The 57,671-nt window shown below is 42.9% G+C and carries 51 protein-coding genes (2 of these 51 running past the window's edge); 25 read left to right on the top strand and 26 right to left on the bottom strand.

The features are described from left to right. From L870_RS0109165 to L870_RS0109135, 7 genes are all read right to left on the bottom strand, one after another. Positions 1-466 carry the 5' portion of a carbohydrate ABC transporter permease gene (locus L870_RS0109165; protein ID WP_051411482.1) on the bottom strand. 410 nt of this gene lie to the left of the window's left edge, so the window shows 466 of its 876 coding nt (coding positions 1-466); it begins with the start codon at positions 464-466; its stop codon lies beyond the left edge, outside the window. 14 nt (positions 467-480) lie between these two features. Continuing rightward, entirely contained in the window at positions 481-1,368 is an 888-nt protein-coding gene (locus tag L870_RS0109160) for a carbohydrate ABC transporter permease (RefSeq protein WP_028517901.1), read from the bottom strand. A 99-nt stretch (positions 1,369-1,467) separates the two neighbouring features. Further along, complete coding sequence (locus L870_RS0109155) at positions 1,468-2,784, bottom strand: ABC transporter substrate-binding protein (protein ID WP_028517900.1); 1,317 nt, start codon at positions 2,782-2,784, stop codon at positions 1,468-1,470. A gap of 313 nt (positions 2,785-3,097) precedes the next feature. Further along, positions 3,098-4,498, bottom strand: coding sequence for a family 43 glycosylhydrolase (locus tag L870_RS0109150; protein WP_028517899.1), 1,401 nt, complete (start codon positions 4,496-4,498; stop codon positions 3,098-3,100). A gap of 12 nt (positions 4,499-4,510) precedes the next feature. Beyond that, positions 4,511-6,019 (bottom strand): carboxylesterase/lipase family protein, encoded by a 1,509-nt coding sequence (locus tag L870_RS0109145; protein ID WP_028517898.1) that lies wholly within the window; start codon positions 6,017-6,019, stop codon positions 4,511-4,513. 202 nt (positions 6,020-6,221) lie between these two features. Next, positions 6,222-7,175: a histidine kinase gene (locus L870_RS0109140; protein WP_155250175.1), complete on the bottom strand. Its 954-nt coding sequence runs from the start codon at positions 7,173-7,175 to the stop codon at positions 6,222-6,224. A gap of 107 nt (positions 7,176-7,282) precedes the next feature. After that, on the bottom strand, positions 7,283-7,948 hold the full coding sequence (locus tag L870_RS0109135; protein WP_037271688.1) for a response regulator transcription factor: 666 nt from the start codon (positions 7,946-7,948) through the stop codon (positions 7,283-7,285). 500 nt (positions 7,949-8,448) lie between these two features. Here L870_RS0109135 and L870_RS20055 point away from each other — a divergent pair, with 500 nt between their 5' ends. From L870_RS20055 to L870_RS0109085, 9 genes are all read left to right on the top strand, one after another. After that, on the top strand, positions 8,449-8,571 hold the full coding sequence (locus L870_RS20055) for a putative RiPP precursor (protein ID WP_155250174.1): 123 nt from the start codon (positions 8,449-8,451) through the stop codon (positions 8,569-8,571). A gap of 319 nt (positions 8,572-8,890) precedes the next feature. Continuing rightward, positions 8,891-9,019: a putative RiPP precursor gene (locus tag L870_RS20050; protein WP_155250173.1), complete on the top strand. Its 129-nt coding sequence runs from the start codon at positions 8,891-8,893 to the stop codon at positions 9,017-9,019. Between the two features lie 97 nt (positions 9,020-9,116). Continuing rightward, positions 9,117-9,245 (top strand): putative RiPP precursor, encoded by a 129-nt coding sequence (locus tag L870_RS20045; RefSeq protein WP_155250172.1) that lies wholly within the window; start codon positions 9,117-9,119, stop codon positions 9,243-9,245. A 232-nt stretch (positions 9,246-9,477) separates the two neighbouring features. Continuing rightward, entirely contained in the window at positions 9,478-9,606 is a 129-nt protein-coding gene (locus L870_RS20040; RefSeq protein WP_155250171.1) for a putative RiPP precursor, read from the top strand. Between the two features lie 96 nt (positions 9,607-9,702). After that, positions 9,703-9,825 carry a putative RiPP precursor gene (locus L870_RS20035; RefSeq protein WP_155250170.1) on the top strand — a complete coding sequence of 41 codons (123 nt, stop codon included), beginning with the start codon at positions 9,703-9,705 and terminating at the stop codon, positions 9,823-9,825. Positions 9,826-9,950: 125 nt separating this feature from the next. Then, the gene (locus tag L870_RS20030) at positions 9,951-10,076 is read left to right on the top strand and encodes a putative RiPP precursor (RefSeq protein WP_155250169.1); all 126 of its coding nucleotides are present in this window, start codon (positions 9,951-9,953) and stop codon (positions 10,074-10,076) included. Between the two features lie 119 nt (positions 10,077-10,195). Then, positions 10,196-11,941 carry an asparagine synthase-related protein gene (locus tag L870_RS0109095; RefSeq protein WP_028517895.1) on the top strand — a complete coding sequence of 582 codons (1,746 nt, stop codon included), beginning with the start codon at positions 10,196-10,198 and terminating at the stop codon, positions 11,939-11,941. A 2-nt stretch (positions 11,942-11,943) separates the two neighbouring features. After that, entirely contained in the window at positions 11,944-12,198 is a 255-nt protein-coding gene (locus L870_RS0109090; protein ID WP_028517894.1) for a PqqD family protein, read from the top strand. Further along, complete coding sequence (locus tag L870_RS0109085; protein WP_028517893.1) at positions 12,198-14,438, top strand: lasso peptide biosynthesis B2 protein; 2,241 nt, start codon at positions 12,198-12,200, stop codon at positions 14,436-14,438. The genes L870_RS0109090 and L870_RS0109085 overlap by 1 nt, the downstream gene beginning before the upstream one ends. A 52-nt stretch (positions 14,439-14,490) precedes the next feature. Here the strand turns inward: L870_RS0109085 and L870_RS0109080 are convergent, their stop codons facing one another. Together L870_RS0109080 and L870_RS0109075 are read right to left on the bottom strand one after the other, a co-directional pair. Continuing rightward, on the bottom strand, positions 14,491-14,886 hold the full coding sequence (locus tag L870_RS0109080; protein ID WP_155250168.1) for a hypothetical protein: 396 nt from the start codon (positions 14,884-14,886) through the stop codon (positions 14,491-14,493). Positions 14,887-15,106: 220 nt separating this feature from the next. Then, positions 15,107-15,553 carry a LytTR family DNA-binding domain-containing protein gene (locus tag L870_RS0109075; protein ID WP_028517891.1) on the bottom strand — a complete coding sequence of 149 codons (447 nt, stop codon included), beginning with the start codon at positions 15,551-15,553 and terminating at the stop codon, positions 15,107-15,109. Between the two features lie 176 nt (positions 15,554-15,729). Here L870_RS0109075 and L870_RS0109070 point away from each other — a divergent pair, with 176 nt between their 5' ends. Genes L870_RS0109070 through L870_RS0109060 form a run of 3 tightly spaced genes read left to right on the top strand, consistent with a single transcriptional unit; the run spans position 15,730 to position 17,948 of the window. Further along, positions 15,730-16,443 (top strand): ABC transporter ATP-binding protein, encoded by a 714-nt coding sequence (locus L870_RS0109070; protein WP_028517890.1) that lies wholly within the window; start codon positions 15,730-15,732, stop codon positions 16,441-16,443. Then, positions 16,443-17,231 carry a hypothetical protein gene (locus L870_RS0109065; RefSeq protein ID WP_028517889.1) on the top strand — a complete coding sequence of 263 codons (789 nt, stop codon included), beginning with the start codon at positions 16,443-16,445 and terminating at the stop codon, positions 17,229-17,231. Before L870_RS0109070 ends, L870_RS0109065 begins: the two co-directional genes overlap by 1 nt. Further along, the gene (locus tag L870_RS0109060) at positions 17,232-17,948 is read left to right on the top strand and encodes an ABC transporter permease (protein WP_028517888.1); all 717 of its coding nucleotides are present in this window, start codon (positions 17,232-17,234) and stop codon (positions 17,946-17,948) included. 50 nt (positions 17,949-17,998) lie between these two features. On the opposite strand, the gene L870_RS0109055 is transcribed toward L870_RS0109060, so the two are convergent. From L870_RS0109055 to L870_RS0109045, 3 genes are all read right to left on the bottom strand, one after another. Continuing rightward, positions 17,999-19,378: a leucine-rich repeat protein gene (locus L870_RS0109055; protein ID WP_028517887.1), complete on the bottom strand. Its 1,380-nt coding sequence runs from the start codon at positions 19,376-19,378 to the stop codon at positions 17,999-18,001. A 210-nt stretch (positions 19,379-19,588) separates the two neighbouring features. After that, positions 19,589-19,861 carry a hypothetical protein gene (locus tag L870_RS0109050; protein WP_028517886.1) on the bottom strand — a complete coding sequence of 91 codons (273 nt, stop codon included), beginning with the start codon at positions 19,859-19,861 and terminating at the stop codon, positions 19,589-19,591. Positions 19,862-19,883: 22 nt separating this feature from the next. Then, entirely contained in the window at positions 19,884-22,157 is a 2,274-nt protein-coding gene (locus L870_RS0109045) for a dockerin type I repeat-containing protein (RefSeq protein WP_155250167.1), read from the bottom strand. Positions 22,158-22,431: 274 nt separating this feature from the next. Here L870_RS0109045 and L870_RS0109040 point away from each other — a divergent pair, with 274 nt between their 5' ends. From L870_RS0109040 to L870_RS0109000, 9 genes are all read left to right on the top strand, one after another. Next, a complete protein-coding gene (locus L870_RS0109040; RefSeq protein ID WP_028517884.1) occupies positions 22,432-24,801 on the top strand; it encodes an ABC transporter permease in 2,370 nt (789 codons plus the stop codon). A gap of 16 nt (positions 24,802-24,817) precedes the next feature. Next, the gene (locus L870_RS0109035; RefSeq protein ID WP_028517883.1) at positions 24,818-25,579 is read left to right on the top strand and encodes an ABC transporter ATP-binding protein; all 762 of its coding nucleotides are present in this window, start codon (positions 24,818-24,820) and stop codon (positions 25,577-25,579) included. Between the two features lies 1 nt (position 25,580). Next, complete coding sequence (locus tag L870_RS0109030) at positions 25,581-26,246, top strand: response regulator transcription factor (protein ID WP_028517882.1); 666 nt, start codon at positions 25,581-25,583, stop codon at positions 26,244-26,246. A 1-nt stretch (position 26,247) separates the two neighbouring features. Continuing rightward, on the top strand, positions 26,248-27,477 hold the full coding sequence (locus L870_RS0109025; RefSeq protein ID WP_028517881.1) for a sensor histidine kinase: 1,230 nt from the start codon (positions 26,248-26,250) through the stop codon (positions 27,475-27,477). 321 nt (positions 27,478-27,798) lie between these two features. After that, positions 27,799-28,173 (top strand): GntR family transcriptional regulator, encoded by a 375-nt coding sequence (locus tag L870_RS0109020; RefSeq protein WP_028517880.1) that lies wholly within the window; start codon positions 27,799-27,801, stop codon positions 28,171-28,173. Between the two features lies 1 nt (position 28,174). Continuing rightward, the gene (locus L870_RS0109015) at positions 28,175-29,053 is read left to right on the top strand and encodes an ABC transporter ATP-binding protein (RefSeq protein WP_028517879.1); all 879 of its coding nucleotides are present in this window, start codon (positions 28,175-28,177) and stop codon (positions 29,051-29,053) included. Next, the gene (locus L870_RS0109010) at positions 29,053-29,778 is read left to right on the top strand and encodes an ABC-2 transporter permease (RefSeq protein WP_028517878.1); all 726 of its coding nucleotides are present in this window, start codon (positions 29,053-29,055) and stop codon (positions 29,776-29,778) included. The genes L870_RS0109015 and L870_RS0109010 overlap by 1 nt, the downstream gene beginning before the upstream one ends. After that, the gene (locus L870_RS0109005) at positions 29,778-30,491 is read left to right on the top strand and encodes an ABC-2 transporter permease (RefSeq protein WP_028517877.1); all 714 of its coding nucleotides are present in this window, start codon (positions 29,778-29,780) and stop codon (positions 30,489-30,491) included. Before L870_RS0109010 ends, L870_RS0109005 begins: the two co-directional genes overlap by 1 nt. Beyond that, positions 30,481-31,332: a CPBP family intramembrane glutamic endopeptidase gene (locus L870_RS0109000; RefSeq protein ID WP_028517876.1), complete on the top strand. Its 852-nt coding sequence runs from the start codon at positions 30,481-30,483 to the stop codon at positions 31,330-31,332. Before L870_RS0109005 ends, L870_RS0109000 begins: the two co-directional genes overlap by 11 nt. Positions 31,333-31,638: 306 nt before the next feature. Here the strand turns inward: L870_RS0109000 and L870_RS0108995 are convergent, their stop codons facing one another. The 7 genes from L870_RS0108995 to L870_RS0108965 all read right to left on the bottom strand — a co-directional run bounded on the left by L870_RS0108995 (position 31,639) and on the right by L870_RS0108965 (position 40,521). Further along, positions 31,639-33,129 carry a hypothetical protein gene (locus L870_RS0108995; RefSeq protein ID WP_028517875.1) on the bottom strand — a complete coding sequence of 497 codons (1,491 nt, stop codon included), beginning with the start codon at positions 33,127-33,129 and terminating at the stop codon, positions 31,639-31,641. Positions 33,130-33,142: 13 nt separating this feature from the next. Beyond that, positions 33,143-33,709 carry an RNA polymerase sigma factor gene (locus L870_RS0108990; protein WP_028517874.1) on the bottom strand — a complete coding sequence of 189 codons (567 nt, stop codon included), beginning with the start codon at positions 33,707-33,709 and terminating at the stop codon, positions 33,143-33,145. A gap of 213 nt (positions 33,710-33,922) precedes the next feature. Next, on the bottom strand, positions 33,923-35,056 hold the full coding sequence (locus L870_RS18540; protein ID WP_051411481.1) for a CAP domain-containing protein: 1,134 nt from the start codon (positions 35,054-35,056) through the stop codon (positions 33,923-33,925). A 214-nt stretch (positions 35,057-35,270) separates the two neighbouring features. Beyond that, the gene (locus tag L870_RS0108980) at positions 35,271-35,720 is read right to left on the bottom strand and encodes a hypothetical protein (RefSeq protein WP_028517873.1); all 450 of its coding nucleotides are present in this window, start codon (positions 35,718-35,720) and stop codon (positions 35,271-35,273) included. Positions 35,721-36,034: 314 nt separating this feature from the next. Next, entirely contained in the window at positions 36,035-36,766 is a 732-nt protein-coding gene (locus tag L870_RS0108975) for a hypothetical protein (protein ID WP_155250166.1), read from the bottom strand. A gap of 135 nt (positions 36,767-36,901) precedes the next feature. Next, a complete protein-coding gene (locus L870_RS0108970; protein WP_423752172.1) occupies positions 36,902-38,785 on the bottom strand; it encodes an ABC transporter ATP-binding protein in 1,884 nt (627 codons plus the stop codon). 8 nt (positions 38,786-38,793) lie between these two features. After that, positions 38,794-40,521, bottom strand: coding sequence for an ABC transporter ATP-binding protein (locus L870_RS0108965; protein ID WP_028517870.1), 1,728 nt, complete (start codon positions 40,519-40,521; stop codon positions 38,794-38,796). 129 nt (positions 40,522-40,650) lie between these two features. Here L870_RS0108965 and L870_RS0108960 point away from each other — a divergent pair, with 129 nt between their 5' ends. After that, complete coding sequence (locus tag L870_RS0108960) at positions 40,651-41,643, top strand: CPBP family intramembrane glutamic endopeptidase (protein WP_028517869.1); 993 nt, start codon at positions 40,651-40,653, stop codon at positions 41,641-41,643. 31 nt (positions 41,644-41,674) lie between these two features. Here the strand turns inward: L870_RS0108960 and L870_RS17170 are convergent, their stop codons facing one another. Together L870_RS17170 and yicI are read right to left on the bottom strand one after the other, a co-directional pair. Then, on the bottom strand, positions 41,675-42,859 hold the full coding sequence (locus L870_RS17170; protein ID WP_037271685.1) for a CPBP family intramembrane glutamic endopeptidase: 1,185 nt from the start codon (positions 42,857-42,859) through the stop codon (positions 41,675-41,677). A gap of 70 nt (positions 42,860-42,929) precedes the next feature. Next, positions 42,930-45,233, bottom strand: a complete 2,304-nt coding sequence (yicI, locus tag L870_RS0108950) for an alpha-xylosidase (protein ID WP_028517868.1) — start codon at positions 45,231-45,233, stop codon at positions 42,930-42,932. A gap of 599 nt (positions 45,234-45,832) precedes the next feature. Between yicI and L870_RS0108945 the strand changes: the two genes are divergently transcribed. Beyond that, positions 45,833-49,747 (top strand): endo-1,4-beta-xylanase, encoded by a 3,915-nt coding sequence (locus L870_RS0108945; RefSeq protein WP_028517867.1) that lies wholly within the window; start codon positions 45,833-45,835, stop codon positions 49,745-49,747. 317 nt (positions 49,748-50,064) lie between these two features. Next, positions 50,065-50,829: an alpha/beta fold hydrolase gene (locus L870_RS0108940; protein ID WP_028517866.1), complete on the top strand. Its 765-nt coding sequence runs from the start codon at positions 50,065-50,067 to the stop codon at positions 50,827-50,829. Between the two features lie 143 nt (positions 50,830-50,972). On the opposite strand, the gene spoIVA is transcribed toward L870_RS0108940, so the two are convergent. Next, the gene (gene spoIVA / locus L870_RS0108935; RefSeq protein ID WP_028517865.1) at positions 50,973-52,448 is read right to left on the bottom strand and encodes a stage IV sporulation protein A; all 1,476 of its coding nucleotides are present in this window, start codon (positions 52,446-52,448) and stop codon (positions 50,973-50,975) included. A 101-nt stretch (positions 52,449-52,549) separates the two neighbouring features. Continuing rightward, on the bottom strand, positions 52,550-54,091 hold the full coding sequence (locus L870_RS0108930; RefSeq protein ID WP_028517864.1) for a DUF3794 and LysM peptidoglycan-binding domain-containing protein: 1,542 nt from the start codon (positions 54,089-54,091) through the stop codon (positions 52,550-52,552). A 271-nt stretch (positions 54,092-54,362) separates the two neighbouring features. On the opposite strand from L870_RS0108930, the gene L870_RS0108925 reads away from it, so the two are divergent. Further along, a complete protein-coding gene (locus L870_RS0108925; RefSeq protein WP_028517863.1) occupies positions 54,363-54,776 on the top strand; it encodes a bis(5'-nucleosyl)-tetraphosphatase in 414 nt (137 codons plus the stop codon). 823 nt (positions 54,777-55,599) lie between these two features. On the opposite strand, the gene L870_RS0108915 is transcribed toward L870_RS0108925, so the two are convergent. From L870_RS0108915 to L870_RS0108905, 3 genes are all read right to left on the bottom strand, one after another. Continuing rightward, on the bottom strand, positions 55,600-56,727 hold the full coding sequence (locus L870_RS0108915; protein ID WP_028517862.1) for a DUF4317 domain-containing protein: 1,128 nt from the start codon (positions 56,725-56,727) through the stop codon (positions 55,600-55,602). Positions 56,728-56,790: 63 nt separating this feature from the next. Further along, entirely contained in the window at positions 56,791-57,498 is a 708-nt protein-coding gene (locus L870_RS0108910; protein WP_028517861.1) for a cohesin domain-containing protein, read from the bottom strand. Next, positions 57,488-57,671: the end of an ATP-dependent Clp protease ATP-binding subunit gene (locus L870_RS0108905; protein ID WP_207637717.1), read on the bottom strand. Its footprint extends 2,177 nt past the window's final position; 184 of the gene's 2,361 nt are visible here — the last part of the coding sequence; its start codon lies beyond the right edge, outside the window; the stop codon is at positions 57,488-57,490. The genes L870_RS0108910 and L870_RS0108905 overlap by 11 nt, the downstream gene beginning before the upstream one ends.

The raw sequence follows: 57,671 nt of genomic DNA, 5'->3' as shown, positions 1-57,671 counted from the left end.
TTCCCGTAAGTGTGTTTGAAAGATTCAGATTTGCAAATCTTGTGAAAAGAGGGATAAGCACACAGTGTACGGGTATCATCATACCTGTAAGGAAATATGTCATGGCAAGCTTTGCACCCTTCCAGCGCATACGTGCAATTCCGAATGCTGCCATAGAACCAATGATCATACTTAATACCAGAGCAGCAACACAAACGATGAACGAGTTAAGTGTTGCTACGCCAAGACGTCCTGCTGTCCACGCAAAGGAATAGTTATCAAATGTTACGTCCTTTGGAAGAGCAAAAGGAGCGGTAAATATCTCCTTATTGGTTTTGAAGGATACATTGAACACCCAGAGTAGGGGGAAGATGTATGTTATAGATATAAGAATAAGAAAGACATATATCAATACCTGTATAGGCGTGATCTTTTTCTTATTCTTAGATGCAGGAGTCAGTTCGGCTACTAAAGATTTTGTACTCATTTGACCCGACCTCCTTACATCTCGTACTGCTCGGTCTTTACGACCTTATTGATAAACAGTGTTACTATCAGACAGAGTACAAGCAGTACTACGCCTATTGCACTTGCATAGCCGTATTTGAAATACTTGAAGCCCTGCTCATAGAGGTGAGTTGCAAGAACCTCTGTACTGTGGTTCGGTCCGCCCTTTGTCATATTATAGATAAGGTCGAAGAACTTCAGTGAGCCTATGGCATTGAGTGACATAGCTGTAGCTATCATCGGCTTTATCAGCGGAAGTGTTATGTATCTGAATGTCTTTGCTTTTGTACAGCCGTCGATATAGCTTGCCTCCATAAGTGACTTGCTTATACCTGATATCTGAGCCATATAAAGCATCATCGACTGACCTACATACTGCCAGAGAGCAACAAAAGCGATTATCCACATAGGAAGGATAATATGTCCCTTTGTATCCATAAGCCAGAGAGGCGGTTCCTCAACGCCCCATTTTTCAAGAAGCTGGTTGATACCGAGCTTAGGGCTGAATATGAACATCCACATAAGACCGAGGGCAGCAGATGAAAGTACGCATGGGAGATATATTATGTTCTTGAATGCATTTCGTCCTACCTTGATGTTTGTCAGCAGTGCTGCGAAGAAAAGACCAACGATAAGCTGTGACACACATGAGAAAATCAGGAAAAATATTGAGTTTTTGAGAGCTATGCCGAATGTTTTATCGGAAAGCAGCGCCTTGTAATTATCAATTCCGATGAAAACAGGGGCAGTAAAGCCTTTATAATCACAGAATGAATAATATACCGACTGAACGATCGGTATAAAAAGCACCAATGTGAACAAAATGAAAGCAGGAAGCATGAAAACAGCGAGTGCCTTCTTGTTCCTAAGCAATTTGTCCATCCTGTAACCACTCCTTTCAGAAGATCAATATAGTGAAAATGTTAAAATAATATAGGGGCGTAGGGTACGCCCCTATAGTTTTTCAAAATAAGTAAGAGATTACTTTCTGCAATTAGCCTTGTAGAATTCCTCCATGTCCTTTGCAGCCTCAGCAGGCTTCATGTCACCAAGGAATACAGAAACCATTGTGTCATCGAAGTGAGCACCTGTCTCAGTAGTAGGCATTGACTCGTTGTAGAAGCCGAATGTACCCTTTGCGCTGCCGAATACGTCCATAACATAACCGAGCTGCTTAGGAGCTGCAGATACATCGTACTGAACCTTTGTTACAGGGATCTTACCGCCTTTTTCAGCTGTGTACTTCTGAGCTGTGTCATCTGTGAAGTACTTGATAAGAGCAGCTGCGCCCTCAGGATTCTTTGTTGTTGAGCTCATGCAGAGTGAGTCAGACTTAGCGATGATTCTGTCAACGCCCGGGAACTGGAATACGCCGCACTTTGACTCAAAGTCAGGGTTAGAACCGTTTATCTGTGCGATAGCCCATGAACCCTGGATAAGGATAGCAGCCTCTTCGTTGTAGAAGTTAGCTGTAGCAACATCGTTTGTATCACCAGCTGCTGTTCTCTGGAAGTATTTTGAAAGATCAAGGAGCTTATTGCAAGCGCTCTCGAGCTTACCGTCTTCCCATGAAGCAGAACCGTCAGCAAGCTTTGAAAGGTCTACGCCCTCTGCCTCACAGAGATAACCTGCTACCATTGAGAGGCACCATGCAGTACCTGCGGAGATAGTTACAGGAGTATAATTTGCAGCCTTGAGCTTCTCGCATGCTTCCATCATTTCGTCCCAGTTGGTAGGTACCTTAGCGCCTGCCTTCTCAAACATCTCTGTATTGTAGAAGCAGCAAGCAGCTGCTGTGTTAAGCGGAACAGCATATATCTTGCCATCGTATGTCTGCTGTGTGAATACAGCATCACTTGTGAATGTATCCTTCCAGCCGTCCTTGTTGAGATAATCATCAAGCGGAGCTGCAACGCCCGGCTCAACATAGTCTGTGAGCTGCGGACCAGGGCTTACGATGAATACGTCAGGTGTATCGCCTGCTGCAACAAGAGCATTGAGCTTGTTGTAATATTCTTCAAGGTTTGTTGTAATAGGAGTTACATGATACTTGCCCTTGAAATCATTATTGAATCTCTCAATAGTCTCCTTATAGCCAAGAGAGATAAGATCCTCGGTAGCATTAAGGTCGTCCCAGAACATCCATGTGATCTCCTGAACCTTTCCGGAGTCACCGCCGCCATTGCCTGAACTGCTTGAACCACCGGAACTGCTGTTGTTGTCACTGCCGCAGCCTACAAGAGTAGTAGCGAACATTGCTGCTGTCATAATTGTTGCTAAGATTCTTCTTTTTTTCATTACTATTACCTCCTGGTTAATCGCCGCACGAAACATACCTACATAATTGTCGTTCGGCAAGTTTTACGGTTGTACCGAATTTGATGTTGCACCTCTTCGGTGTCTTTGTTAATTTTACCATATTATATACAACTTGTCAATAAATATCTGTAATAAAGGCAAAAAAAGATAAACAGGCAAAAAAATTCATATATTTTTCGCAAAAAATGGTTAGAAAAGCCCAAAATTTAACCGCTTTGTAACGCTTTTTTAATAAAATTTACCCTATTTTTTAATAAATCTTCACCATAATCATACCTTCATTTATGCAATATCACACCATTGTGAACGAACCGAAACTGGGATTACCTGTGCCCTTGAAGGTGAACCATATAGCATTCACGCCGTCGGGTATCCTGATATCAGCAGTGGATTTCTTCCATACGTTGCTGTTCTCCACTTCTATCTCTCCAAGTTCTTCACCGTCCCAAGCAGTCTTAACAGCAAAAGTACCGCCGCAATAGCCTCTGGTAGTAATGCTCACCTTAGTGATACCCTTGCAGTCGAAGTATTTGAAGCCTATATTAGTCCCTTCTTTGATATTTGAGATATATCCTATCTCCTCATCACCGTCTTTGCCGTCCTGCACTATGCGTGGGGCATTGAGGTCTCCGATATAGAGCTCGGGGTTCCTGCCGAAGATATTGCAGGCGATATAAGCAGGATATTCGCCCCTGCCCTCCAAAGGACCGCCGTTGAGACCGCAGGAAGTTATCTCAGCCTGATCGAAGCTGCCGTCTGCATTGAGAGTCAGCTTTTCTGCACAGCCCTGCCTTGAGAACCATGTGCCGTTGGTATGTCTGTGATAGAAGATATACCACTCGCCGTTTATTTCGATAATACTGCCGTGGTTGTTGGCTCCGCGGCTTGCAGGCATATCCGCAGGCTTGTAGGTATCTATATGCAGGTCGGTGTTGCTGACCAGCACTCCGCCGTATCTGAAGCCGCCCAGCGGTTCATCGCTGACAGCATAACACAGCTCATGCATGACCTCAGAAGAATATATGAAGTAATATTTACCGTTCACCTTGCGTATGGACGAAGCCTCAAAAAAGGCGTGTCCTTCATACTGAGTACCTTCGCTGTAACATATACCCGGCACTATTGTCTGAGGTTCAGTGATAACAGTCAGCATATCCTTATCAAGCGTAACGACTCTTGCGCCTGTTCTGGACTTGTCACCCTCAGGACAAAATCCGCTGTACATATAAGTCTTATCACCCTCGGTGATAACACCCGGGTCGAACTGCGGCTCGTCCCCTTCTCTCTCGCCGAGGCGTGTACCGTCAGGATAGTGGATATAGCCGTAAAACTCATACTTGCCTGCTGGCTCATCACAAACTGCAACGGACATAACGCCTACCTTGTCAAGTACATAGTAGAGGTAGTATCTTCCGTCAGGACCAACTGTAACATCAGGAGCATAAAGGCACATATGGCCGTCCTTGTTCATGGGGTCGGCGTTCCTTGGATAGATAACTCCCTCATAACGCCAGTTTCCAAGATCGTCGATCGGTGCAGACCAGCACACATAATCCCCCATGCAGAACACATAGCCATTCCAGAAATCATGAGAACCGTAAACGTATACACGGTCGCCGAACACATAGGGCTCACCGTCGGGTATATACTCCCAGCTTGGGAGATAAGGATTGAATGCCTGTTTCTTACTCATAAATAAACCTCCTTATTTCATTGTGTCAAGCAGAAACCTAACAAAACCGCTCTGCTCGGTCGATGCTTTTGCGCCGTCACTTGTAAAAAGCATCTCATTGCGTTCATTATCAGTATAAGGCTTCCATTCGTGAAGCTTATTGCCGTTGATATCAAAGCCGTTAGGATCGCCTGTTTTTATGAAGTTAGCCCAGTAATCACACATCTGTCTCGCAAGATCATAATGTCTGCCCTCATAAGGTCTGCTGCATTTTGCCAGAGTCTCGAAAAAGAACCATAGATCAACTGAATGGAACGTTCCGGGAGCATCTTCACCTGGTATATCTGAAATAAAACGATAGTAATAGCAGTTCTCAGGGGCATTCTGCCCATTATCACCGAGGAAAGCCTTCTTTACCCCAAGCTCAGGCGATGAGATCGGCGAATAACCTGAATCATTCCTGACTCTCGCTTCGGGAAATGAAAAAAACTCCTCAGCCCTGCCGCCGAAATACTCCTCAGCCTTCTCTGACAACTCGTCTTCATCTGCCGCATGAATGTACTCAATAAACTCATCGCCTGTATTTCCGGCCATAACAGGTACGCGGATACGTGTACCGTTTCTGAAAGCTGCCATTGGATCCTGTGTGCAGAAATGTCCGTCCTGCACTATGGTGAAGAACATCTCACCATTATTGCGAAGTTCGGAATACTTGCTGCGAATATAGTCGGCATCAAGCTTTCTTGCCTCTTCAAGCGTCTTAACTCCCAGATACTCAAAGAGCCTTTCCCCCTTTTTCTCTGCCTGTTCAACGCTCTGCGGCAGGAAGAAATCATTTACCGTATATGGTGAGCCGAACATTCCGCTCATTACAACAACCTTTTTGAAATCGCCTTCGTTGTCCATACAAGCCATCTGCGCCATTACGCTGCCGCCCCCTGCGGACTGTCCTGCTATGGTTATATTATCGGGATCACCGCCGAAGTTGGCTATATTGCGCCGAACCCACCTTAGACCTGCCTGTTGGTCGAGACAGCCGAAATTACAAGGTGCATCAGGCTGTTCCTTAGTTAGCTGAGGGTGACAGAGAAATCCAAGTGCACCGAGTCGGTAATTCACAGTAACTACTACTATATCTCTCCTTGCGAGACGTTCACCGTCAAATTCCATCTCGGCGGTATAGCCCCACTGAAAAGCGCCGCCAAAGAACCATACAAGTACGGGCTTGCGCTCATTGGCGGACTTTGCATTAGTCCATACATTGAGATAGAGACAGTCCTCGCCCATAGGTATATCAGGATCAACGTGCCATTCACGACAGTATATATCGTCGCCTAACCCCGGTGTGTCCTGAACGGATATGGGTGCGAACTCAAAACAGTCGCGCACGCCTTCCCAGTTTTCGGCAGGCTGTGGAGCGCGCCAGCGATTCTCCCCCACAGGCGGAGCGGCAAAGGGTATGCCCTTGAATGAGGTTATTCTTGGGTCGGCTGCGGGCAGACCTCGCACCTGTCCGTTTTCGGTATTTGCTATCCTTAACATGATATCAACTCCTTTATCATGAAATGATTTATATTATTCTGAAAACATTTTAACATCAAACAATATAAATTGCAAGACATAACAAGTAATTATCTGACCGCTTTTTGCTATATTTATTTACAGCTTTTCAAATATACTTTGCCTCATCTTTGGCATAAACAAAAAGGACTGCCGCAGCAGTCCATTTTTCTTTAATTGAATATCACATTATCGGAAGGCAAAGTTCGATCATCGGATGATCGTGGATATTAACAAGTCTCATTGACCCTTTTTCCATTTCCAGAATTTTTTTCACATACATCAGCTGTATGATAAATCTGCTTTCGTTTGCATTATCACATATACATCTTCTGGAAGAAGTAATATCATACTGAGCAAGAACTTTTTGAGTAAAAGGCTTTCCCATATTATTAATTGAGAAAATGCACATATCTCTTTCAGTACACATATCGACCTTCAGGCAGCTTTCCGAATTATTGGTATATCTCTCAAGGCAGCCTATAGCGACCTGAAATGCCCTTAAAGTTTCGGCGGCATATATCCTGAGCTCCTTATCATATACCGCAAGAGCGTTTTTATTTATATCAGCAGGATCATCTGTTATTATATCATTATCCTGCTTGATATAAGATAACAGCTCATATACGGAACACAGAGACATATTATACCTTTCAAGACAAAATGTGTTAAGGTATTGTATAAGGTTCTCAATGAATTGCTGTGAATCATCAGACGCCGCTTTAATATCTTCGAGAAATTCTGTCTGTTGGGCATCAAGATCCGAGCCTGCAAGCAATTCAATATTACCCTGAGTTATTGTATTAAGCGAATTAAGATCATGTGAAGAAATAGAAGTCAGAAACAGAAACTCATTTTTCTGATTCAGTTCGTCACTGAATTTATTATACAGCTTCTCTTTATACTTAAAGAAACAGTTATTTATCTCGTCTATTTCCGATATAAGAAAAGCACAGCGATCGTCAGGATTTACATTCAAACGGTTATAGCTTTTTTTCAGCAAACCATTTATATCTGAATAAATACGCTCAATAAGCAAAAAAGAATTTAAAGAAATTATGATGATCCAGCCGCTGAGCACGATTATCCAGAAATTGCTATTGCAAAAACTTAATAACGGAAAACTGATATGGACCATATAAAAGAACGCCAATAAAATATATATCCCAACGGGAAGTGCGAAAAAAAATGTAATGCATTGAAAAATAATGCGTTTAAAGGTTTTGACGATCAAACACTTCAAGCTTATTTTTTCCAACAATAACCGCCCCCCCATACAGTAAAGATAGGATCCAGACCAAACGGTTTGAATTTCTTTCTTATCTGATAGATGTACTCAGAAATCGAACGTATCTGAGTATCGGTACTCAAAGGGTAAACGCAGTCATATATTTCTTCCGAGGAAAAAACGCGGTTTGAGTTATCGGAAAGAAGCTTGATTATATTATATTCTTTTTTAGTAAGGAAAAAAGAACTGTCATTTATTACGACCTTAAGATCAGAGAGCTCTATAAACCTGTCATTGACACGAAGGCTCGTCTTTTTCTTGCTATATCTTTCTTCCCTGCGAAGATGCATTTTTACTCTTGCTTTCAGTTCTTTTACACTGAAGGGCTTAGCGATAAAATCATCGCCGCCAGAAGTAATACAGTCGATAATATTATCTTCACAGCTTTTAGCTGAAATAAAAATTATCGGTATCTTTATTTCATTGCGTATCATTTTGCAGATATCAATACCGCTGTTTGGCATTACCATATCAAGCAGTATGAGATCAAACCCCATAAAATCACATAAATTGATATCTTCTACAGAATTGCGTGTATGCAACTCATATGATTCATTTGACAAAGAATTTTTTATTAAACGTATTATAGCCGGATCGTCATCTATTATAAGAATTTTGTACATGTCAATTTTTCCCCAATAATGATCCGATCTGAAAAAAGCCCCCAACTTTTGTTGAATTATCAGAAGCAGATCATAAAAATAGTATATGTGTGAGTAGATGTGTGTATAAATTTTTAGAAATATGTAAAAAGTTAATTAGTGCACATTCAATAACCTCATACATAAGGCTATTGCAATGAAAAATATCAAGTGGCACAGCTTCATTATTTATAAATAAAAAAGCTTTTAACTATGTGTATTATTATATCATTATTTTTAGTTTTAATCAATACTTGTACAAATTATTCTATTAATCGCTCATTTCCATCAAAATGCCTGAAAAACGTTTGTGCATTTTAGCCAAATTTGCTCTAAAAGGTCATTTTTTTGATTTTTTTCTGATAATTCTTATTTACAATATAGACATCTTAAGCCTGAAGTTCGCTTCATGTATAAGAAATTCAGTGATATAAAGTGTTTCCGGTAATTTATATCACATTAAAGAAAGGAGGATACATGCTATGACATACAGCAAGCCAAAATTTGAACAAATTGCTTCTTTCAAGAAAGATACACTGGGTATTTTATTTGGTAAGAAATTAGACGTTTTCGGTTCTAAGGGTATTTTTATTTGGGATTTATAATACTTAAAATGAAGTCGGATTCTGCAGCATTTCCGGAAACAATGCTGCAGAAAATGCTTCATTACATTATTATTATTATTATTTTAACCATTACTTTTGTCGATCTTTCAACAGTCAAGCACGTTTAATAAATTGTTCATAAATTGTTTGTGCATTTTATATAAACTTTACCCCAAATGATATTTTCTGAAAAATTTCTGAAAATTCGGATTTATAATAAAAGCATCTTAAACGTGAGGTTCACCTCATGTATAAGAAATACGATGATATAAAGGTTTCTGGTAATTTATATCACATTTAAGAAGGGAGGATACATATCATGACATACAATAAGCCAAGCTTTGAGAAGGTTGCTTCTTTCAAGAACAGCACAATGGGTCTTTGGACAGGTAAGTGGACTGACATTTTCGGTGGTAGAGCAATCATCAAGATCGAAATCGGTTTCTAATGATGTTTAAAAATGAAGTTAAAATCTGCAGCATTTTCAGAAACAAGTGTTGCAGAAAATGCTTCATTTCAATTTTATAAAAAAAGAGGTGAAAAAAATGACATACAATAAGCCAAGCTTTGAGAAGGTTGCTTCTTTCAAGAATAAAACAATGGGCCTTTGGTTCGGCAATTTTAAGGATCTCTTCGGCGGAAAGATATACATTGCTCTTAGTCCTGCATGGTAAGCAAGCATTTTTACTATTAAACAAATAAAATCATATTGCATTAATGTATGATTTTATTTGTTTAATAGCTAAATAATATCGCATTACAAATGATATTTTCTGAAAAATTTCTGAAAATTCGGATTTATAATAAAAGCATCTTAAACGTGAATTTCACTTCATGTATAAGAAATACGATGATATAAAGGTTTCTGGTAATTTATATCACATTTAGGAAGGGAGGATACATATCATGACATACAATAAGCCAAGCTTTGAGAAGGTTGCTTCTTTCAAGAACAGCACAATGGGTCTTTGTTTCGGTAAATGGAATGACATTTTCGGTGGTAGAGCAATCATCAAGATCGAAATCGGTTTCTAATGATGTTTAAAATGAAGTTAAAATCTGCAGCATTTTCAGAAACAGGTGATGCAGAAAATGCTTTATTTCAATTTTATAAAAAAAGAGGTGAAAAAAATGACATACAATAAGCCAAGCTTTGAGAAGGTTGCTTCTTTCAAGGATAACACAATGGGTGTTTGGTTCGGTAAGTGGACTGACATTTTCGGTGGTAGAGCATTCATTCACGTTGAATGGTAAGGCATTCATCTACACCGTGATCGGTTAATGCTGTTTAAAAATAAGTTGAGATCTGCAGCATTTTCAGAAACAAGTGTTGTAGAAAATGCTGCGTTTTCACTTAATATAAAAAAAGAGGTAAAAAAATGACATACAATAAGCCAAGCGTTGAAAAGGTCGCTTCATTCAAGGATAACACAATGGGTCTTTGGTACGGTAAATTTCGTGACATTTTCGGTGCTAAAACATACTTTAATTTAGCATGGAATTAATGCTGTTAAAAATCAAGTTGAGATTTGCAGCATTTTACTATTAAACAAATAAAATCATATAGTATTAATGTATGATTTTATTTGTTTAATTATAAAATACAAAAGGAGAGGGTTGACCGTTGGAATCAAAAAATATAAAAGAATTCACTCTCGGCACTTCGGGCAATAAAAAGCTGATGATCCTTAATAAAGACAGCTATACTTTCCGTGATCTCGGAAACAAAAAACTATATTATCCCGAAAAGTACGATAAAGAAATTGAAAATAATATAGAAAAAATGATAAAGCTCGAAAAAGAATCACTAATAACCGATCTTCAGGACAGATTCCTTACAGGCGTATTTGCTCTTGAGGTAGACAGTGATTGGATCATTTTCGGGCCTTTTCTTGATACTTCTCTATCATACTGCAAGACTGAAAGTGAGATATTAATAAGTGACTCTGCTTTTGATATAGCATACAAAAAGCAGTTTAAGGTTTCTAAATCTTCTATTTCGGCTTATCTTGTAACAGGACTGCCATTTGAGCCTTTCAGCAATATGTCTTTCTGGGATGAGATATCAAAAATAAATCCTTTCCGCATTTTAAAGATAAGCTCAGGCAATATTACTGAGTGCGAAATGACTAATGCTTTTAAAGTTGATCATGACATTGATAAGGTCACAAAGGATCTGCGTGATACTATAATATCAAACATATACAATCAGAATAGTCAATTCGACTCTGTGTCCTGTGACGTATCAGGCGGTGTGGATTCGGCAAGCATTGCTTATGTCGTAAACAAGATATCAGGACAGCCTATGATATTCCATGCTGAATCAGATGAATCAGCAAACAGTGATACAAAATGGGCACAATATATCGCTGATGATCTTCGCATTGAGCTTAACAAACTGCCTTCGATCGATAAGAACAGTTCACGTTTTTCAGTAGATAAAGAATACATTGGAAGCAATGTTCCTGATTCTCCGCTTCTATGGGGCGATACCGAAGGATACGTAAAAGAAATGCTGTGCAAGCTGCCCGAAAAGGACAAACATCTGCATATGATAGGAATCGGAGGCGATGAACTCTTTACATACATCCCTTCTGTACCGTGGTCGATCATAAGAGAAGAAGGCGTTGTAAGGAGTATACCGCTGATTTTTAAGTATTGTATTCTTTCAAGAAGATCATTCCTGAAATGTATCAAGGATCTTACAAATAAAACCTCACTCAAGGACGAAGTAAAACAATCAATAGACAATGGCTTTGGCAGCAAAAAGAAAAACAAACGTCAATTATCATGGTCTGAAGATGTGATATTCCCTTCATGGCTGACGGATTCAGCAAAAGAATCTGCCCACAGCAAGATCAATTCATTATTTTCCAATCAGTTCTATGAATTATCTGATGACAGGTCTCATTACCAGAGAATACAGTCTATTCTATTCCAGAAAGAAATATTTTCACAGATAGTCCATGTTGCAGGTGATGAAATAGGTTGGTATGCTCCGTTTCTTGATGCAAAAGTCATAAAAACCGCACTGACCCTTCCATCAAGATACTGTACCGATCCTCAGAAAACAAAACCTATGCTCTATGAAGCGCTTAAAGGTATAGTTCCGCTTGAAGTATTCACCCGCGGCGTAAAAGGTGATTATTCATCTGCTTTTTACAATGATTACCGCGCTGCTGCAGCCAAATGGATGGGCAAAACAAAAGAATTCTTTCTTTCAAAACTTGACGTAATAAACCACGAATCTCTTGACCGAGAGCTTTCTATGCCATCATCAAATTTCGAACGTGTTGATTTCTTTATGCGTGTATGCAATATTGAAAGATGGCTGAGACAAGTAAATAAATATATAGAAATAGGTGTTTAATTATGGGATTATTCAAAAGAAAAATTGAATTAAAAATAACAGAACAGGAAAACGGTGCTATTGTATTTGACAAGACACACGGTGTTTATTTCCAGACAAATAATGTCGGCACTTTTATATTACAGCAGCTTAGCGGCGGCAAAAATTCAGCAGAAATAACAGATGCAGTTGCAGAAAATTTCAATATTGACAGAACTCAGGCTGAAACTGACGTAAATGAGTTTTTAGATTCTCTTAAAAAGGCAGGTATTGCATAATGGATCTTCAGCTTACAAAGGAAAAATATATCCATGTAGGATTCAAACTCAAATTTTTAGCAGCTTTTGCTTTGCTGATATCTGCTCCGCTCATACTGTTTTCACCTAAAAGGATTGAAAAAATACTGACAGCTATTACTAAGAAAAAGCCTCTTGCCACTTTAACGCAAGCCGAAACCGCAAGAGGAGCTATTTGCTATGTCAGCAAAAAATGCCGTAATCAGGACAGATGTCTGAAAAGATCAATTGCTGCAACAGTACTTCTTGCTTTGCAGGGAAAAAGAGTAAGCTGGTGTACAGGCTACTGCATGGACCCGTTCAGAGCTCACGCATGGATCGAAGTCTACGGAAGACCTGCCGGTGAACCTAAGGAAGTAGACTCTTTCGTTAAGGTTATAAAGACCCCTGACGAAACGGAAGTACCGAAAGGAATGGAAATGGAAGAAAACGAAAAGAAACCTGAAGAAATTGAAAATAACAAAGAGATCCATGTAAAGATACGCGATCTGTTTGCACTGGTATCAGACAAAAAGAAGTATTTCCTGATCGTTATGATCCTCGGTGTTATTGCATCAATCTTTACGTTGATACAGCCTGATCTTGTATCCGACATCATAAACAATGTAAATACAGATACAAATATTTCTTCAAAGATCGGTATACTCATCGGAGTTATATTAGGTTCAACAATTATAACAACCCTGCAGTATTATCTCCTTCAGATAATAAGTGAAGAGGCTGTTTTCCGTTCACGTAAAGACCTTATCAGCCATATTCTTCAATTACCGATAGCTAATTATTCCAAATGGTCATCAGGTGATCTGATAAGCAGACTGACAGGTGATACCTCTAAATTAAGAGCAGGTATCATTCAGTCAACCGTTGCTTTGTCAAGCGGATTGCTTCTTGCTATAGGAGCATCAATAGGATTGCTTTTAAAAGACTTTACTTTGTTCCTTGTAACTATAATATCTATTTTTGTTTCTTTTGTGCTGATAGCATTAATGTCCGTCATCATTCAGAAAGCAAGTTATGAAGCTCAGAAAGGTATGGGTAAGCTCAGCGGCAAATTAGGTCAGTCACTGCGTGGTATAAGAACTATACGTTCAACAAACGAGACCAAGAATGAATTGAAAAAAACAGTTGATGAGGCTGAAAATGTCAAGTCTCTCAGCCTGAAGCTTGCAAAGTATCAGGCATTTATGACACCTGTCTCAAACCTCGGCCTCCAGTTATGCGGAATGGCAGTTATCGGCATCGGCGGATGGCGTGTATCAAAAGGAGAGATGTCTGTAGGTGATCTTACATCATTTGTCCTGCTGCTTTACATAGCTATATCCCCTTTCCAGCAGATCTTCTCAACGATCTCCACACTCGCTGATTCTGTCGGTTCATTGAAGCGCATCAAGGAGATCAGCAGTATGCCTCTTGAAGACCAGTTTGATATCATAATTGATAATAAAAAAGAAACAGACGATCATGCGATCACTTTCAACAATGTAACATTCTCTTATGTTCAGCACGTTCTCGGACAGGAAACAGAGGAATTTGACGAAAATGTAATTCTGAGAGATGTATCGTTCTCGATAAATAATGGTGAATGTGTGGCTATCGTCGGACCTTCGGGCGCAGGAAAAAGTACAGTCCTTCAGCTTATAGAGCGATTTTATGAGCTTAACAACGGAACTATCTGTGTATACGGCAAAGACTACCACACCATGTCAAGAGAAGAGCTCAGAAGCAAGATCACGTATATTGAGCAGAATGCACCTTTACTCAGCGGTACTATATACGACAACCTTAAAGTCGGCAATAATAACGTAACAGAAGAAAAGTGCATGGAAGCTCTTGAAAAAGTTAATCTTTCATATCTCGTAACTAATCGCTCGAAAGGTTTGTATTCTGTTATTGATGAAAACGGTACAGGTCTTTCAGGCGGTGAAAAGCAGAGACTCGCTATGGCAAGAGCATTACTGTCGGATACTGATATTATCATACTCGATGAGCTTACATCAAATCTCGACAGTATCAATGAACGCATAATCAAAGATGTTGTAGAAGAGCTGCGCGGAACAAAAACCATCATTATGGTAGCCCACAGATTATCAACAACAATGAATGCAGATAATATCTACGTATTGGAACACGGAAGAATAGTCGGAAAAGGAAATCACGATGAACTTATCAAAACTGTTCCTCTGTATTATGAACTTGCCAAAGAACAAATGCTTGTTTCTTAACCATATAAAACAAAACAGACACATGATCCTTCGCGGTCATGTGTCTGTTTGTTTATAGCTTTATCTCAATTGTATTACTTGCGGAACCTGTTTTGATATCGAGAAACAGCTTATCACTGTCAGGCATATCATTCAGTGCATACCACCCTGCGTTTTCACCCGATATGGAAATATCGGAAGAAGACGCTTTTTTTGTTTCATCAGAATAATATGTAAAGCTGTATTTTCCTTTGTATCCGATATAAAGATACATTGCCGGAAAAGCACTGTTTTTATTATTGTTGATATAATACACGCAGCTTATATCATCAACGACCTTTTCGTAACGTGTATATCCGGGCAGCTCACTGCTGCATGAAAAACTGTCCGCATAGCTGTTATCGGCACATATTTCAAATCCCGGCGATTCAGGTGCATTTAGTTTTTTATCGTTATTGACCGATAACACCAGACATGATAATATCAAAATCACAAAAAAGCATATGAGAAAAAAATTGAAAGGCTCAACATGACGTCTGCCGCCGTCTTTTGTCTTGATACCGTTTTTTACGCGTTTAGATAAATAATTATTATATAATATAATATAAACAAATGTTAAAACAACAGCAAATATAACTGATATTATAAGCAGTAATATCAATGAATAAAACAATTTCATATATACGACCTCATATTCCTAAAAATTCTTTGAAAAAATAGTAGTATGTCCTTGTAACATCAACAACCGCCCCGTTTTGCATGGTAACGATAAACTTTTGAGTAAAGCCGGGCTTTATACTTTTTATATGCTCGGTTGATATTATTACGGAATTACTTATACGAATAAATATCTCAGGATCAAGAAGTCCGGAAAGTGTTTTCAATCGTTCATTTATTCTGAATTCGCCTTCATCGGTATATGCTATAACTTCGTGAGCGAAACTCTCTATATGAGATATATCAGATGTTTTCAAACGATATATCTCTTCATTTCTTTTACCTATCAGATAGGAAATGCTTGCATTTCGTTCGGTCAGAATAAGATCTGCATTATCGCTTATTTCTATTCCAAGTCTGTTTAGTTCATCAGATATAGCTTCATAGTGTTCAGGATTTACAATAAGTTTTATTTTCAAATCATCACTTCCTAAAGTAACTGCACCATCAATTATAGCATATGAAAAAATGAAAGTCAATGTAATTTATAATCAATATCATGCAAGGTATGTTCGTATACCTGTAAGTTATGAAAAACGTGTTGTATTTCATGCCTATAATTATTATAATATAAAAAAGAAAGGAGCTGAGTTATATGGAACAATCAATCAAGATCAGCAATGTGAACAAGAAATACGGAAACAAGGAAATCCTGAAGGATGTTTCTTTTGAAGCACAGAAAGGCAGGATAACAGCTTTTCTCGGACCAAACGGTGCGGGTAAGAGCACAACTCTCAGAATTCTTCTCGGACTCGACAGCGCAGACAGCGGAACAGCATTTATAGGCGGGCAGAACTATGCAAAATGGAATGAACCGCTGAAAAAAATAGGTGCATCATTCGATGGCGTCGGCTCGCCTAACGACAGAACTGTATATCAGCATCTTCGCATCATATCCGTAAGCAATGGTATCCCTAAAAAGAGAATTGATGAGGTAATGGAAATAACAGGAATATCCCATAAGGCATCTTCTCAGGTGGGAAGCCTTTCTCTCGGTGAAGGACAGCGACTTGGCATAGCCGCTGCACTTATAGGTGATCCGCAGTTTCTTATATTTGATGAACCTACCAACGGACTTGACCCGAATGGTATAAGATGGTTCAGAGAATTTGTAAAGAAGCAGGCAAAGGACGGAAAGACCGTACTGCTTTCATCTCATATGCTTTCAGAGGTCGAAGCTGTTACCAATGATGTAGTTATAATCAATCATGGAAAGATCGTAACCAAAGGAACACTCGATACCGTAATGAAGGATATCTCTTCACTTGAAGACCTGTTCTTCAATCTTACAGATGAGGGGAACTGCTGATGAAAAACTTTGTGAATAATCTGTACAGCGAGCTGCTGAAGCTCTGCTATACAAAGGTATGCAAAATAGTCACACTGCTCGTAATAGCAGCACAAAGTATGCTGGCATATATATCTGCAAAACAGACACTTTCCGTCGGACTCGATGCAGTACCAACCGAAACCAATCAGCTTGCAGAGCCTATGCCTCCTTTAGAATACATGGGCTTTGATGTAGTAATGTTTGCAACTATCCCGATGATAGTTCTCGGTGCTTTATTCGGTGCATCAGAATTCAAGCTGCACAGCCTGAGAACCTCCCTTCTTTCCTTCGGAAGCAAAAGAAATCTTTTTGTATCAAAATCACTGGCAGTAACAATCATATCATTTTTCATTTCTCTTATATCAACTACACTTACAATTACAATCACACACTTTACTTTCGGTGATCAGGGACTGAAGCCGCTTGTGTTTAACGCTACGGTATGGAAATTCATACTGTTCTCAACGGTATCACTGACGCTTCTGACTGTATTATCATACGCTATCGCATTCCTGTGCCGAACAGCGGTAGTGCCGCTTCTTTTCCTTATCATACAGGCATATAATGTTGGAAATATGCTTGCAGAGAAATTTGAAGTGTGCAAATACCTGCCTGTATCACTTTCAAACGGACTTATCCCAACCTCTGAAAGTGTACTTTCGGGAATGCCGATGAAAAATATAATATGCCTGCTTTGCTGGACGCTGTTCTTCGTTTCCGCAGGCTATATTTTATTCCGCAAAATCGACCTGCAAGGAGAATATTAAATGCTGCTTCAGTATTATAAATGTGAACAAAAGAAGTTTTTATATCAGAAATGGAATGTAATAGTAATGCTTGGTTTGCTTGTGTTTGTTCCCGTAATGGCAATAACCCTTGATTCATATACGGGCGGAACAGGCGTTACGCTGACCAAGAGCAAACTGATAGAAGGCTTTTATCTTGGTCAGGCAGGCTATGCTGTATTAACTGCACTGTACTTTGGATATGAATATCAAAAATCAGCATTAAGAACCAGTTTACTGAGTACTCCAAAAAGGGGTATGTTCCTTACAGCAAAATTATTATGCATATTAACATGGTCAGTGATCCTGTTATTGGCTAACACCATTTTTTCATTAGCAGCCATAGCAATGTCATCAAGCGAAAACTTAGGTATCGGTGAGGCTCTGAGCCTCCTTCTGCCGGACTATTTATCAACACTTGAAATAGTTATTATAACGAGTGCACTTGTAATACTTACACGTTCTATGATCGTTTCAATGGCAATAATGGTATCACTTGTCCTTGGACTGGGAAATTTACTGCTCCAGTACAGTTCCGAAATGAAATATCTTCCTGTTTTATCTACAATGAATTCGTTCTTTGTAGTAAGAGTCCCCCAGTATCTTGCAATAAATGAAGGTACAGCTGTTCAGGCTCTATGGGGCGCAGCATTATTGATGATAGCATTTCTTGTATTTAACAGAAGATATGTCAGATAAACAGATATAAAAACAATAAGTCCCTGCAAATGCAGGGACTTTCTGTATTTTTACTTCTTTCTCTTTTTGAATGAAATGATTGATAATGCTGATGCAGCAAAGCCTGCTGTAATAATTCCCGCACTGCCCTTGTCTCCTGTCTGAGGAGAGTTGCTTTTGGCGGTTGCAGCCTTTGTTGTGGTCGCAGCTTTTGCTGTGGTTTTAGTTGCCTGCTGTGTTGTTTCCGCATCAAGCGCAACGAATTTGATGTTATTATCTTTAGCATGTTTTTCAGCTTCTGAACCCTTATATCCATAGATAGTCAGGTTAGTACAGCCCGAAAATACACTTTCATGGATATATGATACGTTTTTGGGAATGACTATTTTAGTCATATCAGTACAGTCCTTAAAGGCATTATCCAAAATATCAGTAACATTATCAGGGATTGTTATTGATGTCAGACCTGTACAGCCTTCAAAAGTTTCCAGACCAACTGCAAGCAGACTGCTCGGAAGAGTTACAGAAGTCAAGCCTGTACAGCCTTTTAAAGTTCCGTAAGCAAAATATTTGATACCTTCAGGAAGTTTTACAGAAGTCAGCCCTGTGCAGTCCTCAAAAATATCATGTCCCATTTCCAAAACAGAGTCAGGGATAGTCACAGAGGTGAGACCGGTGCAGCCTGAAAAAGCTCTGTTTTCAATTAAACCAACACTATCAGGGATAGTTACAGAGGTCATACCAGTACAGCCTAAAAAAGCATCGCCGCCGATACACTTGATACCGTCAGGAATAACTATTGATGTGTTGTCAGGCATTGTTCCTTTATATTTATATACTGTCTTTCCGAGTAATATCATTCCGTCAGGCTGATCGTCGTACCACTTGGTATTTGTAAACGCATCGGGCATAACATACTCCAGACCGTCAGGAATATTGATGGATTCCAATGCAGTACAGTTTTTAAAAGCTTCATAATCAATGTACTTGATGCTGTCAGGCAGTGTAACTGATTTTAAGCTGCTGCAATCCATGAAAAGGCTGTGTGATATCTCTTCAACGCCCTCGGGAATTGTTATGGACGTTAAGCCTGTACATTTCTCAAAAGCCGACATTGAGATTTTTGTGATACCGTCAGGTATAGTGATCGAAGTTACATCAGCGCGATTATAGAATGAATTGCCTGATATTCCTGTAACTTTTTTGCCGTTGATCTCGGAAGGTATCACAACTTCTGTGGCAGTTCCTGTATACCTGCCGATATATGTATCATCATTTTCTGTTACTTTATACTCAAATGATGTGTTTTCGTCAACCTCATATGTTCCCTGTTCAACGATCGTAACTGCTGTAATTGCTGAGCATCTGTCATTAACGGTATTATTGAACATACAGCATGAACCGACAATAGCCAGAGACATTATAAAAGGAATTGCTTTCTTCATTTTCATAAAACTACTCCACCCTTATTATTTATTAGCATATCAGATTTTGTATATTTTCAGATCTCATGGGAAATATACTGATATACTCATACTACAATTTTTTTCATACATAATCAAGTCTTTTCTTGCTTACTGTAAACAGCTTTATTACTGAACGGTAAGTGTATAAACAGCAGGTACTCCCTGTAACCCAGGAGCACCTGCTGTATTTTTATATTATCTGAGATAAGTGTTTGTAAATTCAACGCTGAAGTTATCACTTATATTTGCAGTTTCTGGATATTCAATAAAGATATGCCATTCAGCCATATCACACGTACCGACTTCCGGTACAGTACGGTTGATTGTTACGGATCTGTTTGTTACCGAAGTAACACCGTGGCTTACAGAGCCGCTGGATTCCTCAAGCAGAACTATCATAAGCTTGTGGGAATTGAACCAGTTATCGTTGTATTTCTCAACAGCATCATTGAATTCGGCTGACTTCATATAATATTTGTCCTTGTGAGACTCAATATATTCTTTCAGCTCCGTCAACATAACCGTTGGTACGTACATACTGTGCTTCGATACCGTATGTTACAGGCTTATCGAGCTGATGCACTTCAATAAGCTTCTTTCTCATAGATACAAGGTCAAATACATCAATGACATCGTCCTCGCATATATCAACTGCCTTCAAGTCCGAAAGCTCGGTATCTGACGAAGCAGCGAGCCATTTCTGCAATGTTACAATATCGGCTATGCCAAAGCTGCCGTCGCCGTTTGCATCGCCCATACATTTCCACTCGATCTTCTGACCGCTGTAGCCGCTCTTCGGTACAGTCACCTGCAATGCCCAGAGGTAATCGGTGTTGCAGATACCGAAATCCGTTGAAGGAGCGGTATAATAAACGGAAATATTATCCTTTGAGAATACGGTATCATTCAGTTCAATTTTGCGGGATGCAGTAGAGTCTATCATAAAGTTAAACAGCAGAACATTCTCCTTAAAGAAATCATCGTCATACTCTGAAAACAGCTTTTTCTGATATTCTTCGGTAATATAATGCGACAGATATTCCGTAAGCTCATTCTTTGAAGATACAGCCACAGGCTTAAAGCCACCGAACGCCTCTTCCACAAAAAGTCCTTGCGTGATAGTTGATATCTTATCTACTGTATACTTCACCTTAACGGGTTCTTTTTTCTTTACTTTGAATATGATATCCGCGGTATTGTTTCCGTAATTCTTTACCTCTTTCGGATCTGTCTTTGAAAGCTCATAACCGTAAGGCAGATACTCCTCATTTATATCAAGCTTCTCCCACTCTGAGGTTATAACGTCCCAGTAATATGGATTGCTGCCTTCAATATACTTCATGGTGTTGCCGAAAAGCTCCAATACCGTTCCGTAGGGTATTTCTATAGGCTCGCCCGTATCCTCGTCGATAACGCTGATGCGTTTGAGATCGTAATTCAGTATCTCTTCATTCTGCCATACAGCATCTGCTTCCTTGTATTCCTCTTTCGGAACTGTAAGCTTCAATATATCGAAACATGATGTTCTCATACGCTGTGCATTGATAACGGAAGTAAAATCTATAACGAGCTTGCCGTCCTTATACTGTACGCCTTTCAGTCCGTGCTTGAAGATACGTCCCTGATACGGGTCGAGGTAGGTATTCAGCATCAGCACATTATTCTCGAAAAAGCTGTCGCTGTACTGAGAAACGAACTTATCAAGCGGCTTCTCATTAAGATAAGTTTTAAGGAAGGCTTTGAGCTCATCTTTAGATGTAATGACAGCCGACTTTGACTCCGCAAATTTATTATAGATACTGTATGATGAAACGGTAAGGTCGCCTGAATAAATACTGTACTGAGAGACTGAAAAGTCAGCCTCGTTTACATATGAATCATTGAGGGTCACTTTCTTTGCACCGTCAGTTACAGTACAATCGGCAATAAGAGTTTTTTCAACTTCGACCTCTCCGTAATCATAGGACGGAGCATAGTTATAGACTATCTTTGCACTGCCGTCCTTTTCAGCCTTGTATACCTGTAATTCGTTTATACTTCCGCCGTCAAGCGTCACGGCTGTTTTCCTGCTGCAATCCTCCGTGCGGTAATGCCGCAAGTTTGACGAATTATCACCGGCTTCCAGCCATTTGTAGGGCGTTCCTGCTGAATAATCAAGGCAGAACACAACGAATTCGTCCTTTGCGGATACAGAACCGTTTTTGTTCTTATAGTCCTTGTATTCCGTTATACAGTCAGGAAGCCAGCTGTAAATATCAGTCTCCGTGATGTTTTTACCTTCATCAATATCAAAGGAATAATAAGCCACAGCGTGATTGTAGCCGAGATCAAGCTCCGATGATTTCAGCCATGTATCAACGAGCGCAGCTTCAAATTTTCCCTGTTTCTGCGGCTCGGAATATACAGCGACTTCATACCATGTATCGCTGTCGGAAGAAGAGTATACTGTACGCTTCAGTTCCTTCATAATGCCTTCTGTAGTCCTGATATCATAACGTGGGATATCATCTTCGGATACCTTGCCAGCCTTTTCGCTGAATACGATGCAGACAAAACCGTCCTGAATATGAGTAGCGCCGTAGGTATTGCGAAATTCCAGTGCCGTACCAAAATCGCTCGGTATCCATTGGGGAAGTGCAGCTTTTACAGTCTGTTCCTCAGCAGCTGCACTTAAAGGTGCGGATAATGATACATTGCCTGATGAAAACGGGATAACCGCTGTTGCAGCTGCGATAAAAGCCGCCGCTGATCTTTTTAACTTCATTGTGTTCACCTGCCATTCTTCAGATTTGCAGAACATCTCTGCCTGTCCACATTATAACACGGTTCCTCCGTGAAATCAAGCATTTCAGCCATTGTTCACATATTTGTAAAACAACGCAGCTGCGGCATGAGTCCCACTTGAATTTATTAAGCATTAATGGTACAATCATTATAGGCAAACGAATAAAAACACGTTATTTCCGATGAAATATCCATTTAAGGATTATTTAATAATTCCCATGCTAAGATATAATCACAGAAAGCGAGGGGTTAATATGTATCTGAGAATACTAAAGAGAGATCTTAAAAGAAAAAAGACCATGAATGTCATACTTCTGATGTTTGTCATACTTGCGACCATGTTTGCCGCAAGCAGTGTCAACAACATAATGTCGGTAATAAACGGTCTTGACAATTATTTTGAAAAAGCAAACCTGAGCGACCACTTCATCATCAACGTCAGCGACAACGGTGACGAGATAGCTGATATGATAGCACAGAAATCCTCGGTAAAGGATTTCCGCAGAGAGGATCAGTTTTTCTTTGATGACAAGGGCGTTACCCGAAACGGAAAAAAGCTTATAGAACAGTCAAGCACTTTCCTTGCTCTTTCAATTGATAATGCGCAGATCAATTACTTCAACAGTGATAATGAGATCATTACAGAAGTAAAAGAAGGAACGGCTTACTTTACAAGCACTCTTGCAAGCAGTTCAAATCTTGAGATCGGTGACAAATTCGATGTAAAAATAGGCAATACCCAGCTGACATTTTCATATGCAGGCATTGCAAAGGACGCTTTCCTCGGTTCGGAAATGATGGGCAATTCCCGTATACTTATGAACAGCAGCGATTACGCAAAAATAGCCGCAGACGAAAAGGCTTCCGAAAACAATCAGGCGCAGATATTTTACATCAACGGCTATGATAAGAAGGCACTTGCCTCTGACCTTTCAGACCTGCCAAACGTACAGTTCAATAAAGATCAGACTCTCGTCAGAACTTCATACATCATGAACAGTATCGTAGCAGGACTGCTTCTCATAGTAAGCATCTGCCTGCTGATAGTCTCATTCGTAACTCTGAGATTTACCATAAGCTTCACCATAAACGAGGATTTCCGCGAAATAGGCGTAATGAAGGCGCTCGGACTGAGAAACAATTCCGTCCGCGGTCTGTACCTTGTAAAATATTTCGGCATCGCAGTCATCGGCGCAGTTATCGGTTTTGCGCTCAGCCTGCCTTTCGGAAATATGCTCCTTAAAAAGGTCAGCGACAATATGGTGCTTGCAAACGGTAATCCCATTCTTGTAGGTATCATATGCAGCCTTGCAGTTATCGCAATAATCCTTCTCTTCTGCTGGAGCTGTACAAAAAAGATAAAGAAGCTCTCACCTATAGACGCAGTAAGAAGCGGTCAGACAGGAGAAAGATTCAGGAAAAAGGGGGTATTCCGTCTTGAAAAGTCAAAGCTGGGCACTACAGGCTTCCTTGCAGTAAACGATGTATTCAGCAGTCCTAAGCAGTTCTGCATAATGACATCTATATTTACTGTATGTCTGCTGCTTATAATGAGCCTTGCAAACACAGCAAATACACTTGGAAGTGAAAAGCTTATGCCTACACTGTGCGCTACTCCAAGTGATGCATATATAACCGATACGGAAATGATATCAAGGCTCATGACAGGTGAGAGTACATACAGCGAGCTCGAAAACGAAATAGAAGATAAGCTTGCAGAAAACAATATGCCGGGAAAAGTTCATTCAGAAACGCTTCTCTTCCCGCTGATGGAAGCTAACGGCAAAAAAGCAACAGCTGCATTCATGTACTGCAAGGACACAAAGGCATCGGATTACACATACTCCGAGGGATATGCTCCGAAATACGAGAACGAGATAGCTCTCACAAAACAGCTTGCCGACAAAGTAGACGTCGGCATCGGCGACAAGGTAAATATCACTCTTGATGGTGAAACAAAAGAATATATTGTCTCGGCATTTTTCCAGAGCATGGTACAGCTCGGCGAAACAGGAAGATTCTGCGAAAACGCATATATTCCCGAAAGTGCTGTCAAAAACGTAATGGGCTTCCAGATAGACTTTGACGACCACCCAGATAATGCAGAGACAGAAAAACGCATCGAAAAAATGAAGGATATATTCAACACCAAATACGTTGATGATTCTGACGGATTTGTAAGTGCTTGTATAGGCAAAGATGTAACGAACACCTTAAACAGCGTAAAGCTTCTTGTTATCGTAATAACTGCTATAATAATCATAATGATATCCGTACTTATGGAGCGTTCGCTCATCTCAAAGGAAAAGCCCGAGATCGCACTTATGAAGGCTATGGGCTTCAATACACGCTCTGTGATCACTCAGCACACCCTCAGATTTGTTATAGTTGCCATTGCAGCTTCGGTAATTTCCGCTGTACTCAGCCTGCCTGTGACAAAGCTTTGCATCGATCCCGTGTTCAGTATAATGGGTGCATTGAACGGCGTGGATTACAACCTAAAGCCTGTTGAGATATACGCTGTATATCCGATGATAGTTATTATATCCACAATAGCAGGAGCTTTCATAACAGCTCTTTACATGAAAACCATAAAGGCTTCGGATACTTCCGATATTGAATAAAAAGGAGATATGAGTTATGAATACAACTATTCTTGATGTAAAGGACCTCTGCAAAACATACATCATAAACAAAAGGCAGAACAATGTTCTGAGAAATGTCAGCTTCCATATTGATAAGGGGGAAATGGTAGCTGTCATGGGTCCGTCGGGTTCGGGCAAATCAACTCTGCTTTACACAGTGTCGGGCATGGATAAAATGACCGCAGGCAGCGTAAATTTCTGCGGCAAAAACCTTGCCGATATGAGCGAGAACGATCTTGCGGAAATGCGCCTTGATGATATGGGATTTATTTTCCAGCAGATGTATATGATGAAAAATCTCTCTATCATCGACAATATTATCCTGCCTGCCGTAAAGTCCAGAAAGAACAAGGAGAACCGCAGGGACATCACAAAGCGCGGCAAGGAGCTCATGCACAAGCTTGGCATAAGCGAGATCGGTGATAACGATATCAACGAGGTATCGGGCGGTCAGCTCCAGAGAGCCTGCATATGCCGCAGCATGATAAACGACCCCGATATGATATTCGCCGATGAGCCAACAGGCGCTCTCAACCGTACTGCCTCAGATGAGGTAATGAACGAGCTTACAAAGCTCAACGATAACGGTACTACCGTAATGCTGGTAACTCACGATGCAAAGGTAGCTGCAAAGTGTTCAAGGGTACTTTTCATAGTTGACGGAAATATCAAGGGAGAGTATAATATAAACAGAGCACTTTCACTGCATGAACGTGAACGCGGTCTCAATAACTGGCTTCAGGAAATGGGTTGGTAAAATGGTAGATATACTTATCGTGGAGGATAATAAAGAGCTTTGCGATCTGCTCTGCGAATTCCTGCGTTTGGAAAATTATACAGTAAGCACAGCTCATTCAGCTGAAAAAGCCTTGTCCCTGTTTGAAAAATACGGGGCAAGGCTTGTCCTGCTTGATATAATGCTTCCCGAAATGGACGGCTTTGCCGTATGCAAGCGAATAAGAGAAAAGGATAATACTCCCATAATCATTCTTACCGCAAGAACAGACAAGGAGGACAAGCTCAACGGCATACTTCTCGGAGCTGACGACTATATCGAAAAGCCTTACGATATAGATATCCTTATAGCCAAGATAAAGGGCATTTTCAGGCGCAGACTTGCTATCGACAAGCTTACGGACGGCGATATCACCCTTGACCTTGCGGAAGGTACTGCGGAAAAGGGCGAAGTCCCTGTTAATATGACTGCAAAGGAGTTCGAGCTCCTTCACCTGCTCATTGCAAACAAGGGACAGACTCTCAACAAGGATTTCATATTCAACAGGATATGGGGCTCGGACAGCGAATCCGAACCTCAGACCCTTACTGTACATATCAAATGGCTGAGACAAAAGATAGAGGAAGACCCGAAAGAGCCCAAGAAGATACTTACCGTATGGGGCAAGGGCTATCGCTGGGAGGGCTGACATGAAAAGCTTCGACAAGATAATAGCTGTTTTTATCGTCATTATGACTGCATTTTTTATTACTGTAAATGTAGTTCTGCTGAAACAGAATACATCTTCTGTGCCGCTTTATAAAGTCGAAGCTAACCGCATCGAACAGGAGCTTCTCAGCGGCAAACAGGTCAGTGCGGACGATTACCCGAATATACTCGGAATATATGAATTCAGCGGCGATAACAGCTTTTATGCCTCGGAAAATGAATACTTCATCAAAGAGATAAACAACAAGCTGTACCGCATCGAATATAATGACAAGCCCAAGAAAAGCAACAGGCTTCTCATTACTTTGGATATTGTTCTTGCAGCTTTCACGCTGCTGATGCTTGCTGTGTTTTTGTACATCAGAAAAAAACTGCTGAAGCCCTTCAACGAACTCAGCAGCCTGCCTGAACAGCTTTCAAAGCGAAATCTCGTTATTCCGCTGAAAGAGCACAAAAGCAGGTTTTTCGGCAAATTCATATGGGGACTTGATATGCTTCGTGAGGAGCTTGAGCACTCCCGTCAGAAAAGTCTTGAATATGCAAAGAACGAAAAGACATTTCTTCTTTCACTGTCACATGATATAAAAACCCCGCTTTCCGCCATAAAGCTCTATTCAAAGGCTCTTTCAAAGGGGATATATTCCTCACCCGAAAAGCAGGCAGACGCTGCTGAAAGCATAAACGAAAAAGCCGATGAAATAGAAAGGATAGTCAACGAGCTTTCAAGCAATCTCAGCGGTGAGGTCATTGACTTTGATGTGCGCTGCTCCGAATTCTATCTGGCAGATGTCATAAACAGAATAAAAAAATACTACAGCGATAAGCTGTCCGTCATAGGTACGTCGTTCAGTATAGACGAATACAGCAACTGTATGCTTCACGGCGACGCCGACAGACTGGAAGAGGTATTGCAGAATATCATCGAAAACGCCATGAAGTACGGGGACGGCAGCAGCATATCTGTGAGCTTCTCTGATGAAGAGGACTGCCGTCTTATAACTGTTACAAATACAGGCTGTACTCTTCCCGATAAGGAACTGCCGCATATTTTCGACAGCTTCTGGCGCGGCTCGAATACAGGCTCTCAGCAGGGCAGCGGACTTGGACTGTACATATGCCGCAGACTCATGGAGCTTATGGGCGGAAGTATTTACGCCGAGATATCCTCGGGCTGTATGAACATAACAGCCGTATGTCCAAAACAAACATGATATGGTTACATAGAAAAATCCCCGATTTTACTGTGATGTTTATATAGAAGCTTTTATACCGATTATTGAGAGCCCCCCTTTTGAAAAGGGATGCAGCATACTCTTATCGCAGTAAAGAGCAATCAAACTGAATAGGACAAAAGACGATACTGATTTATGACAAGTATCGTCTTTTTTTGAAGCTTTCTTAGTTTTTTTCAAAAACCACTTGACAAAGTGTAACACAGCTGATATAATTGTATAAAAGGTAGTTATACAATTTAGACTTTGCTGTCCGGAAAGCAGGTAAAGTTATATAACCACAAGGAGTGTACACTAAAAATGAATATCAACATCAGCAACTCTTCTGGCGAGCCTATCTATATACAGATAGCAAACCAGATAAAGACTATGATACTGGAGGGAAAACTCAAAGAGGGCGAAGCTCTGCCCTCTATGCGAATACTCGCAACTGAGCTCCGTATCAGTTTTATGACAACTAAACGCGCATATGAGGAGCTTGAACGTGACGGCTTTATTGAAAGCTATACGGGAAAGGGATCTTTCGTAAAGGCGCAGAATCTTGAGCTTTATCGTGAAGAACAGATCAAGCGTATAGAATCTCTGCTCATGGAGGCAGGCGATTCAGCACGCAAGATAGGCGTTACAATGGAGGAGCTTCATGAATTGCTCGACCTTGTTAACGGAGGGGAATAATATGAATGACTATGAAAACGCTGTTGAGATCAAGGGCGTTACTAAAAAATATGACGGATTTACGCTGGATAATATAAGCTTTGATATACCCAAGGGCTGTATCATGGGATTTATCGGGCAGAACGGCGCAGGTAAAACTACAACTATCCGCAGCCTGCTGCACATCACCGATATTGACGGCGGAGAGATACGCTTGCTTGGTCTTGACCATATCAAGGACGAAACGACGATAAAAAAGCGTATCGCTGTAGTATTTGACGAGCTGCCATTTCACGATATATTCAACGCAAGGGATATGTCACGAATATTCGAGGGTATGTACCCCGAATGGGATAATGCCGCATATTTAAAGTATATTGAGCGTTTTCAGCTCCCCGAGAAAAAGAAGATAGGACAGTTCTCCAAGGGTATGAAAATGAAATTGCAGATAGCCTGTGCGCTTTCCCACAATGCAGAGCTGCTTGTCATGGACGAAGCGACTACAGGACTTGACCCTGTCGTGCGTGACGAGATACTGCATATCTTCATGGAGTATCTTCAAAACGGCGAACGTTCTATCCTGATGTCCTCACATATCACCTCAGACCTTGAAAAGATAGCCGATATGGTGACTTTCATCGACAAGGGCAAAATACTCCTCACGGGTTACAAGGACGAGATCATTGAGCGCCACGGTATACTCAAATGCGGCAAAGATAAGCTCGCAGAGATAGATACTGAAGATATAGTCAGCATACGCACAAACAGTTTCGGCGCAGAGATCATGGTGAATGACCGTGAGAATGCAGGCTGCAAATACCGTGACTGCGTGATCGACCCGGCAAAACTTGACGATATCATGCTCTACTATGTCCACAAGGACGAAAAGGAGTGGTCGTGATGAAACTCTATAAGTCGCTTATTTACAGGGAATTGAAGCTGACGCGCAGGCACTATCTTCTAATGCTGATACTGTTCCTGCTCATGCTGATCTGTATGCTCATACCTGTCATTCTTTCAGGTGATGAGGGAACTGACACAGCCGCGGACAGCTCAGGAGTGAATATGTTGGGTGTGATGGTGGCAATGGTCGGCGGAGCGGGAGCAGGTCTTGACAACGAACTTGGAAAGGCTGACATAAACTCCGGCTGGAGGCGCTACAGGATAGTTCTGCCGCCGACTGCCTTACAGTGCGCAGCTGCCGATATGCTCGTGAAGCTGATGTACGTTCTGGTGTTCGGCGTGCTGACAGTAGCGTTTTGTGTGCTGGTAAACGTTTTTTCCGGCAGCATGGACGTACTTGCTGTGATGAACCAATTCCTGATGCTTACGACAGCTTTCTCCCTTTTCAGCGTTGTTTACAACGGTATCCTGATGCTCGCAAAAGACGAGAAGGATATAAAAAAGTACGGCACTATCGCAAGTATTGCGGTCGTAGTCTTGTATATCCTGATCAGCAGGACGCTCGCTTCTTCCGGTATGGGAAGGCTGATCGAAAAGGCAAAGAAGCTTCTTGAAATAATGGGCACGGCTTCATTTACAGTTTTCACGCTTGCTTTATTTGTGTGTGTGTGTACAGCGTACTTCATCGTGCTGTGGAGAGCCTACGAAAGGAGGGAGCCGTAATGACGGGACTGGTATACAAGGAATGGAAGCATAACCGTTTTTTCATTCTGCTGATGATAGCTTGCGGCTTGCTGCCCTTCATAATGATACTCTACAACAGAGATATCGTCACCAATACGGATGAGATGTATAATTTCCGCATAATATGCACCGTTATCGCTTTCCTTGCAGCGGGAGGTATACAGACAATGGTGCTCATGGGCGATGACCGAAAGATATGGGGGTACTGGATCACCGCGACGCCGGAAGGCTACCGCGGTTTTATCCGAGTGAAATACGAAATGGTCTTTGCGATGATCGTGCTGTTCATAACGAGCCTGCAAACATTCGACAGGCTGTTCTGTGCGGCAGCCGCGGACAAGGGCTGGGAGCTGACCGGCTCGATATCGTCAGTTGCCGTCCCTCTCGCATTTTTGCAGATAATACTGCGTGCGACCGATATTCCGTTCGCGCTGAGATACGGCAACAAAAAGGGCGGTATCACCAAGCTCATCTATTCTATCGCGTTCGTCATCATAATATCGGTGCTGATACTGACTAATGCCGGAAATTTCAGCGTTATCCTGTACGAGTCCGGCGAAAAGCTGTTCACCGAGGATAATATCTCGCTGGCACTGGGTATCGTATGCATGATCGCGCTCACAGCTTACTACTTATCCTACCGTATTTCGTGCAGGGTCTATCTGAAAGGAGTGGAGCAGTATGACCACTAAAAAAGAGAATATCAAACGGCTCGGCATATATCTGCTTATCGTTGCTGCTTCCTCTGCAATGCCGTTTGTATACTTCAAGCTTATGAACGCTTCCCAAACGGGCTTTTTTATAGTGGCAGAGCTTTTTTGTGCAGCGCCGGCACTTGCAAATCTCATCACCCGAAAGCTCACAAAAGAGGGCTTCCGCAATATGAAGCTGCATCTGCATCTCACAGAAAATATCCGGTATTATCTGCTTGCATTTGCGCTGCCGCTCCTCTGTACAGCGCTGATGTATATTCCGGCAATCATCATCTGCGATCACAGCGAATGGCTCAGCGGCTTCACGCTCAACAATGTTGTGACAGCTGTCCTGATGCTGGCGGCACAGGGAGCAGTTATGTCCGCCGGACTCATCGGCGAGGAGCTCGGCTGGCGCGGATACATGAATCAGAAGCTTGAACCCCTTGTCGGCATAATCGGTACGGTACTGATCGGCGGTGCCGTCTGGAGTCTTTGGCATCTGCCATCGGATATGCAGGGCTATCTGGCGGGCAGGGAAACGCTTTCCGAGACGATGAAGTCTGTCGGCGGACGCCTGCTCATCATGCCCGGATACGCCGCTTTTTATCTGTGGTTGACAAAAAAGACGGATTCCGTCTGGCCGGCAGTTTTGGCACACGCAATGGGCAATGCGAGCCAGAGTGCGATCGCGGAACTGCTCGGGATGGGCAATATCCCCGAAGCTGCGTCTCTTCCATCATGGACGGATGTTTTGGAATATGTTCCTATGATCATAATTGCGATGTTTTTTGTGGTGCTGCTTCTGCGGGAAAAGAAGAAAATACCACAAACTGCATAACAGTGATAACGCTCTCAGCATAGGCTGAGAGCGTTTTTATTTGAAAATGTCTCCGAAAACGAAAAATACTTCTCTTTCTTAGCTGACAAGGGAATCAAGCTCGGCGGTATTATGATCGAGACATTTAAAATATAAGCCGATAACGAAAATCTCCGAGGGATCACTCCCTCGGAGACATAGTAAATAGTATACTTCCCTAAGAATATGCTTCAGGTTCGGTGGAACCCCTTTCATCAGAATGGGGGCCGCCGATAAATTAATATAAACTTCTATACAAGTACCACGGTTAAGTCGGGGCTTTTGATATCAGCTGTCAAGACCGGGAAGGTTTTCACCGTATACAGAGTAATTCTCTGGTTGAAGATTATTTATTCTCCAGCCATTAACTGAAGGCTCGAACACAAAATCAACTATATCGCAGCCCATATTATTCTCACCCCAAATACCGGGTGCATATGCTCTGAAAGATGTTGATGTCACGTTACTTATGATTATAGGCTCATTAGCAGATGTATATCCAAGCCAGCCTGCCTGTACAGAAGATGTATTCACATACATATTGCCCTTATAGAAAATAAAGTTCTTAAACGCAAGCAGATCTTCAAGTGCAACGCCTGTCTCATCTATATGATCGCCATTTTTGTACGTGTCGCTTATTACTACGTAGTCATCGTTCAGATATTCCAACTCTTTTGCTGCCAGACTATCTGAGTAAACTTTTCTTGCATAGTTTTCAACGTCAGCTTTTGAATTAAGTTCAAGACCTTTTCCTGTTATACGTGCATATGTTACATCTCTTATACCAGCCTCAAGATTAGGATCTCTAAGATTGAAAGTAATGGTATCATTCATGTTTCTGTACTGTGGGAATCTGAACATGATCTGATAATGTGTATCATAATACTTTTCAATAAGGCTCTTTGCTGTATTCTGGTATGAGATATATTCAGCGTCCTTTGAAGTATCAGCCTTTGAACCGCGTACAAGACGTGAGATACCGCCGTTTCCAATAGATATCCACTCGTTGTTCTGATAATATCCGCCGAAGCTGTAGCTTGAACCATTATAGAAGCTGACAGTCTTGAGGCTTGATCCGCCCATTTTCTCAACGCCGATCTTTACTGTACCTGTTTCATTTGTACCGTTGTAGCTGTATGTTCCGTCCTCGTTTATAACTACAGTACCCTTTTCGGTTATACTGCCGGGGATAAAATCATACTGCGACTCCTGATACTTCCACTGACCTGCCAGTGCCTTTATTTCTTCATTTTCAGAAGCAGCGCTTCCCGAAGCACCGCCTGCTGCACCTGTGCCGTCAGCTTTACCTGTTGTCTTTGAAAGCGAAGTCGTTGTCACCGTAGTTGTGATAGTCGAACCGTTCTTATCTGTTGATATCTGAGTTGTACCCGATACCTGTGTTGTAGTAGCTGTAACAGCAGGTTCAATAACGCCTGTATCAATTTTTCCTGTTTTGTTTTTGCGGAACATAGCCATGCTTCCAAGAACCACACCTGCAACAAGTACAAGTGATGCAGCTGTAGCCAAAGGTGTGAGCCATACGGGTCTGTGAACGCGTTCAACACCTTCCACAGTATCATTTTCTGTCATATTGATATAATTATCTTTCTCTGTTCTGTCTTTAAGGATTTCTTTCTTTTTAGCATTATACTTCTTTTCGCTCATAGCGATGATCTTTTCGATCTGTTCATCCGTTATGTCGGGACATTTTTCAGTAAGTCTTTCCATAGAATCGTCCTCTGCATTTCCGAGTATATCGAATATATTTCTATCTTTCATAGCTTCTCCCCCTTTACCTTGATATACCTGCTTCTGCAAGCTTTGTTCTCAGCCTCGCTATTGCGCGGCTGCATCTTGTTCTGACCGAAGCATCTGTCATGGACATTGACTTGGCGATTTCCGATGATTTACGATTATAGTAGAATTTTTGTATAAGTATTGTTGAATCAGGCTCGCCAAGTTCATCAATCTTGTTGAGAAGCACTCTTCGGAGTTCAGAACGGTCAACGCGCTCGTCAACGCTGAAGTCCGAGACAAGCTCCTGCATATCGTCATCATCTGAATATACGGTATGATTATTTCTTGATGTAAGGCTCCTGAAGCGGTCTATTGCACTCCTCTTTGCAACTGTTGCGATATAACCCTTTATATCGCGGTCACAGTTTTCATCGAATTCATATTTAAAAAATATATCTGCAAATACATCGCTCACGCACTCTTCTATATCTTCCTTTGTACCGCATATCCTGAGTTTATTGAAAACTATCGCGTAGACATATTTTCCGTATTCTTTAACAAGTGCTCTATGGCATTCCGCAGGTGATCGCTCAAGCATTGCTTTAAGCTCATAGCTTGTCATACTCATTCCTCCTTGATTATTTGTAAGATCGACCTTTCATAAAGAACATTCGCACTGCCTGTATGAAATGTTACAGTAAAATAAAATATTTTTTTCCTAAATGATAATACCACTTTTTACTTCTCTCTGCAAGTCGGCAGTAAAAGTAAAAGCAGCTGATCTCTCAGCTGCTTTTACCATGAACACACTTTTCTATATTTCCCTCTTCTTTATCTATCCATTCAAAAACATATCCATCGTAACAGGTATTGTACGGTATTTGCCGAGGATATACTTTCTGAGCACGATCGCATCGGCAGCAGTTATCATGCCGTCCTGAAGAAGATCCGCACTTTCCTTCTGAAGCTCATTAAGCTCGATCTCCTTGCCCAGATACTTATTTATAGTGATAAGATCGAAAGAATTTATCTCCTTATCACCGTTGACATCGCCTGAACCTACAGGAACTGTCTCTGTGCTTTCGGGGATATACTGATCGTCGAACTCTTTATCTGTAGTTATAAAGATCTGATCCCAGTAATATCTGAATGTACTGTCTTTCTCATAAGATACTCCAACGCCGATATGGGTATAATCAGGATTCATTATTGCGTGCCAGTGTACAGGTGAACCTTCCCACTGTTTGAAGGTAGCTTTTGCATTATCAGAACCGCCTGCTGTATTCTCTCCTGCTCTTGAATAAGGAACAAGCCCTGCATCAATTATTGTTATGAACAGATCACCCATGCTGTATTTTACAGCTTCGTTTTTCAGCAGCTTGTTGACAGCTTCTTCGTATTTCTTATCAACGCTGAATGATTTCTTATCCTCGCTCCATGTTGCAACGATCTTATTTTCCGTTACCTTGTCTTCAAGACCGTATAATGTTTCTCTGAAAGAAAATCCCACACCTTCGGCTATAAGAACGCCTTCAACATCGTCTTTTTTCTTCGCATCGACTCTGAAGGTTTTCATGTCCTCGCTCCATGTTGCAAAGCACCATTTTTCGTCAAGACGAGCAGCTATCTCTTCAGCTTTCTCTGCGCTGACGTTATCCAGCTCGAATTCTCTTTCGTCAGAAAGATAGAATATTCTGGTGCCCGGGCGATAATGACTGAAATCAAATATGAGCTCTCTTGAACGTTCACGCGCCTTGTCATTCAGATACGGAACAGCTCTTAAAGGTTTTAAACCGGCTTTTTCTCTTGCTTCATTAACAAGGATTATTATCTCATCAGCCATCGCTTTAAGGTCTTGATCCTCTGCGGCATGAGTGACCTGAGGACGATAAGACATAAAGCCTAAAGTCATCACTAATGATAATAAAGCCGCCATTGCCTTCAAATATATTTTTCTGATCTTTCTCATACCAACACCTCCATTTATATTTTTTCATGCTCATAATCTATAAACTCTTTGTTGATTATAGTTTAGCACAAATAAATATAAATTTAAAGAGGTTTTGATGCAAACTGTCGAATTTCACAAGAAAAATCTACGTTTTGTACAATAAATATTATACAAAACGTAGATTTGATTTTGCTTTATCCGAAAAATAATTCGTATTTTTGCCTATATATCATTAATTATTTTCGCTATTCTTAATTATTTCAAGAATTTTTCCGAGATGCTTGTCTATGCAGAGGATAGATATGTTAAGATAATCCTCTACAAGCTTGGCAGGAGCATCTCCTGTAACTACAGCATTTACAAGAACGATAAGCTCTCCGCGCTCGTCTATGAACATCTTGCAGCCAAAACACTCAGGGTCTGAATTGAACTCATTTATAGCCTTGCATACATCAAGATTTATCTCGCCGAAACGTGCCATCTGACTAAGTGCAAGTGAAAGAGCATTTGTGTCGCCGTTTACATGAATGAACACAAGCGGTGCCACATTGTCAATATTCGGCAGCTTTGTGCGGAATCTCAGCATATTTGAGTCATGATCGTTTACCTCAAAAGGAACGTTTCTTTCCTTGAGTATCTCACAAAAATCTGCAACTACTTTAGATGTTTTATTATTATCCATTGTTTTTTCCTCCATTTATGGTTGTTTTCAGTGATTTTGCTGTAATTTCATTATATCACACTACTGATTATTTGTCAATAATGTTTAAAAGTATTTTTTTAAAACAGAAAAAGCACCCGCATACGAGTGCTTTCCCTTTAGGGTGGTTTATATGAAAAATAGAAGATGTCTGTTAATTATACAGCTTTTAAAGGCTGCTTTTTCTCTTTCCATGATGTTATTATATAACCCCGATATGTGCATTCTGTGACAGAAAACTGAATGAAAAGAAAAATCCTCAGGTAAAAACCGTGAGGATTTCGGGAAAATATGTGTTATTTGTCAAGTCCGGAAATACTGAACTCTACTTCGACTTTAGTCCATTCCTTGAATGCGCCTGTATCCACAAGCTGCGCAGAATAGCTTCCGTCGTTGATATCGGAAGGTGAAGAGCTGTCGTAATTATTGAAAAGTGCGCCCTTTTCACATCTTGAATCATCAGGGAGACCGTCATCGCTTATCCATTCATTGAAGATATTTGAACGGAGCTTGCCTGAATCTGTATAAGTAAAGCTCTTCTTTTTAAGGTCAATGTCCTTTCCGTCCACCTTTACCTTATTTATCGTAATTACCGCATTCGGGACAGCTGTCTCGCCGTCTTCTATTATAACGGCAGCATATTCCAGTCCGTTTGGCTTGTACTCTTTATCGGGATCGCCTGTAGCTCTGTATCTGAAGCCCTTTGTATCTGCATTTACGCTTACTTTATAGTCTCCGTTGCCGTCTATATGTACTACTCCCGCATCAAAGGTGAGCTGATTGTTTTCATCGTTTCCGCCGAGATACTGCATTCTGAAATCCTTATCAGCTATAGCAAGGTAAGCATCGCCTGTACCTGCTGTAACGGTATCCTCGAAATCAACTCCCGAAAGGTCGGAGGGGGCAGCAGCCTTGTTTATATTATTTTCGACCTCTTTGCTGGTCTTTACCTTTTCATTGCATGAAGCAGCTGCTCCACAGATCATAGCTGTGGCAGCGATAACTGCGAATATTTTTCTGATCTTCATATCCTGTCCTCTTTCTGAAATCATATAGTTTTTCCAAAAACACTATATTAATAATACACGATAAATGCCGCAGAATCAAGCTGCTTAATAAACAAACTTTTTTCTGCGGCAAAAAAATGAATTGTGTAAAATAACTTACGACAGCTCGAACATTCCCGTATAGAGCTGGTAATACTTTCCGTGCTGAGCAATAAGCTCGTTATGGTTTCCGCGCTCGATTATCTTACCGTGTTCGAGGACCATTATAGCATGAGAATTGCGTACTGTGGACAGTCTGTGAGCGATAACGAATACCGTTCTTCCCTCCATGAGAGAGTCCATACCCTTTTCGATAAGAGCCTCTGTACGTGTGTCGATAGAGCTTGTAGCTTCGTCGAGGATAAGCACGGGTGGGTCTGCAACTGCGGCACGGGCGATAGCAAGGAGCTGTCTCTGTCCCTGTGAAAGGTTTGCACCGTCGGCTGTGAGCATAGTATCATAGCCGTTTTCAAGATGATGTATGAAGCTGTCGGCATTAGCCAGCTTGGCAGCTGCATATACCTCCTCATCGGTAGCATCAAGCTTTCCGTAGCGGATATTCTCCATGACCGTGCCTGTGAAAAGGTGTGTATCCTGCAAAACTATTGACTGTGAACGGCGCAGATCGTCCTTCTTTATCTTGTTGATGTTGATGCCGTCGTAGCGTATCTTGCCCTCAGGCACATCGTAAAATCGGTTTATAAGGTTGATTATGGTAGTCTTTCCTGCTCCCGTAGAGCCTACAAAAGCTATTTTCTGTCCGGGCTTTGCATAGAGGGAAATACCGTTGAGTACCGTCTTATTGGGCTCATATCCGAACACCACATCGTCAAACTCCACATTTCCGCGGACTTCCTTATATGTCACAGTACCGTCAGCCTTGTGAGGGTGCTTCCACGCCCATCTGCCTGTACGCTTGTCAGTCTCGGTTATAGTGCCGTCAGCGGCGATATCTGCATTTACAAGTGTAACATATCCTTCATCTGTCTCAGGCTCTTCGTCTATGACGCGGAAGATACGCTCAGCACCTGCAAGAGCTGTGAGCACGGAATTGAGCTGCTGAGACACCTGTGTTATCGGGTGTGAGAAGGAACGTGTGAATTGCAGATAGGATACTACCGTACCCACAGTCATGCCGCCTATGCCCTTTACCGCCATGATACCGCCTGCAATAGCAGTCATAGCGTAGTGTATGTAGGAAAGGTTGTTCATTATAGGCATAAGGACATTGGCAAATGTATTTGCGTGAGTAGCCGCTTTGCAGAGCTCCTCATTGAGTACATCGAACTCCTCGGCAGCCTTGTCCTCGTGGCAGAATACCTTTACTACCTTCTGTCCGTCTATCATTTCCTCAATATAGCCGTTTACTTTACCAAGCGCTCTCTGCTGCGCAGCAAAACCCTTACCGCTTCGTGAACCCACAAAGCCTATGACCTTGACTATAACGAACAGCACAGCCACAACAAGTATGGTAAGTCTCCAGCTGTATATGAGCATTGCCGCAAATACGCCGACTATAGTTATGGCGGAGCTGATGAACTGGGCAATACTGTTGCTGAGCATCTCGCGGATAGCGTCCGTATCATTGGTGAAAAGGCTCATAAGCTCACCGTGAGTGTGCTTGTCGAAGAAGCGTATGGGCAGCATCTCCATTTTGCAGAAAAGGTCGTTTCTTATGCGCATGAGAGTAGTTGTTGATATCTTTATCATCATTCGCTGATAAAACAGCGATGACAGCGCCCCCACAGCATATATCACGGCCATGACCGTAAGTATGCCGATGAATTTACCGTACTTCCAGTGACCTGTCTTGAAAGCGTCCTCAAGGTTGTCGATAAGAGGCTTTAACAGATAGTTACCTGCTATTCCCGCAAAGGCACTGAAAAATATTCCGACAACAACAAATACGAACTGTATTCGGAAGCCGTGCATATAACTGAAAATGCGCTTCAATGCGGCAAATGTGTTTTCAGGCTTAGCCATTGGCTTCATTTCTTTCATAGGAGGCATTATTCATCAGCTCCTTTCTGCTGTGAGTCATATACCTCGCGGTATATCTCACTTGACTGCATAAGCTCATCATGAGTACCGATATCGGTTATCCTGCCGCCGTCCATTACGATGATGCGGTCAGCGTCCATGACAGAGGATATGCGCTGAGCTATGATGATAGTCGTAGTGTCTGCAAGCTTTTCACTGAAAGCTTTGCGTATACTGCTGTCGGTAGCTGTATCAACAGCACTTGTTGAGTCGTCAAGAATGATTATCTTAGGCTTTTTCAGAAGCGCACGTGCAATACACAGCCTCTGCTTCTGTCCGCCCGAAACATTTACGCCGCCCTGTCCCAGATCGGTGTCGTAGCCGTCAGGGAAGCCCATTATGAAATCGTGAGCACAGGCTGATTTGCAGGCTTCGATGATCTCCTCATCAGTTGCATTCTCATTGCCCCAGCGGAGATTGTTTTTGATAGTGCCCGAGAAGAGAACGTTCTTCTGCAATACCATAGCAACCTGATTTCTCAGGGTCTCAAGGGCGTAATCCTTTACATCGTGACCGCCTACGATGACTTTTCCCTCTGTCGTATCATAAAGACGGGGAATAAGCTGTACCAGCGAGGTCTTTGACGAGCCTGTACCGCCGATAATACCGATAGTTTCGCCCGACTTTATATCAAGGTCGATGTTCTCAAGTGCCAGATTTTCCATATCATCGTAGTAGCTGAAACTCACATTCTCAAAGCGTATGGAGCCGTCCTCAGCTGATACCTCTGAGTTTTCCGAATCCTTTATGGTAGGCTCTTCCGCAAGCACCTCATATATACGCTGGAGCGATGCTCTTGAGATAACGAAGGTGATAAAGAGCATTGATATCATCATAAGTGAAAGAAGTATCTGTCCGACATACATGATAAAGCTTGAAAGCTCACCTGTACCGATATTTCCTTCAACTGCCATGTGTCCGCCGAAATAGAGTATAGCCGTTATACTTGCGTACATTACAAGCTGCATGATAGGCATATTGAGTATTACCAGCTTTTCCGCAGCAAACTGCGCACGGCGTACACTGTCGGTATTCTCCTCAAAGCTCTTTTTCTCGTATTCCTCACGTGCAAAAGCCTTTACAACGCGGATACCGATGAGGTTTTCCTGTATCTTTCCGTTCATGCCGTCGTACTTTTTCAGCATAATTCCGAAGCGCGGATGTGCCTTTGAAATAATAAAGAACACCGCAAAAGCAAGCACGGGTATTGCAAAAAGAAATACAATGGAAAGCTTTGCGTTCTGCCTTACAGCCATACAGGTAGCACATATGAGCATTATAGGCGAACGAAACGCCATACGTATGAACATCATAAATGCATTCTGTATATTGGTAACATCTGTGGTAAGTCTTGTTGTCAGTGAAGCTGTGGAGAACTTATCCACATTTGCAAAGGAAAAGCCCTGCACCTTTCGAAAAAGTGCGCTCCTGAGATTTTTCGCAAAGCCCATAGCCGCAACTGCGCTGAATCTTGCCGCAAGTGCGCCGAAGAAAAGCGAACAGACAGACATGATCACCATGAGTCCGCCCATTTTTGCAACGTAGCCGATATCCCCCTTTTTGACACCGTTGTCGATTATCAGTGCCATTACCATAGGGATAAGCACCTCCATGAGTACCTCTCCGATAATGGTCACAGGCGAGAGAATTGCCTGTTTTTTGTACTTTCCGATGTTTGAAAAAATAGTCTTATACATCGGCATTCCCCTTTCTGTTTTGAATTTAGTCTAACTTTTATTATACCATTTCCGCACCATGATGTCAAATAAGCAGACACCTTGACAAGTCCCGTATACTATAGTAAAATGGATATCGGAGGTGTTTGAATGTTGAATTACAGACCCAAAATGTTTGACGAAGCGTCAAAGACTCACACTTCAAAAAAACTTTTTGCCATACTGCTCGCTTTTATAGTAGTTTTCGGAGTAATATTCATACTTGAATCCATTATCCCTTCGATAATAACCACAAAGCCCATGCTTGAGGAAATGAGAAAACAGGGATATCTTGACAATACACAGAATTTCACTCTGAAAGAGTCCATGAAGATAGCCACAAAGGTATCGGCTGTACCGAAAGTAATGATACCTTCCCTTTTATCAACTGTATTCGGCACTATCGCAGCAATATTCTACTGCCGCTGCGTGGAAATGAGACCTGTACGCTCAATGGGCGCAAGAAAAAAAGGACTTGTACCGCACTACCTTACCGGTATTATTATCGGAATAGCAATGATGAGCGCAATAACGCTTCTCAGCGTTGCTTTCGGTGCAAACAGCATAGCGGTATGCAGTAATGTTGATTACGGAATCCTTGCGCTTTTCCTGCTGGGATTTTTCGTGCAGGGCATGAGTGAGGAATTCATCTTCCGCGGATACCTTATGAACTCCATAGGCGGAGGCGGACATCATACAGCTTTAGCCGTGGGAATAAGCGCTGTTGTCTTTGCAGTCGCACACGCCGCAAATCCTGGCTTCGGACCTGTCCCGTTTATAAATCTCACTCTTTTCGGCATATTTGCTGCCATTTACATGATACTCTTCGATAATATATGGGGAGTATGCGCTATACACTCCATATGGAACTTCACACAGGGAAATTTCTACGGCATAAGCGTAAGCGGCTCTGGAGATACAGAGTCAGTGTTCCGCACAACTCAGGTATCCGATAAAGCCTTCCTTACAGGCGGAGAATTCGGTATAGAGGGAAGCATCTTCACTACTCTTGTGCTTTCGGTCGGTATCGCAGCTGCTGCATTTGCACTGTACAGAAAGGCAGGAAAAACTCCTCAAACCGAAACGGCTCATCAGGATAAATAAGCAAAAACGGACGGTAATAACCGTCCGTTTTTTATTCAGTCAAAATAAGAAGTGTCATATATGCTATATATACGCCCAAAGCTATTATACAGCCCACCGATGTCTTTGCTATGGCAAAGCCCCTTCGTGTCTGTGCAGGTGTCGGCACAGGAAGCCTGCATTCCTTCCTGAAAAGGAGGAGCATTACAAGTCCCACTATAGCTGCCGCAAAAATAAGCAGTGTAAATCCCGCAAAAAGGACAGCCTCGCCCTTTAATTCGGTAATTACCGTCACCATACTGTTTATGAAGATGTGAACTATTACCGAAGGTACGATGGAATTATGCTTCATGTCAATATGTCCGAAGAATATTCCTACAAGGAAAGCCAGCATAAACTGCGGAAGATTGCCGTGAGCAAGTCCGAAAAATACAGCCGAGGCGATTATTCCGAAATGCTGATTTGATTTGGAGAATATCTTCATCAGTGCACCGCGAAAGAATATCTCCTCCGTAACAGGAGCTATTATACAGCTGTAAACAGTCATTATCGCAAAACCGAGGCCTGTTTTTCCGTAATCCAAGTCCGATACCTCTGTTGTAAATCCGTACTGTGAAAAGATATCCTCTATACCAGATGATATATACGCCGAAACGATCAGCAGGAACAGTCCTGACAGGCAGTATTTCAATATATCACCAAAACGCAGATCCTTCGTTTTTATCATAGATGAAGGCTTTATTTTTGCCCATTTCAGTCCTATGAATGCAAATCCCACATTTGCCGTCAGGAACGTGATCATATTTATGGCAGGGAATATTGAGCTGCTGCTGATATAATGCGATATAGCTCCTGCGGAAGCATCGGGATTGACCGCGCCGAGTATAAACTTTATCAGATATATCAGACCGATCACAAGTGCATTTGAGACAAAGAACTGCATCAGCAGTATAAATCCGCCTATATTGTAATAATGCCTTATTGCAGCCTTTTCCACTTTGGCAGGCTCAAAGGGCACTGTAAACTCCGGCATTGTTATCCACGGCAGTATCTCCGAATAGTCATCTCTGTACCATCGGAACTCCGTAGGATTTTTGAAAGGGTCATACAGATCGGTCTTTGTGGAATCGAGATATTCCCTTTCTTTAGCCTCAAGCTGCTTCGTAAGATTATATATTTCGTGATTAAGGGCTGCGAACTCCGCTCTCTGGTCTGCTGTGCCGTCAAATTCCGTCATCGTATCCCTTCCTTTCATTTATATCTGAGAATAATTTTACCACAATTCATTAAAAATGTAAAGAGGGAAATCATCTGTTAGACACTATTTCAAATCCCTGAGCACTTTCAGCCGTAAAGGGCTTGTCAGTCCCCGAAACCGTGATATACACTTTATCGCCTCTGCGCTCTGCCTTTATTTCCGCATAGTTTTCACCGTCACGGTCGCAAACAGAGACAGAAGCCCTGTCACCGTCATCAAGTCCGTATACGATGATGTGCATATTATTGATATAGTCATAGTCGGCAGTGCCTTTGAAATCGCCGTAAACTATTATGGAACGCGGTCTTGCCATGAGCGGCAAACCGAAATAATCGTATTTTCTCGTGTACCAGCTTCCGCCTCGCAGCTCCTCCCCTGACTGTATATCCGTCCAGACTCCAGCATCAGGCAGATAGAAGCTGCACTCACCGTCCTCACTGAAAACAGGAGCCACAAGCAGAGACTCGCCCAGCATATACTGAGTGTCAACAGTAAGCGCACTGCGGTCGGAGGTGAAGTCCACTGCCATAGCCCTCATCATTGGGACTCCAGTTTTATGGGTAATGACTGCATTTGACCACAGATAAGGCATGAGCCTGCCTTTGAGCTTCACAAAATGCCGTGATACATCGCAGCTCTCCTCATCGAAATGCCACGGCACACGATAGGAGCTGTTTCCGTGATAGCGCGAATGTGTGGACATCAGTCCGAAGGCTGTCCAGCGCTTGTACAGATCGGGAGTGCCCTCGGCTTCAAAGCCGCCGATATCATGGGAGAAAAATCCGAAGCCCGACATACACAGTGAAAGTCCGCCGCGGAGAGTTTCCCACATGGACTCATAGTCCGAGAAGCAGTCTCCGCCCCAGTGTACAGGGAACTGCTGACAGCCTGCTGAAGCAGCTCGTGCAAAAAGACAGGCACTTCCCTTCGCCTCTTTCAAAGCTTCAAATACCGTCCTGTTATACAGGTATGAATAGAAATTATGCATCTTGAAAGGGTCTGAGCCGTCATAATAGCACACATCTGTTGGTATCCTCTCGCCAAAGTCGGTTTTTACCGCGTCTATACCCATTTCAGCAAGTCCGCGTACTTTAGCTGCAAACCAGTCTCTTGCCTCGGGATTGGTGAAGTCTATGAGAGCCATCCCCGGCTGCCACATATCGCACTGAAACACCGAGCCGTCCCTGTTTTTTATGAAATAGCCCTTCTCCGCGCACTCCCTGAAAACAGGGGCTTTCTGCCCGATGTACGGGTTTATCCACACGCATATCTTCAGCCCTTTGGCTTTCAGCCGCGCAAGCATAGCCTCAGGGTCCGGAAATTTCCGCCTGTCCCACTCAAAGCTGCACCACTCGAACTCCTTCATCCAGAAGCAGTCAAAGTGGAAAACATCGAGAGGGATATCACGGCTGTGCATCTCGTCTATAAAAGCGCTGACCGTTGTCTCATCGTAATCTGTCGTAAACGAGGTCGAGAGCCAAAGCCCGAAGGACCATGGCGGCGGCAGTGAGGGTCTGCCCGTAAGCGCAGTATATCGGCTTATTACGTCGGCTATAGTCTCGCCGCCGAAAATGAAATACTCCAGCGACTCCCCCTGCACCGTGAATGCAGTCTTTGTGACATTTTCATCAGCCACGTTGAAAACTACCTTTTCCGTCTCGTTTACGAAAACTCCGTAGCCTCTTGACGATACAAAAAACGGCACTGACTTGTAGCTCTGCTCGGTGCAGGTACCGCCGTCGTTGTTCCATATCTCGGCAGTCTGACCGTTTTTCACAAAGGTGGTGAACTTTTCACCGAAGCCGTAAATATACTCCCCCACAGATATATTCAGCATCTCGCGGATAAATGTACCGCCGCCGTTATCGGACTGCGCAAAGAATCTTTCACCGAAATTTTCCCGCTCTCTGTGCCACTCCTCCTCGGTAATGACTGAGGTGGTGCGCCAGCCGCTCTTTGTAAGCAGTCTGCCGCGGTAAAAGTAGGATATGTCCCACTCCTTTTTCTCGCCGCCTATCCTTACGGAAGTATCCCCCGATACAAGCTCATAACCGCCGCCGCTGAGTTTTTTTATGACGGGTCTGTAGTCCCCGTCCTCATATATGGGAAATGAAGGCTTTTTTCTGCTGCTTCCGCTGAAATGACTTATGGTAACTTTAATACTGTTTTCGAGGGTGGACGTAAAGCGGACAGTCAGCATAGGACCGCCGAGAGTCATGCCCTTATTTGATATCCATTGTGTAGCCGCATAAACTGTTATACTGCGGTCGTCCGCTTCCGTTTCATATATCTGGGCTGCCCAGTGTACATCATAGCCGTTCTTGTTCAGCCAGAATCCATCGGAAACCTTCATCGTTTTCACTCCTTATATTTGCGCTCGGCACAAATCTGTTGTTATAGTCAACATGATAACATTCAAATATGAACTTTTCAATCAATCCATACCTATTGCCTTGAAATTTTTAGCCCCGGGTGTAAAAAACAATGTTCAATTTTTGCGTTATATACTGATATCATTATTTTACCACAGCAAATACTGGTACTATTTACTTATGGTAATTTATATTCTGAAATTTCCGAAGAGGACATCACAGCTCACGCATTTTTGTATATATTTGCCACCATGTTTGATTTTGTTGATTTTTAGCTATATAATTATATTTCTATAAAACAATTATTTACCGGCAAAGCAAAATATTCATAACATTTTGCGCAAAATATCACACATTTCTCAAAATAGTACTTTTATGCTGTGCATAGTAATTTCATGACTAAAATTTCAAAAAACACCATGTTTTTTCAGTCACTTCTGCGTTTTGTGCACCTAATCTTTATTTTTTGGGTTGCAAACAATAAGGTAAAAGAGTAAAATTGTTATAACAGCATAAAATGATATAAAATATATCATAACGTTGAACGAAAAATATACATTTTTATGAGGAGGAGAAAATAATGAAAGTTAAAAAGTTAGTTGCAAGCCTTACGGCTGCCGGCTGTCTTTCAGGAATGGTCACCGCCTTACCGCAACTGGTACTAAACTCATATGCTGCCGAGATCGTATATAACGATTTCGAGATCAGCTATGAAGGCTGGTACGGCGAGGGTGGAGTCACAGAAGTGACAGCACAGCAGGAAGCAGGCGCTGATATGTCAAGAGGCATGAAGGTATCAGGCCGTACATCTGTTGAAGATGGTGCTGCTTCTTCAAAGGGTCTTTATCTCTTTGGCGGAGATAAATACTCCTACAGTGTTAAGGTTTACAGCGAGACAGCTGAAAAGTTCCATTTCACACTTCTTACTATTGATGAAGTGACAAAGGAAGAAACTGTTGTTGAACTTGATTCAAAGAATGTTCCTGCAGGCGAGTGGACAGAGCTCAAGGGCGACTACACAGCAGCAGAAGGCAGCTATGAATTCAAGCTCAAGATCACAAACGACTCTACAGAGGATTTCTGCTTTGATGAATTCCTCATCACAGGCGACAAGGATGCGTTGGAGGCACACGCAGCACCTGCCGGCAAGGGTCTCAAGGACGAGTTCGGTGCTTACTTCCGTGTAGGTAATATCCTGAACGGTTCAACAGTCAACAACAGCGGTATCACAGGTCTTATCTTAAAGGATCACAACGCTATCGAGTGTGAGAACGAGACAAAGCCAGATGCTACAATCGTTCAGAACGGTTCAACAGATACAAACGTTAAGGTTTCTCTCAGCAGATGTGCTGCTATATGCGACTTTGCTGAAAAGAACAACCTTGCATTCAGAGGTCACACTCTTGTATGGCACAGCCAGACTCCTGAGTGGTTCTTCAAGAGCAACTTCAGTAATAATGGCAGCTACGTAAACAGCTCTACTATGGATCAGCGTATGGAAAGCTACATAAAGAATATGTTCGCTGCATACAAGACCCAGTATCCTCAGCTCAACCTTTACGCATACGACGTATGTAACGAGGTAATCAACGACGGTACTGCTGCACAGGGCGGTCTCAGACCTACAAACGGCACAAATGGTCAGAACGGCTCATCTGCATGGGTAAGAGTTTACGGAAACAACAGCTTCGTTGAGAAGGCTTTCACATATGCAAGAAAGTATGCTCCGGAAGGCTGTCAGCTCTTCTATAACGACTATAACGAGTTCGCTAATGACAAGCAGAACTGTATAATCAATACTATCCTCAAGCCTCTCCAGGCAAAGGGACTCATCGACGGTATGGGAATGCAGTCACACCTTAACTGCGCTGCAAGCAACGCATGGGGCGACACAAATTCATACCTCGCTGCAATGGATAAGTACCTCAACCTCGGTCTCGACGTTCAGATCACTGAGCTTGACCTTTCAACAGAGGGCGGCAAGTATTCATTAAACGATCAGGCTACAAAGTATAAGGCTATATTCCAGCATGCTATGGACTGGAACAAGAATCATCCAAACGGTCCGTTCGTTTCCCTCGTACAGGTTTGGGGACCAAACGACAACAACTCATGGGTTGCTACAGATAAAGCCTCAGGCAGAAGCAATCAGCCGCTTCTTTACAACGGAAGCAACCAGCCAAAGGCTGCTTATACAACACTCACAAGTATGCTCGCTGACAGCCAGTGGACAACAGGTATCCCATACACAGGTCCGAGAGCTAACGGCGGCGGAACTTACACTCCTCCCGAGCCTCCAAAGGTAAACGAGGAAGGATACTGGTTCCACCACACATTTGAGAGCTCAGATGAAAGCTGGACAGGCAGAGGTTCTGCTTCAGTTGAAACAAGCAGCTCAGCTAAGTACGCAGGCAGCAAGTCACTCTACTGCACAGGCCGTGAATCTTCATGGAACGGTGCTTCATATGCACTTGATTCAAGTATGTTCACTCCCGGTGAGACTTACAGCTTCTCAGTTAACGCTATGACAAATCAGAGCGGTAATACAGAGTTCAAGTTTACTCTCCAGTATGATGACGGCTCAGGCACAAATTACGATCAGATCGCTGTAGGCACAGCTCCTAAGGGCGAATGGGTACAGCTCGCTAATACAAAATACACAATTCCTGCAGGCGCTTCAAATATGCAGATCTATGTTGAAACTACAGACGAAACAAATCTCTGTGATTTCTTCATTGACGAGGCTATCGGCGCTCCTTCAGGTACAGTTATCGCAGGTCCCGGACAGCCTGAGATCACAGATCCAGGAACATCTGATCCCGGAACACCTTCAAACGTTGAAGTAACTCTCGGCGATGTTAACTTAGACGGTGTTATCAACTCACTGGATATGATCCCTGCAAGAAAGGGTCTCCTCGCCGGCGGCTTCTCTGATTCAAAGGCACAGCAGGCTGCTGACGTTGACCAGAGCAGAGTTTATGAGGTTGCTGACCTTGTGCTCCTTCAGGAATTCATCCTTGGCAAGATCAAGGAATTCCCAGTAAACAAGCCTGCAGTTCCTACACTTGATACTTCAAAGTATGAGGGTAAGTTCAGCGGTCTTTCACTGGCAGAAAGCTTTAAGAAGCAGAACGAGAATAACCCGCTTTATACTCAGCGTTTCGGTGCTGACCCCGGCTGGATGGTATATGACGGCAGACTTTACGTTTACACAACAGCTGATGAATTCGCATACAAGAATGGTCAGATGATCGAAAATGATTATTCTTCAGGCTATATTAACTGCTTATCAACAGCAGACCTTGTAAACTGGACTGACCACGGTCAGATCCCTGTTGCAAAAACAAGAGTAAACGGCACACCTATTGCAAAATGGGCTAATAACGCATGGGCTCCTGATGCTGCATGGAAGAATATCAACGGACAGGACAAGTTCTTCCTCTACTTCGCAAACAACGGTTCAGGTATCGGCGTTATCACAGCTGATGACCCGACATTCACAAAGAATGTAAAGGATCCTCTTGGTCACGAGATCATTTCAAGAAATACACCTAACAGTAACGTAACATGGCTCTTCGACCCAGGCGTTTACTATGATGCTGATACAAAGACAGGTATCATCGCATACGGCGGCGGTGTTCCAAGCGGACAGGCTGCTCAGACAAAGCAGGGACGTATCGCTAAGCTCGGCGACGACATGATCTCTATCTCAGGTACACCTATTGATCCCGGTACACCTTACCTCTTCGAGGATTCAAGCATGATCAAGATCGGCAACACATGGTATTATTCATTCTGCCACAACTGGAATGTTCCTGGTGGTGCAAATGTAAACGGCAACTCATTCAGCAATGCTGATATCGGTTACATGACATCAACAAATCCGCTCAGCGGATACCAGTACCAGGGTGTTGTATTCAAGAACACAGGTACACAGAGACTTGATAACGGCGGTAACAACCACCACTCAATTATCGAATTCAAGGGCAGCTACTATGTACTTTATCACTCACGTCAGCTTGAAATGCGTATGGGCGTTAACGGCGGCAAGGGTCTTAACTACAGATCACCCTGTATCGATAAGGCAACTTTAAACAACGGCAAGATCACATGTAACGGTTCACAGACAGGTGTAAGCCAGATTGAGAATCTCAACGCATACGAGATCGTACAGGCTGAGACAATGTCTAACCAGTCTAAGAACATAAGCATAAGCGGTATCGGCAACACAACTGTCAAGGCTAAGAAGGGCGACTGGATCAAGGTCAGCGGCGTTGACCTCAGCAAGGGCGTATCTTCTATCACAGTCAAGGGCAGCGGCAACGCAGTAGTTAAGTTCTGTGTAGGTTCTACAACAGGTACTTGCATCGGTTACGGCGAACTCAACGGCAGCGAGAACGAACTCGCAGCTGCAGAGAATAACGTAAACGGCGTTAAGGATATCTACATGATATTCAGCGGCGACTGCGAATTCGATTACTGGAAGCTTTCATGATTACAATAAAATAAGTGATGCAGCTCCGAAAGTTTCGACAGCTGGTCAATGACGTAATTCATAATTCCTTTTCGATGTTGGTCTGGGCGGTGCATCTGCACAACGCACCGCTCAGATTGATATAATTCCAAAAATAAATTGTAAGGGACAAATCAGAACAAGAAAGCCGTGCTTAGGCAGCACGGCTTTCTTGTTGTTCAGTGCCTGTACTCCCTTGCTCCAAAGGGCATGACTGATGTCATGCCCTATAAATTTGACAAATCTGCTGCGCTGATATATAATGCTTATATCTAAGATCGAAAGGAGCAATCTATCCAATGAGCTATTTTGATTACAAAAAACACAAGATCTACTACACAGAACACGGCAGCGGCACTCCCACACTCCTTTTGCATGGCAATACAGTATCAAGTGATATGTTTGCGCCAATTATACCGCTGCTCTCGGAAAAATACCATGTCATCGCAATGGATTTCCTCGGCTGCGGACACTCCGAGCATATCACGGAATGGAGCTCGGACCTCTGGTACGAATGGGCAAAACAAGTGAAAGCTCTGTGCGACCACAAGGGCTTTGAAAAGGTCAATATCATCGGAAGCAGCGGCGGTGCTTTAGCTGCAATAAACGCCGCACTGGAGTACCCCGAGCTTATAAATGCGGTAGCCGCAGACAGCTTCGAGGGTATCCGCGCAAACGCGGAAATAACCGAGCAGATACGCTCGGGACGCGAACTTGCAAAGCATAATGAAGGCTTCTGCGCTATGCTGAAAGCTATCCACGGCGACGACTGGGAAAGAGTATTCGATGCGGACACCGATGCAGTCATCAGACACGCTCAGAATATAGGCGAATTCTTTCACCGTCCCCTTTCGGAGATGCAATGTAAACTGCTGCTGACAGGCAGTGCCAAGGACGAAATGTTCCCACACGGACATTATGAGGAGCTTTTCCGTGATATCTGCGAACAGACTCCCCTTGCGCAGGCTTGCATTTTTGACCGCGGCAGCCACCCTGCTATGCTGAGCAATACTGCGGAATTCGCAGAGCTTTGTATGCAGTTTTTTCAGACAGCAGAAAAATAAACGGAACGCCGAGGGTGACTCCCTGTAGTACAGGGAGATGTCCGAAGGACAGAGGGTCGCGGCTCCTGTTGGGAGGCGTTCCCTACTAATCACTATGCACTAACAACTAATCACTAAAAAAGGAGACCAAAGGTCTCCTTTTTTCATAGTATGAAGCAGATAAGTCCCGAGCAGCCCTCGTTGATGACACGCTCCAGAGTCTCCTGCAATTTCATTCTGGCGTCCACAGGCATTTTGAACAGCTTGCTGTGAAGGCCCTCGTTGACAAGCTCGTGGAGCGATTTGCCGAAGATATTGCTCTCCCATATCTTCTTCGGATCATCGTCAAAGCCGTCAAGCAGGTACATCACAAGCTCTTCGGACTGCCGCTCAGTTCCCACGATAGGGCTGACAGTGGTATTGATATTAGCTTTCATAAGGTGTATGGACGGCGCGGACGCTTTGAGCTTTACGCCGTATTTTCCGCCCTGACGGATTATCTTCGGCTCTTCGAGAGACATCTCCTCAAGCTCGGGCATAACGATACCGTAGCCCGTAGCCTCAACCTCTGCAAGTGCAGGCTCGATACGCTTATACTTCCTGCGAATGTCGTTAAGCTCCGTAAGAAGCGGCATAAGATCGCTTTCGCTCTCTATCTCGATGCCCGTGGTCTCCCCAAGGATCTTATAGAAAAGGCTGTTGTCAAGCTCCGCGGTGATAGTCACAGAGCCCTTTCCCAGATCAATACTGCTTATCTCCGCTTTCAGCACGTTTGGGCACTCCGATATAGCCGCAGCAGCGTCCTCAGCCTCTCGGACAAGACGTATATCCTTTGCAGCATTGCGTATGCAGTCCAGTATCTCCGTTTTCAGCCAGTGCCCCTTGCCGAGGGAGTTTATCCACCGCGCTGTGCGGATATTTATCTCCTTGATAGGGAATGAAAAAAGTATCTCGCGGATAATGCTGCGGATATCCTCCTCACCCAGTTCAAGACAGTTCACGGGTATTACCTTTGCGTCATAGCGGTCCGTAAGACTTGCGGCAAGTGCCGTCGCTTCGGGCGAATTCGGCGCAACTGTGTTGAGTATGACCACAAAAGGCTTGCCAAGCTCCTTCAGCTCGCGGATAACACGTTCCTCGCACTCCTCATACTCCTCACGGGGTATATCCGTCACCGAGCCGTCCGTAGTTATAACCAGTCCTATGGTTGAATGGTCGGTGATTACCTTCTGAGTGCCTATCTCAGCCGCCATATTGAAGGGTATCTCCTCATCGAACCACGAAGTCATCACCATTCGGGGCTGTTCATTCTCGATATAACCAAGAGAGCTTGGAACTATATATCCCACACAGTCGATGAGCCTTACATTGAACTCCGCACCATTGCCTAAGTCTATCTGCACAGCCTCTTCGGGAATGAATTTAGGCTCTGTAGTCATTATAGTTTTGCCTGCGGCGGACTGCGGAAGCTCGTCAACAGCCCGTTCACGCTTGAATTCACTGGTTATATTGGGTATTACGAGAGACTCCATAAAACGCTTGATAAATGTGGATTTGCCCGTGCGCACAGGTCCGACAACACCTATGTAGATATCGCCGCCCGTACGCTGAGCAATATTGCTGTATATATCTTTAGCCATAATTTTCTCCTTTTTTCAGAACTAAAATCTAAGACCTAAGAACTAATATCTGCAAACCAAAATTTCTTAGCTCTTAGTTCTAAGTTCTTAGCTCTAATATTTCACGATACTATTGGTATCAGCAGCATACCGCCGTTTTCAAGGCGCTGACCGCTAAGCTCGTTTTCTTCCATGATAGCCGAAACACTTGTGCTGTAGCGTTTGGCGATATCCCATATATCTTCGTTTTCTATGCCGAAATATAGCTTGATAGCGTAATCGCCGTCACGCTCCTTTTTGGCAGTTTCATCAATGGATATATCCGTAACAGCCTTTATTGAATCGGAGCTGTACACCAGCAGCTTTACTCCTATATCCGACTTTGCTGTAAGGACTCCCTCAGCCGATATATCGTATGAAGTCTCACGCACACGCACCTCAGCCGACACCGATGTACCGCTAATATTATCGGGAAGTCCCACAGTCACCTCAAATGCTTCATCGCGGTCAGGCATTATTATCATACCTGTTTTGTCCTTTGCCGCCATAGAATATGTCAGCATACCGCTTATGACCACTGAGCGTCCGTCATCGCCTATACGGGTATTGATGTTCTTCGGCTCGCTCCACATAGCGTATATAGTCTGGGGCACGTTATCTCCGTCGGCAAGCTTCGCGCTGTGCCTGAAGCTTTCATCATACACCGCAGGTATCTGCTCGGCTTTTATCTCTGACATTTCAACGCTGCACGGGTAGACTGTTGAAAAAGCGTCCTCCGCTATCATGGCAGTTGCTGTCCTTACCGCTCTGCACCCCAGCCTTATCTCAGCTTCACAGCGCAGTATCCTGTTATTTCCCTCCTTGTCGGAAGCAACAGTTATATCACAGCTAAGTATCTCGGGAGTTACCGTGCAGTCGTAGCTGTCGTCAAGTCCGTTAACGTCGATTATCTGGCTGTATCCGAGGGAAAAGCGCATAGCTTCCACAGTATTATCTCCCGAGTAGAGAATTTCCACATCAGCTTCGCCCTTTGCCAGAAGCTTTCCGGATATGAGCTTCACCTCGCAGGCAGACGCACTGCAACGACAGTTAAGTATTACCGAAACATCGGGCTGAGCCGCCCCTACCTCCACTTCATCTTCGATACGTACATTTTTATCTGCTGTAAGCCTTCCTGCTGCAAATTTCACGGGAGTCTTTTTCAGCTGGATATTCATGCCTGATGCATCTGATACTACCTCCTGCTCCTGCTGACCTGTAACGATTATTTTGGTGGAAACAGCTCCTCTCAGGTCAAGGCGGCGCTTGTTCACAGCTCTGAAATTTACATGGTCCGCCTTAGGTATCAGCTTTACTTCTGCGGACTCGGCAATTTTTCCAAGCTCAACTGTCTTTGTAAAGCTCCTGTGCTGCTCAACAGACTGAACCTCATTGCTGTTTTCGCCGCAGTAAAGGATATGTATATCACATCTCAGCTCATAGGTCAGCTTGTCGCCGCTGATGCTCCAGTCAGTGATAACAGGCGAAGTTTCACAGCGGATAAGTCTGAAAATATCGGGACAGTAATCGGGGAGAATATAATCCAGCTCCACAGACTGCTCCTGAATGCCGTCATATATCGTCTCGGCAGCAGGAACTGTCTCTCTGTTAAGTTTTAATTCCATAACGGTAACCTCCTTGAAGTTTGCTTTGTGTAATGTATATTCAACCGCAGGTACAAGTATGCATGAGAAAAATAATATGCGTATTTTACACATTTTTTCGTACAATCCAACATTCGACAAGAAATTTTTTTGCCGCGCATATTGCTTTATTGCCCATAATATGGTATAATTAATTTTGAACTATATAAAAGCAGCTCACCACATGATACTCTGAAGCAGGGTGGACTGCTCTTGATTCTGCTTGTTTTTTACAGGCAAGAAAGGATTATCTATGCTTCACGAGAAATCATGCGGCGCAATTGTCTACAGGAAATACCACGGCAATACGGAAATACTGCTGATAAAGCATATCAACAGCGGTCACTGGTCCTTCCCTAAGGGTCACGTAGAAAAGGGCGAGACCGAGATTGAAACTGCTCGTCGTGAGATCATGGAGGAGACTTCCATTGACGTTATTATTGATCCGACATTCAGAGAAACAGTAACTTATTCACCGAAGAAGGACACGATGAAAGTCGTTGTATACTTTCTTGCAAAAGCGAAAAACGTTGATTTTATCCCACAGGAGGGAGAGATCGCGGAAATACGCTGGGTGGATATATCCTACGCCACAAATATCCTGTCATATGAGAACGACAGAACCATCGTAGCAAAAGCAAAAACCGCTATCAAGGAAAATCACTGAACACAAAAAAGGAGTACCGAGAGGTACTCCTTTTTATTGTAGGGAAAGGCAGATTTAATTCATAATTCATAATGCATAATTCATAATTGTAGGGGCGCGTTCCGCGCGCCCGTGTATGCCTTACGCTGCAAATAACACGAACGCACTCACGCGATGATATTTCCCTTTCGTCTGTTATCTCTCGCGGCTAAAGCTAAAGTTCCAACAAAACTCTCACGCGGAGCAAGGGTGCGCAGGCTCTGCGCTGTAGGGGCTGCCTTTGGCAGTCCGAGCCTCACAATGCAAATAACATCAAGAGGGAACAATATAAACATTCTCCCTTTCTCCCTTTCCCTCTTGCTAAATATTCCATGCAATGTACTTTAACAATTTAAATCGTTCAAGAGTGCAAGGTAGAAAGAGGGAATTTTTAGTTGCCAAAACAAATTAAACAAAACAGGCGCACAACTGTGCGCCCTTAATATATCCACCCAAGGTATAATTTTTGTGATATTCAATGGCTTTTAGTTGAAAAATTGCCATTTTCGTTCCTATTACAGAAAGACATTTTTCAGTAAGTCACGATGAATACAGGATTTCAACTACTTATGTATGTAGGGAACGCCTCCCAACAGGAGCCGCGACCCTCTGTCAGCTCTGCTGACATCTCCCTACACTGTAGGGAGTCACCCAACAGGAGCCGCGACCCTCTGTCAGCTCTGCTGACATCTCCCTACACTGTAGGGAGTCACCCAACGGGAGCCGCGACCCTCTGTCTGCTTTGCTGACATCTCCCTACACTGTAGGGAGTAACCCTCGGCGTTCCTTAATTATGAATTATGAATTAAAGAGTAACAGGCAGTCCGTTTATCTCGATAGTCGGGTCGTCAATGTCGATAAGGAGGCATCTTCTGCCGTCCACAACGCTTGTACGGACCTTATCAGCCGCAGAGGGCTTGATATTTACGGTAATCCCCGGAGAAGTAAGAACTGTCTTGGTCTCCACAAGGTTAGCCGCAGTAAGCGGCGCAGTACCGCATACCTTTTCGTAAACAGGCTCTACCATGTTCACGCGCTCTTCGGGAAGTCCCACATCTACAAGGATATCCTTGAGCTTCATATTGTCGATGACAACTCTGTCTGTATCGTCCTTGTTGTCCTCAACAACTTCCTGTATCTTTTCATTTACCGTCTTGATGAGGGTATAATCAAGGTCGTCACCCACTACATTTTTCAGTATGCTCTGGAAACTGTTTTTCTCGCTCTCAGCCGACATCACAAAGGTACAGCCGAGTACATTCTCAACTACTGATACGTTAGGCGATTTCACATTCTTTGTGTAATACATAACGTGGTTTATATCGGAGCTTCTGTTGCTGAAAACAGGGTAAAGGAAGCCGTCAGACGGAGCTTTGCTGATTATAAGCTCTGTATTGACCTTCTTTGTGATCTCGTTGCCCACACTGTCGAATACAAAGCCGTCCTTGCTTGTATTTACTGGACAGATAGCTGTGAGAATATAACGGTATATCTCGTCATCACCCTCAGCAAATTCGTCATTTTTATCCTTTTTGCGGATAGTGTATGTACAGTAAGAGGTTATTACAGCAAATGGACCTGTATATGCGATATTATTTGCGATATGATTGAGGAAATCCTCACAGGCGATATCGTCTTTGAGCTCGGAAGTAAGGAGAGTATAGAGGATATTCTGAGGCTGTCCCTCGTCATAGGCTTCGTTGGGGAACTCATACTCCACAAAAGCCTTGCCAACGTTGGTATTGAGCACCTTTTTCAGAGTCTCATCGTAAACATCATGCTCCTCAACAGGCATGGTAAGGCATGAGCTGACATTGTGGTATCTCACGTTTTTCTCAGCATCTATAAAAGCCGTGAGAACGCGCTCCATTATGAAAAATCCGCTCTTATCGGAAAAATTCTTTTTTATCTCTGCTGTTTCTTTTTTATTCATTGCTATTTCCTTTCTGTATGAAATATATGGAGCTGCCGCACTTATGCGCCGCAGCTCCAAAAATCATCTTACAGTTATACTGCCGCCCTCGAGGTGTTCAAAGGCATATTTCTCAAATGACATATTAGCGTCAAGGTCACGGAACATATCCGAATCCATGTAATAATATCCAAGTTCATAAACCGTACCCGGCTGTGCGTCGTTTGGTACCTTGAAGAAGAACGTAGCTATATCTCCGTCCTTACCGTTATTATCCTGAAACATTGTAGTAAAGAATACTGAGCGCTTATGCTCTCTCGTAAGCTCGGGATCAAGATTTCTCTGCCAGTCCATAGCTACAAATCCGGAATTATGCTCTGTAGCCTTTCCCAGCTCATACTCCGCGATAAGCTCTTCCTCATCATCTAACTGGCACTCTAAAACATCGGGATATGTGATATGTATACCGCACATACTCCACTTCTTATCAGCGCCTGTGACAGATACAGTCACTTTTGCGATCTCTCCCGGCTTTGCCTCGGTATTGCTCATTTTTATAAGCGGACCGCTTTCTATTTCAGGGACATCCTTGAACTTTATGCGCATAAGCTCCATGCTCTCTGACATCTCTTCGCCGTTCTCATCTGTAACAGGCTCGGCAGCTTCTGTAGCAGCTGCTGTGTTCTGGTCGTTCTGGTCTGTACTGCCCTTTTTATCAGAGTCCAGACAGCCTGTCATACAGACTGCTGCCATAGCGAGAGTCATAATGACTGCGCTTATTTTATGCTTCATTTTCGGACTGCTCCTTCCTGCCGCTGACGATGATCTTGTCACCCTCAGCCGAGATGCTGATAACACTTACCTCAGAAGCACGTTCAAGTATGATCTGTGCCACCTGATCCTCGACATCTTCGCGGATAACACGACGGATATCTCTTGCGCCGTAAGGCTTGCCGAAGGACTTC

The organism is Ruminococcus flavefaciens ATCC 19208, assembly GCF_000518765.1.
Taxonomy (GTDB): domain Bacteria; phylum Bacillota; class Clostridia; order Oscillospirales; family Ruminococcaceae; genus Ruminococcus; species Ruminococcus flavefaciens.
Note: the sequence above shows the minus strand (reverse complement) of the source record. Positions and strands in the feature narration are given on the sequence as shown.

What these genes read in the sequence shown, in the direction of transcription:
- L870_RS0109160 (WP_028517901.1), bottom strand. Translation starts at nt 1,368, where the DNA reads ATGGACAAATTGCTTAGGAACAAGAAGGCACTCGCTGTTTTCATGCTT.
- L870_RS0109155 (WP_028517900.1), bottom strand. Translation starts at nt 2,784, where the DNA reads ATGAAAAAAAGAAGAATCTTAGCAACAATTATGACAGCAGCAATGTTC.
- L870_RS0109150 (WP_028517899.1), bottom strand. Translation starts at nt 4,498, where the DNA reads ATGAGTAAGAAACAGGCATTCAATCCTTATCTCCCAAGCTGGGAGTAT.
- L870_RS0109145 (WP_028517898.1), bottom strand. Translation starts at nt 6,019, where the DNA reads ATGTTAAGGATAGCAAATACCGAAAACGGACAGGTGCGAGGTCTGCCC.
- L870_RS0109140 (WP_155250175.1), bottom strand. Translation starts at nt 7,175, where the DNA reads ATGGTCCATATCAGTTTTCCGTTATTAAGTTTTTGCAATAGCAATTTC.
- L870_RS0109135 (WP_037271688.1), bottom strand. Translation starts at nt 7,948, where the DNA reads ATGTACAAAATTCTTATAATAGATGACGATCCGGCTATAATACGTTTA.
- L870_RS20055 (WP_155250174.1), top strand. Translation starts at nt 8,449, where the DNA reads ATGACATACAGCAAGCCAAAATTTGAACAAATTGCTTCTTTCAAGAAA.
- L870_RS20050 (WP_155250173.1), top strand. Translation starts at nt 8,891, where the DNA reads ATGACATACAATAAGCCAAGCTTTGAGAAGGTTGCTTCTTTCAAGAAC.
- L870_RS20045 (WP_155250172.1), top strand. Translation starts at nt 9,117, where the DNA reads ATGACATACAATAAGCCAAGCTTTGAGAAGGTTGCTTCTTTCAAGAAT.
- L870_RS20040 (WP_155250171.1), top strand. Translation starts at nt 9,478, where the DNA reads ATGACATACAATAAGCCAAGCTTTGAGAAGGTTGCTTCTTTCAAGAAC.
- L870_RS20035 (WP_155250170.1), top strand. Translation starts at nt 9,703, where the DNA reads ATGACATACAATAAGCCAAGCTTTGAGAAGGTTGCTTCTTTCAAGGAT.
- L870_RS20030 (WP_155250169.1), top strand. Translation starts at nt 9,951, where the DNA reads ATGACATACAATAAGCCAAGCGTTGAAAAGGTCGCTTCATTCAAGGAT.
- L870_RS0109090 (WP_028517894.1), top strand. Translation starts at nt 11,944, where the DNA reads ATGGGATTATTCAAAAGAAAAATTGAATTAAAAATAACAGAACAGGAA.
- L870_RS0109085 (WP_028517893.1), top strand. Translation starts at nt 12,198, where the DNA reads ATGGATCTTCAGCTTACAAAGGAAAAATATATCCATGTAGGATTCAAA.
- L870_RS0109070 (WP_028517890.1), top strand. Translation starts at nt 15,730, where the DNA reads ATGGAACAATCAATCAAGATCAGCAATGTGAACAAGAAATACGGAAAC.
- L870_RS0109065 (WP_028517889.1), top strand. Translation starts at nt 16,443, where the DNA reads ATGAAAAACTTTGTGAATAATCTGTACAGCGAGCTGCTGAAGCTCTGC.
- L870_RS0109060 (WP_028517888.1), top strand. Translation starts at nt 17,232, where the DNA reads ATGCTGCTTCAGTATTATAAATGTGAACAAAAGAAGTTTTTATATCAG.
- L870_RS0109055 (WP_028517887.1), bottom strand. Translation starts at nt 19,378, where the DNA reads ATGAAAATGAAGAAAGCAATTCCTTTTATAATGTCTCTGGCTATTGTC.
- L870_RS0109050 (WP_028517886.1), bottom strand. Translation starts at nt 19,861, where the DNA reads ATGAAGTCAGCCGAATTCAATGATGCTGTTGAGAAATACAACGATAAC.
- L870_RS0109045 (WP_155250167.1), bottom strand. Translation starts at nt 22,157, where the DNA reads ATGAAGTTAAAAAGATCAGCGGCGGCTTTTATCGCAGCTGCAACAGCG.
- L870_RS0109040 (WP_028517884.1), top strand. Translation starts at nt 22,432, where the DNA reads ATGTATCTGAGAATACTAAAGAGAGATCTTAAAAGAAAAAAGACCATG.
- L870_RS0109035 (WP_028517883.1), top strand. Translation starts at nt 24,818, where the DNA reads ATGAATACAACTATTCTTGATGTAAAGGACCTCTGCAAAACATACATC.
- L870_RS0109030 (WP_028517882.1), top strand. Translation starts at nt 25,581, where the DNA reads ATGGTAGATATACTTATCGTGGAGGATAATAAAGAGCTTTGCGATCTG.
- L870_RS0109025 (WP_028517881.1), top strand. Translation starts at nt 26,248, where the DNA reads ATGAAAAGCTTCGACAAGATAATAGCTGTTTTTATCGTCATTATGACT.
- L870_RS0109020 (WP_028517880.1), top strand. Translation starts at nt 27,799, where the DNA reads ATGAATATCAACATCAGCAACTCTTCTGGCGAGCCTATCTATATACAG.
- L870_RS0109015 (WP_028517879.1), top strand. Translation starts at nt 28,175, where the DNA reads ATGAATGACTATGAAAACGCTGTTGAGATCAAGGGCGTTACTAAAAAA.
- L870_RS0109010 (WP_028517878.1), top strand. Translation starts at nt 29,053, where the DNA reads ATGAAACTCTATAAGTCGCTTATTTACAGGGAATTGAAGCTGACGCGC.
- L870_RS0109005 (WP_028517877.1), top strand. Translation starts at nt 29,778, where the DNA reads ATGACGGGACTGGTATACAAGGAATGGAAGCATAACCGTTTTTTCATT.
- L870_RS0109000 (WP_028517876.1), top strand. Translation starts at nt 30,481, where the DNA reads ATGACCACTAAAAAAGAGAATATCAAACGGCTCGGCATATATCTGCTT.
- L870_RS0108995 (WP_028517875.1), bottom strand. Translation starts at nt 33,129, where the DNA reads ATGAAAGATAGAAATATATTCGATATACTCGGAAATGCAGAGGACGAT.
- L870_RS0108990 (WP_028517874.1), bottom strand. Translation starts at nt 33,709, where the DNA reads ATGACAAGCTATGAGCTTAAAGCAATGCTTGAGCGATCACCTGCGGAA.
- L870_RS18540 (WP_051411481.1), bottom strand. Translation starts at nt 35,056, where the DNA reads ATGAGAAAGATCAGAAAAATATATTTGAAGGCAATGGCGGCTTTATTA.
- L870_RS0108980 (WP_028517873.1), bottom strand. Translation starts at nt 35,720, where the DNA reads ATGGATAATAATAAAACATCTAAAGTAGTTGCAGATTTTTGTGAGATA.
- L870_RS0108975 (WP_155250166.1), bottom strand. Translation starts at nt 36,766, where the DNA reads ATGAAGATCAGAAAAATATTCGCAGTTATCGCTGCCACAGCTATGATC.
- L870_RS0108970 (WP_423752172.1), bottom strand. Translation starts at nt 38,785, where the DNA reads ATGAAAGAAATGAAGCCAATGGCTAAGCCTGAAAACACATTTGCCGCA.
- L870_RS0108965 (WP_028517870.1), bottom strand. Translation starts at nt 40,521, where the DNA reads ATGTATAAGACTATTTTTTCAAACATCGGAAAGTACAAAAAACAGGCA.
- L870_RS0108960 (WP_028517869.1), top strand. Translation starts at nt 40,651, where the DNA reads ATGTTGAATTACAGACCCAAAATGTTTGACGAAGCGTCAAAGACTCAC.
- L870_RS17170 (WP_037271685.1), bottom strand. Translation starts at nt 42,859, where the DNA reads ATGACGGAATTTGACGGCACAGCAGACCAGAGAGCGGAGTTCGCAGCC.
- yicI (WP_028517868.1), bottom strand. Translation starts at nt 45,233, where the DNA reads ATGAAGGTTTCCGATGGATTCTGGCTGAACAAGAACGGCTATGATGTA.
- L870_RS0108945 (WP_028517867.1), top strand. Translation starts at nt 45,833, where the DNA reads ATGAAAGTTAAAAAGTTAGTTGCAAGCCTTACGGCTGCCGGCTGTCTT.
- L870_RS0108940 (WP_028517866.1), top strand. Translation starts at nt 50,065, where the DNA reads ATGAGCTATTTTGATTACAAAAAACACAAGATCTACTACACAGAACAC.
- spoIVA (WP_028517865.1), bottom strand. Translation starts at nt 52,448, where the DNA reads ATGGCTAAAGATATATACAGCAATATTGCTCAGCGTACGGGCGGCGAT.
- L870_RS0108930 (WP_028517864.1), bottom strand. Translation starts at nt 54,091, where the DNA reads ATGGAATTAAAACTTAACAGAGAGACAGTTCCTGCTGCCGAGACGATA.
- L870_RS0108925 (WP_028517863.1), top strand. Translation starts at nt 54,363, where the DNA reads ATGCTTCACGAGAAATCATGCGGCGCAATTGTCTACAGGAAATACCAC.
- L870_RS0108915 (WP_028517862.1), bottom strand. Translation starts at nt 56,727, where the DNA reads ATGAATAAAAAAGAAACAGCAGAGATAAAAAAGAATTTTTCCGATAAG.
- L870_RS0108910 (WP_028517861.1), bottom strand. Translation starts at nt 57,498, where the DNA reads ATGAAGCATAAAATAAGCGCAGTCATTATGACTCTCGCTATGGCAGCA.